Origin of the sequence: Pantoea sp. UBA5035, from assembly GCF_002415245.1 — a bacterium.
Taxonomy (GTDB): Bacteria; Pseudomonadota; Gammaproteobacteria; order Enterobacterales; family Enterobacteriaceae; genus Pantoea; species Pantoea septica.
The window spans coordinates 228489-284883 of sequence record NZ_DICD01000015.1 but is presented as its reverse complement, the minus strand read 5'-3'; the positions used below and the strand labels follow the sequence as shown (position 1 = coordinate 284883).

Genomic DNA, 56395 nt, shown 5'->3' with positions numbered 1-56395 from the left:
CTGGTATCGCATTGTCCACGAAATGCTGGAAAAAGCGGACATCGAAATCAACGGCAGCCGCCCCTGGGATATTCAGGTAAAGCATCCTGACTTTTTTAAGCGCGTGATTCAGGAAGGCTCACTTGGTCTTGGCGAAGCTTATATGGATGGCTGGTGGGAGTGCGAACGGCTGGATATGTTTTTTCACCGCGTGCTAAAGCACAAGCTGGACCAGCAGTTGCCGCACCACTTCAAAGATACGCTGCGCGTGGCCGCCGCGCGCCTCACTAACTTACAGTCGAAAAAACGCGCATGGATCGTGGGTAAAGAGCATTACGATCTCGGGAACGACCTCTTCTCGCTGATGCTCGATCCCTATATGCAATACTCCTGCGCCTACTGGAAAGAGGCCGAGACGCTGGAGCAGGCGCAGGAAGCGAAGCTGGATATGATCTGCCGCAAACTGCAGCTGGAGCCGGGCATGACGCTGCTGGATATCGGCTGCGGCTGGGGCGGCCTGGCAGAGTATGCCGCTCGCCACTACGGCGCGGTGGTGCACGGCGTGACCATCTCGGCAGAGCAGCAGAAGCTGGCGCAGCAGCGCTGTGAAGGACTGGACGTCACTATCCTGCTGCAGGATTATCGCGATCTTAACCAGCAGTTTGATCGTATCGTTTCGGTGGGCATGTTCGAGCACGTCGGCCCGAAAAACTACGCCACCTACTTCGACGTGGTGGACCGCAACCTCAAGCCGGACGGACTGTTCCTGCTGCACACCATCGGCGCGATCCGCACCGATATGAATGTCGATCCCTGGATTGATAAATATATTTTCCCCAACGGCTGTCTGCCGTCGGTGCGCCATATTGCGGACGCCAGCGAGTCTCATTTCATTCTGGAAGACTGGCATAATTTCGGCGCCGATTACGACGCCACGCTGATGGCCTGGTATGAGCGCTTCCTGCAGGCGTGGCCGCAGCTCTCTGAAAAGTACGGCGAACGTTTTAAGCGCATGTTCAGTTACTATCTCAATGCCTGCGCCGGTGCCTTTCGCGCCCGCGATATTCAGCTGTGGCAGGTGGTTTTTAGCCGCGGCGTAGAAGGCGGCCTGCGCGTCGCGCGCTAAGCCGCTCTGTTGAATAAGGCGCCTGGAGCGCCTTTTTTTATGCTTACTCGACGTCCGGACGCAGTGCGGCGGCTTCGCGCTGCGCCAGCACGCGCTCGACGGTGTCGACAATCGCCTGGGTGTGCGGATCGATCTCGATATTGACGCGGTGTCCCAGCTTCTTCGCGCCAAGCGTGGTGCGTTCGAGGGTTTCCGGGATTAAATAGACGCAGAATTTGCTTTTGGTCACTTCCCCCACGGTCAGGCTAATGCCGTCAATACCGACGAAGCCTTTATGCAGAATATATTTCATCTGCGCCGGGTCCTGAATTTTAAACCAGACTTCGCGGTTATTTTCCGACTGGATAATTTTGCAGATTTCCGCAGTGGTCATAATATGGCCAGACATCAGGTGGCCGCCAATCTCATCGCTGAATTTCGCCGCGCGTTCAATATTGACGATGTCGCCTTCCTGCAGGTCGCCTAAATTGGTGACGCGCAGCGTTTCTTTAATCAGATCGAAACTGACGCGGTTGCCTTCAATGGCCGTGACCGTCAGACAGCAGCCGTTATGCGCCACCGACGCGCCCAGCGCCAGCCCCGGCAGCAGCTCTTCCGGCAGCTCTGCGACATGGGTGCGAAACAGATCTTTTTCTTCAATGGACACAATCTTTGCGGTGCCCTGCACAATTCCGGTAAACATAGTTTTGGCCTCTGCGAAGTTTGCTCTAGCTTACCACAGCTTAGCGCGCGGATATTATTTCCGCGTCGCGTCCGCTTTACAGCCGCAATATAACGCACAGCGTGACAAAACTTGGTGAATCCTGTTAATGCCGCTACACTAACCGCGCATTTCTCCGGGATCACTCCCCTTTTCTTTTTTAACAGGTGTTAACGTGCAGAAGTATTTAACAGAAGCGCGTCAATTGCTTGCCCTTGCGATTCCGGTCATCCTTGCTCAGGTGGCGCAGACCGCAATGGGATTTGTAGATACCATCATGGCCGGCGCGGTTAGCGCCACGGATATGGCCGCCGTCGCAGTCGGCACCTCTATCTGGCTTCCGGCCATTTTATTCGGCCATGGTCTTCTGCTTGCATTGACGCCAACCGTTGCGCAACTCAACGGCTCCGGCCGCCGCGAACGTATCGCTGAACAGGTTCGTCAGGCTTACTGGCTGGCCTTCTTCGTCGCCATTCTGATTATGGCGGTGCTGTGGAACGCCGGTTATGTCATTCGCGCTATGCAAGATATCGACGAACAGCTGGCGCTGAAGGCGGAAGGCTATCTTCATGCCCTGCTATGGGGCGCGCCCGGCTACCTCTTCTTCCAGGTGATGCGCAATCAGTGCGAAGGCCTGTCGAAAACCAAACCCGGCATGGTGATGGGCTTTATCGGCCTGCTGGTCAATATCCCGCTCAACTGGATCTTTATCTACGGCCACTTCGGCATGCCGGCGCTGGGCGGCGTGGGCTGCGGCGTGGCGACCGGATCGGTGTACTGGGTGATGTTCCTGGTGATGCGGCTGTGGGTGCGCCGCATGGGCGGCATGCGCGATATCCGCATGCGTTCCCGCTGGTCGCCGCCGTCGCGCGCCGTGCTGCAGCGGCTGGTTTCGCTCGGCCTGCCGGTGGCGCTGGCGCTCTTTTTCGAGGTGACGCTGTTTGCCGTGGTGGCGCTGATGGTGTCGCCGCTGGGCATCGTTGACGTTGCGGGCCATCAGATTGCGCTGAACTTCAGCTCGCTGATGTTCGTTCTGCCGCTGTCGCTCGGCGTCGCCACCACTATTCGCGTCGGCTACCGGCTGGGCCAGGGCTCGGCCGAACAGGCGCGCGTCGCGGCCTGGACCGCGCAGGGCGTCGGCGTCTGCATGGTGGCGATAACCGCGCTGCTGACCGTGACCTTCCGCCATCAGATCGCCCTGCTCTATAACGACAACCCGGAAGTGGTCGCGCTGGCGGCGCAGCTGATGCTGCTGGCGGCGATTTACCAGTTCTCCGATTCGATTCAGGTTATCGGCAGCGGCATTCTGCGCGGCTATAAAGATACGCGCTCAATCTTCTTTATTACCTTTATCGCCTACTGGCTGCTGGGGCTGCCCAGCGGCTATACGCTGGCGATGACCGACTGGGTAGTGCCGCGTATGGGTCCGGCGGGCTTCTGGTGCGGGTTTATTATCGGCCTGACCTCGGCGGCGATCATGATGCTGTGGCGTATTCGCCGCCTGCAACAGCTGCCAGCGCAGGTGATCCTGGCGCGTGCGGCACGCTGAGGGAAACAACCAGAAGAGAGGGATGGGCTTCGGCTCATCTCTCCCTGTTGCTTTGGTCTCGTCTTTAACCTCCTGCTACGTCTAAAAAAACGACGCATAGCGCAGTTGCTGGTCAGTCAGCACTAAAAAAGCGTTTTTCCCCTTGCCAGCGTTGCGGCGTGTCGTTAATATTCGTCCCCGCTGTCGCCCTGACAGCGTGTTGCGCTCTTAGCTCAGTTGGTTAGAGCACCACCTTGACATGGTGGGGGTCGATGGTTCGAGTCCATTAGAGCGCACCAAGTGCGTCCGTAGCTCAGTTGGTTAGAGCACCACCTTGACATGGTGGGGGTCGGTGGTTCGAGTCCACTCGGACGCACCAAATTTCTGAATGCGCTCTTAGCTCAGTTGGTTAGAGCACCACCTTGACATGGTGGGGGTCGATGGTTCGAGTCCATTAGAGCGCACCACTCTTGCTGTTTTCTTCTCTTGCGCAACATCACTTTTTATTGATCTCTGTCGTTTCCTTCTCCGCTTTTTAATTGGTTTTCGGATACTTAGCGTCTATACTATCCGCCGTTGTTCCACTTGAAAGGTTTCAGCGCGGCGTGCCTATGGCGATAACTCACACTCTTTGCGCAACACGCTATTGTCGGTTTCCAGACGTAACCGCACAACTTCCCTGCACGCTCAGCCTGCGTCACCTATTCTTACGTTGTACTGTCCGTTTCGTTAACAACCAGAATTCTCATTTCGATGCGTCGTCATCGAATCCCAACCTTTATCATCCATCACAACTTACAGATAACCTGTCATGAAAAAGACCAAGATCGTTTGTACTATCGGCCCGAAAACCGAATCTGAAGAGATGCTGACCCAGCTGCTTGAAGCCGGCATGAACGTTATGCGCCTCAACTTCTCGCACGGCGATTACGCCGAGCACGGTCAGCGCATCGCCAACATGCGCGCGGTGATGCAGAAAACCGGTCGTCAGGCCGCTATTCTGCTCGACACCAAAGGTCCGGAAATCCGCACCATGAAGCTGGAAGGCGGTAACGACGTCTCCCTGAAAGCGGGACAGACCTTTACCTTTACCACCGACCAGAGCGTGATCGGCAACAGCGAGCGCGTCGCCGTCACCTACGCCGGCTTCACTGAAGATCTAAAAATCGGCAACACCGTGCTGGTAGACGATGGTTTGATCGGCATGGAAGTTAAAGAAGTGACGGAAAACACCGTGGTGTGTACCGTGCTGAACAACGGCGACCTCGGCGAGAACAAAGGCGTTAACCTGCCGGGCGTCTCTATCCAGCTGCCTGCGCTGGCGGAAAAAGATAAGCGCGACCTGATTTTCGGCTGCGAGCAAGGCGTCGACTTCGTGGCGGCTTCCTTTATTCGCAAGCGCTCCGACGTGCTGGAGATCCGCGAGCATCTGAAAGCCCACGGCGGCGAACATATTCAGATCATCTCCAAGATCGAAAACCAGGAAGGCCTGAACAACTTCGACGAAATCCTCGACGCTTCTGACGGCATCATGGTGGCGCGCGGCGATCTGGGTGTAGAGATCCCGGTAGAAGAAGTGATCTTCGCCCAGAAGATGATGATCAAGAAGTGCAACAAGGCACGCAAGGTGGTGATCACCGCTACCCAGATGCTCGACTCGATGATCAAGAACCCGCGCCCTACTCGTGCGGAAGCGGGCGACGTGGCCAACGCCATCCTCGACGGCACCGATGCGGTTATGCTTTCCGGCGAGAGCGCCAAGGGCAAATATCCGCTGGAGTCAGTGACCATTATGGCCACCATCTGCGAGCGCACCGACCGCGTGATGAAGTCGCGCATCGACGCGCTGGAAGACTCCCGTAAGCTGCGCATCACAGAAGCTGTCTGCCGCGGCGCGGTGGAAACCGCCGAGAAACTGGAAGCGCCGCTGATCGTGGTCGCCACCGAAGGCGGCAAATCCGCCAAATCGGTGCGCAAATACTTCCCGGACGCCACTATCCTCGCGCTGACTACCAATGAGACTACCGCGCGCCAGCTGATCCTGAGCAAAGGTATCGAAACGCGTCTGGTAACCGAGATCGCCTCTACTGACGATTTCTATCGCATCGGCAAAGAAGCGGCGCTGGAAAGCGGCTATGCGCAGAAAGGCGACGTGGTGGTGATGGTATCGGGCGCATTAGTACCAAGCGGTACCACAAATACGGCCTCAGTACACGTCATTTAATTCGTTTGAGCATTTATTTAAAAGCGCCTTTAGGGGCGCTTTTTTTATTCCGCCACTAATACAAAACCGGGAAATTTCCAATCGATAATAACTATTCAATATCCTCCGAAATTAAGGTTAATCCGATTAAATCTCTCTGTTTTCGCTAAATATTTTTATCATATGCGGTGAAGCGCTGCTTCTTTGAGCGAACGATCAAGTTTAAGCATCTTCTCATCAAAAATTTATTCTCAACTTAAAAAGCTTTGTGTAATACTTGTAACGCTACATGGAGATTAACTCAATCTAGAGGGTATAAATAATGAATCGTACTAAACTGGTACTGGGCGCGGTAATCCTGGGTTCAACTCTGCTGGCTGGTTGCTCAAGCAACGCTAAAATCGACCAGCTGTCTTCAGACGTTCAGACTCTGAACGCTAAAGTTGACCAGCTGAGCAACGACGTGAACGCAATCCGTTCTGACGTGCAGGCTGCTAAAGATGACGCAGCTCGTGCTAACCAGCGTCTGGACAACCAGGCTCACTCTTACCGTAAGTAAGAGTTCTGGTATTAAAAATGGCGCCCATGTGGCGCCATTTTTTTTGCTCTGATTTTGCCGCCAGCACACGGCGGCAACTGTCGGGTTCAGGGTGTTGTCTGCGCGCTCTGCGCCTGTTCTGACGCCGCCTCAGACGGCGCGGCCATCGCCTCCCCGCTCGATACCAGCACCGGCATGCCGGAACGACGCTCCAGCGCCGCTTTGATCAGCGCGCTGTCACTCTGCGGACTCTTAATAAACTTCTTCATCGCCGGGCTGAGCGCTATCGGCATGGTCTGCGGATCGTCTTTATCACTGTGCGACAGCGGCTGATGCACTTCGACATAGCGCTTTCCGTCCGGCTCGACGGCATATTTTACCGGCTGGTTGATCACCTGCACGCGCGTCCCTTTCGGCACGCTGTTAAACAGCGCTTCAATATCCTGCGGACGCAGGCGTATGCAGCCGGAGCTGACGCGCATGCCGATGCCGAAATCGGCGTTTGTGCCGTGGATCAGATAGTTGCCGCTGCCGCGCGCCAGACGCAGCGCAAACAGTCCCATCGGGTTTTCCGGGCCGGCAGGCACCACCGCCGGCAGCGTGACGCCATCTTTAGCGTAGCGCTTGCGGATATTGACGGTCGGCGTCCAGGTCGGATTAGGTATCTTCTGGCTGATGCTGGTCACCATCACCGGCGTTGCGGCGCCGAGCTGGCCGATGCCAATGGGATAGACGATGACTTTATCTTCGCCTTTGGGGTAGTAATAGAGGCGCAGCTCGGCCAGGTTCACCACAATCCCCTCGCGCGGCGTATCCGGCAGTAGCATCTGCTGCGGCACCACTAACTGCGTGCCCGCCTTGGGCAGCCAGGGATCGGTGCCCGGATTGGCCTCCAGCATGCTCAGCAGCCCAATCTGGTATTTCGCCGCAATAGCTTCAAGAGGACGTTTGTCGTCGGGAACGGTGGTTAACTGATTTTCGCCGATAAGGCGGCTGTCGGCGGCAGGAAGCGGGTATTCCGTGGAGAAAGCCGGCGCGGCAAGTCCAACGCTTAGCAGCAGCGCACCGGCGAAACGTAAGGCTGATTTCATGCAATCTTCTCTTTCAGATAAAAAAACAGACGCCTGTTGGCGTCTGCTAGTTTAACTCAGAGGAGATTTTGAGCGTTATGGCGAATTGCCCGAATCATCGCTTCAAGGCCCTGCGAACGCGACGGCGTCAGATGCTGAGTTAACGCCAGTTCGGCGAACCAGTGCCGCACGTCCAGCGCGACGATATCGGCTGCCGTCAGGTTTTGATACAGACTAAATACCACTGCAATCAACCCCTTAACGATAGCGGCGTCGCTGTCCCCTTCAAATGCCAGGGTGCCGTCGCTCTGCGGCGTCATCTTGATCCAGACCTGGCTCTGACAACCGGAGATCACGTTTTCCGGCTGATGCAGGCTTTCAGATGATTCTGGAAGTTTTGCGCCCAGCTCAATGATGTAGAGGTACTTCTCTTCCCAGTTGGCGCAACGGTTAAAGTTGCGCACCAGTTTTTCTTTATCTGGCAACGTGGCCATGACTGACTCCTGAACTCTGCTCAACCGCCCAGCAAACGATGAATACGGGTCAAACCCGCCGCCAGACGATCGGCCTCTTCTTCGCTGTTGTAGAAGGCGAACGAGGCGCGGCACATGGCCGGCACGGCGAAATGGCGCATCAGCGGCATGGCGCAGTGGTGGCCGGTGCGAATAGCGATACCGTATTGATCAAGGAAGCTGCCGACGTCGTAGGCGTGATGCTTGCCCAGATTAAAAGCGATGACGCCTGCGCGATCCTGCGGGCCGTAAATCACCAGATCGGGCACCGAGGCGAGCTTGTCGAGCGCGTAGCGCATCAGCGCCTGTTCACGCTGCTGAATCGCCTCAAGACCGATCTCTTCGACATAGCGCAGCGCCGCGCCGAAGCCGATAATGCCGCCGGTATTAGGCGTGCCCGCCTCGAAACGCCAGGGCGCTTTGTTCCAGGTGGTGCCGACAGGCAGCACTACCTGATCGATCATCGAGCCGCCGCCTTCCCAGGGCGGCATCTCGTCGAGCAGCGCTTTGCGCCCGTAAAGAATGCCGACGCCGTTCGGGCCGTAAATTTTGTGGCTGGAGAAGACGTAGAAATCGCAGTCGATATCCTGCACGTCAACCTTGCCATGCATGACCGCCTGCGCGCCGTCCACCAGCGTCACCAGCCCGGCGGCTTTCGCCTGCGCCACCAGCGCTTTAACCGGGTTAACGGTGCCGAGCACGTTGGAGACGTGCGTCACCGCCAGCAGGCGCGTACGGCTGTCAATCAGCCCCGTCAGCGCGTCGATCGCCAGCTCGCCGCTGCTGTTCAGCGGCAGCACGCGGATCTCTGCGCCGGTGCGCTGCGCCACCATCTGCCACGGCACGATATTGGCGTGGTGCTCCATCTCGGTGATGATCAGGTTATCGCCGGCCTGCAGCTGGCTTGCGCCCCAGCTGTTCGCCACCAGGTTGATTCCCTCGGTGGTGCCTTTGACAAACACGATCTCTTCCGGCGAGGAGGCGTTAAGAAAATGCGCCGCCTGCAGGCGGACGTTTTCCATATCGGTGGTGGCCTGCGCGCTCAGGCTGTGAATGCCGCGGTGCACCGCCGCATAGCCATACTGATAAAAATGGCTTTCGGCGTTAATCACCGCCAGCGGACGCTGGGCGCTGGCCGCGCTGTCAAGGTAGGCCAGCGGATGACCGTTGACCTCACGCTTCAGGATCGGGAAGTCGGCCCTGATACGTTCGAGATCGAAGTTCATCATGAGGCATCTCCAGGGAAACGCGCCGCGATGCGTTGCAGAACCGCCTGACGCAGCGTCTCATCATCCAGCGCTTCGGTCAGTTCGGCCGCAAAAGCGTGAATAATCATCTGCTGCGCCGCTTCTTCTGCGATGCCGCGCGAGCGCAGGTAGAACATCTGCTCATCATCAATGCGGCCGATGGTCGCGCCGTGGCTGCACTTCACGTCGTCAGCATAGATTTCCAGCTGCGGCTTGGTGTCCACTTCCGCCAGACGACCCAGCAACAGGTTGTTGTTGGTCATCTGCCCGTCGGTTTTCAGCGCGTGCTGCGCCACTTTGATGTGGCCGTTAAACACCGCGCGGCCTTTGTCGCGCGAGATGGTTTTATGCAGCTGACGGCTCAGGCAGTAGCCTTTGTTGTGCTCCAGATAGCTGCGGGTATCCGCCACTTCCGCATTCATCGGCAGCACCAGACTGTTCAGCGACAGCTGGGTGTTCTCGCCGTTGAGCTGCACGCTGGTGTTGTGACGAGAGAGGCCCGCGCCCAGCAGGAAGCTGGTGCTGCTTACCTGCGCATCGCGACCGATAACGATATCGTTATGGGCGAAGTGGTAGCTGCTGCTCTCTTCAAACGCCAGCTTGACATGTTTCAGCTGGGCATTGTCGCCGACCGCGAAGGTAAAGCGCGCGCCGGTAAAGTGCTGTGCGCCGTCCAGGGTGACGTAATGCTCGATAACCTGCGCCTGCGCGCTCTCTTCCAGCTCGAAATGGTGGCGATGATGCACGGTGTTAAGCGCATCCGCCTGGCCGCTGGTGATATGCAGCAGGTAGAGCGGACGCGCCGCCGCCTTGCCGCGCGCCAGGCGAATCGAGGTGACCTCTTCCGCCAGGCTTTCGGTCAGGTGCAGAAACACTTCCGGCTGCACCGGCGCCGGCAGCGGGCGGCGCTCGGCGGCGCGGCTATGCTGAACGGCGAAGAGTTCGGTATCGGCCGCGCTCAGCGACGGCTGAAACTGACCGTCGACGAACACCAGACGGATCGCGTCCAGCGGCAGCGCCAGCGCGTCGACCTGCGCCTGGCTCAGGCTTTTCGCCTGCGGCAGCGCGAACTGGTGGGACAGAAGCCCATCCAGCGCGGTGTATTTCCAGTTTTCATGCTTACGCGTCGGCAGACCGACGCGCATCAGCTGTTGCCAGTGCTGCTGAGCCTGCAGCGAGCGAGACTCGCCACGCGATTCAAACAGATGATGCCACTGCTGCAGGGCATTATCACTCTTCGTCGGTAAGCCAGCCATAGCCTTGCTCCTCCAGCTGTTTCACCAGCGTAAAGTCGCCCGATTTGACGATCTTACCTTTGTACAGCACGTGCACGAAGTCTGGCTTGATGTAGTCCAGAATACGCTGATAGTGGGTCACGATGATAAAGGCGCGCTTTTCGTCGCGCAGGCTGTTGACGCCTTCCGCGACGATTTTCAGCGCATCGATATCCAGACCGGAATCGGTTTCATCGAGGATGCACAGTTCCGGCTCCAGCGCCGCCATCTGCAGAATGTCGTTGCGTTTCTTTTCGCCGCCGGAGAAGCCGACGTTGACCGAACGGGTCAGCAGATCTTCCGGCATCTTCAGCAGGTGGATCTTGTCTTCGATAAAGTCCTGAAAGTCGAAACGATCCAGCTCTTCTTTGCCGCGATATTTACGCACCGCGTTGACCGCGGTCTGCAGGAAGAACTGGTTGCTGACGCCCGGGATCTCAACCGGATACTGAAACGCCATAAAAATGCCTACGCCCGCGCGGTCTTCCGGGTCAAGCTCCAGCAGATCTTTGCCTTTGAAGCTCACGGAACCGCCGGTGATTTCGTAATCTTCACGGCCAGCCAGCGTTGCAGAGAGCGTACTTTTGCCTGAGCCGTTCGGGCCCATAATGGCGTGCACTTCGCCCGGTTTCACTTCGAGGTTAAGACCGCGCAGAATCTCTTTGTCTTCAACGCTAACCTGTAAATCTTTAATGCTTAACATACTTATTCCTTCACATTGCTTCCGGCAACGCGTGTGACGGCATCAGCCCACACTGTGCTCAAGGCTGATGGCTAACAGTTTTTGCGCTTCCACGGCGAATTCCAGTGGCAGCTCAGAGAAAACGTCTTTACAGAAGCCGTTGACGATCATTGAGATCGCATCTTCTTCGCTGATACCACGCTGGAGGCAGTAAAACAGCTGATCTTCGCCGATGCGCGAGGTGGTCGCCTCATGCTCCAGCTGAGCGGTGTTGTTGCGGGTCTCGACATACGGGAAGGTATGCGCGCCGCAATCGGGGCCGATCAGCATCGAGTCGCACTGGGTAAAGTTACGCGCGTTGGTCGCGGTCGGCATGATTTTCACCAGGCCGCGATAGGTGTTCTGGCTCTTACCGGCAGAGATACCTTTGGAGATGATGGTCGATTTGGTGTTTTTACCAATGTGGATCATCTTGGTGCCGGTATCCGCCTGCTGACGGCCGCTGGTCAGCGCCACCGAGTAAAACTCGCCGATGGAGTTATCGCCGCGCAGGATGCAGCTCGGGTATTTCCAGGTAATGGCGGAGCCAGTCTCGGACTGCGTCCAGGACATTTTGCTGTTCTCGCCTTCGCACAGCGCGCGCTTGGTGACGAAGTTCAGAATGCCGCCTTCGCCTTCGCCGCCTGGGAACCAGTTCTGCACGGTGGAGTACTTCACTTCCGCGTTTTTATGAATAATGACTTCCACCACCGCCGCATGCAGCTGATAGGTGTCGCGCACCGGCGCGGAACAGCCTTCGATGTAGCTGACATAGCTGTCTTCGTCGGCAATCAGGATAGTGCGTTCGAACTGACCGGTTTTCGCCGCGTTGATGCGGAAATAGGTCGACAGCTCCATCGGGCAGCGCACCCCTTTCGGGATATAGACGAAGGTGCCGTCGGAGGCGACCGCGGAGTTCAGCGCCGCAAAGAAGTTGTCATTGGCCGGCACCACGGTGCCGAGATACTTCTGCACCAGCTCAGGGTGCTCCTGAATCGCTTCGCCGAACGAGCAAAAAATGATGCCCTGCTCCGCCAGCTTGCCGCGGTAGGTGGTGGCGACGGAAACCGAGTCGAAAATCGCATCGACCGCGACTTCGCGTCCTTCACGCACCGGCACGCCGAGCTGTTCGAACGCCTTCTCAACTTCCTGCGTCAGGTAGGTGTTGGTCTCTTCGATGCCCGAAGACTGCAGCGCGCCCGGCTCAGAGGCGCAGCTATCGTCGCAGTTGCCGCATGACGGCGCCGAGTAATAGCTGTAATCCTGATAATCCAGTTTGTCGTAATGCGCTTTCAGCCAGTGCGGCTCTTCCATTTCGAGCCAGGCGCGAAAGGCTTTAAGACGAAACTCCAGCATCCACTCTGGCTCGTTACGTTTAGCCGAGATCGCGCGCACCACATCTTCGTTGATGCCGTGCGCCATTTCGTCGGTTTGCAACTGGGTAAAGAAGCCCTCTTTGTAGTTGAGCTTGCCTTCCCACATTTGTACATCGTCAGATGTTTCGCTGTGTCGTGACATATTTCACTTACTCGACGCCAAAGCTTTCACCGCACCCGCAGGCGTGTTGAGCTTTAGGGTTATTGAATTTAAAAATCTGGTTCAGGCCTTCGCGGACATAATCCACTTCCGTACCGTCGATAAACGGCATTGCCTGAAGCGGCACGTAGAGCGTTGCGCCGTTATGCGTAAACTGCAGATCGTCGTCGGCAGGCTCTTTCACCAGATCCATGACGTAGCCGAAACCGGCGCAGCCGGATTGCTTCACGCCGAGATGCAGACCTTTTACTTCAGGATCTTGCGCCACCAGGCTAAGAATTTGCTTTGCCGCGGAATCAGTCAGCGTGACCCCTTTCCAGACGAAATCATCAGGAGAGAACGTTGCTGCATTTACAGATGCCATGTTGTTACCTCGTAAGTCCGGACCTTTTCAGGCTATCCCCCTATGGTAAGGATCTGGGCGATCACTTCAACCTCTTGTTTTGCAGGGATAATCATCTTGTGCTCTTTTTAATCGCTGCTTAATTAAGCATAGCTGCTTCGCAGACCTTTGCGGCGAGAGCGCGCACGCCAAAATCAGTGGCCTAACCTGTTAAAAATACGTAAAAAATTTTTCAGCTAGTTATTAATAATTTCTTATTGATAGGTTACGCCTTTATCAGATGCGCAGAAATTGTTCTTGCCGATTTTATTAACAGGCTAAGTAAATCGTGAAAATTTTCGCGCTGCGTAATTGCAATCCGCGCCCAGTTGAATATGATAATTATTATCATTCAACATCTGAGGTGGCGCCATGACGCTCTCTGTCTCTGCCTGGCTGCAGCGCAAAATCGACGACTATCATTTTTCCGTACGCGATATCACCGTTGATTTCTACCTGGCGAAGGCAAAGCTCAACCGGGCCGACTGTACTGTTCATCAGCTGCGCCAGTTCAACGACACCTGTCTGGATATGGCCGAAATCTGCCAGATCAACGGAGACGATCAAAGTTATCTGCACGCCATGGGCAAACTGCACCACCGGCTGGTGCAGGAGATGGGCAACAGCGAGCGCGACAGGCTGTTCCGCATCCAGGCCTGGCAGCTGGCGCGCCTCTCCCTCACCCGCCTGTGCCATCAGCTGGCGCTGGTCGGAGAGTGGGACAAAGCCACCGCGCTGCAGAGCGACTTCGTGCGTCACGCGGGCTGGATATTCTAATCCAGCCGCGTCGTGACGTCGCGCACAATTTCGTTACATTAATGCCAGCAGCGCCTGCAGCGGATGCCGCATGCCGTTGCCTTCCAGCCTTTTAACCTGGCTGCGGCAGGAAAAGCCGGTCGCCAGGCAGCGCTGGCGCGGCAGTTTCTGCAGCTGCGGATGCCACGACAGCCCATAAATCCCCAGCGAGTTGTCGAGATTCTTGCTTTCATGGCCGTAGGTGCCCGCCATGCCGCAGCAGCCGACATTGATATTCTCTAGCCGCGCGCCGAAGCGCGAAAAAATCTCTTGCCACTGGTTCGGCGTGTTCGGCAACGCCGTCACTTCGGTGCAGTGCGCGAACAGATACCAGCTTTCGCCGCTTCCCGGCACGGCGTCGCGCGTGCTGACCACCTCGCGCAGCCACTCATGCACCAGCTGAACGTGAAAGTCGCCGCGCTTGTCGCCGAGCGTCTGCCTGTATTCATCGCGATAGCAGAGCACCGTCGCCGGATCGACGCCGACCATCGGCATGCCGAGCTTCGCCACCCGATTAAGGAAGTCAGCGGTTTTGCCGGCGGTGCGCGCAAAGCGCTGCAGAAAGCCTTTAACGTGCTGCGCCTTGCCGTTCGGCATAAAGGGCAGCAGCACCGGCCGCAGGCCCAGCTTTTCGATCAGACGAATGAAGTCGGCGATCAGCTGCGCCTCGTAGAAGCTGGTAAAGGGGTCCTGCACCACCAGCACCGTTTCGGCGCGCTGCGCTGGGCTCAGCGCCTCGAGTTTCTCCAGCGTCATGCCCATCGCCGGATGGCCGCTCAGCTCCTGCTTCAGCGAAGGCGACGACAGCAGCGGCAGATCGACCATGCCGATATGGGTTTTGCTTAGCTCGCGCATCCAGGGCTGGCGCAGAAAGAAGTTAAACGCCTTCGGCGCTTTCGCCATCAGCGGCGCATAGCTCTCGACCGCCGCCACCAGATGGTCGCTTACCGGGCGCAGGTAGCGCGTATGGTAGAGCTGCAAAAAGCGGGCGCGAAAATCGGGCACGTCGATTTTGATCGGGCACTGGGTTGAGCAGGCTTTACAGGCGAGACAGCCGGACATCGCCTCATGCACCTCATGGGAAAAGTCATATTCCCCCTTGCTGGCGTGCCAGCTGTTGCGCACGCGGCCAATCAGGGCGCGCAGCGACAGGCTGTTTTCCGGCAGCTGCTTTTCAAGCTGCTGCGGATCGACGCCCTGCTCCGCCAGCAGGCGCAGCCATTCACGCGTCAGGGTAGCGCGTCCTTTTGGCGAATGGATGCGGTTGCGGGTAATTTTCATGGAGGGGCACATCGGGCTGCGCGCATCGAAGTTGAAGCAGAGGCCGTTGCCGTTGCACTCCATCGCGCCGCGCCACTCGCTGCGCACCGTCAGCGGGATTTGGCGATCGTAGCTGCCGCGCTTCGTCGCGTCGACCTGCATCATCGGCTCGTTGCTGTCGATGGGAGTACAGATCTTGCCGGGATTCATACGGTTGTCGGGATCGAACGCCGCCTTGATGCGGCGCAGCTCGTTGAACAGCGTTTCGCCGAAGAACGCCGGGCTATACTGCGCGCGGAATCCTTTGCCGTGTTCGCCCCAGAGCAGTCCGCCGTAGCGCGCGGTCAGCGCCACCACCTCATCCGACAGGGTTTTCATCAGCATCTCCTGCTGCGGATCGCACATGTCCAGCGCCGGACGCACGTGCAGCACGCCCGCGTCGACGTGGCCGAACATACCGTAGCTCAGGCCGTGGCTGTCGAGCAGCGCGCGAAACTCGACGATATAGTCGGCAAGGTGCTCCGGCGGCACGGCGGTATCCTCGACAAAGGGGATCGGCTTGGCGCGCCCTTTGGCGTTGCCCAGCAGGCCTACCGCTTTTTTCCGCATGTTATAGATGCGCTCGATACCGTCAAGATCCTCGCAGAGCTGATAACCGATCACGCCGCCCTGGCGCTGCGCCATCAGGCTATCCAGCCGCGCGCAGAGCGAAGCGACCTGCTGCTCGATCAGCGCGCCGTCGTCGCCGGCGAATTCGACGATATTGAGGCCGAGCATCTCTTTGTCAGGCACGTCGGTAATCAGCTCGCGCACCGAGTGCCAGACGATATCTTCCCGCGCCAGGTTAAGCACTTTGGAATCGACCGTTTCAACCGACAGCGCCTGCGCCTCGACCATAAAGGGTGCGTTGCGCAGCGCAGAGTCGAACGAGTCATATTTGATATTCACCAGCCGACGCACTTTCGGGATCGGCGTAATGTCGAGCCGCGCTTCGGTGATAAAGGCCAGCGTCCCCTCGGCGCCGCACAGCAGACGCGTCAGATCGAAGGTCTGCATATCGTCGCTGAAGACGTGACGCAGATCGTAGCCGGTGAGGAAGCGGTTCAGCTTCGGAAATTTTTCCAGAATCAGCGCGCGCTGCTCGCGGCATCGCGTCAGCACCTGCTGATAGATACGCCCTTCCGGCGTCGCGGTCTGCGCCAGCGTCTCCGCCAGCGCGGCGGCCATCGGCCGGGTATCGAGAATATCGCCGCCGAGCAGCACTGCGCGCAGCCCCAGCACGTGATCGGAGGTTTTCCCGTAGACCAGCGAGCCCTGGCCCGAGGCGTCGGTATTGATCATCCCGCCCAGCGTCGCGCGGTTGCTGGTAGAGAGCTCCGGCGAGAAGAAAAAGCCGTAGGGCTTAAGCCAGGCGTTAAGCTGATCCTTGACCACGCCCGCTTCGACGCGCACCCAGCCCTGCTCGAGATTAATCTCCAGGATGCGGTTCATATGGCGTGACATGTCCACCACGATGCCCTGATTCAGCGACTGGCCGTTGGTGCCGGTTCCGCCGCCGCGCGGCGTGAAGATCAGCTCATTAAAGCGCGCCTCGCCCGCCAGGCGCGCAATCAGCGCGACGTCTGCGGTAGAGCGCGGAAAGAGCACCGCGTCCGGCAGCAGCTGATAGATGCTGTTGTCGGTGGACATTAACAGACGGTCGGCGTAGCTGGTGGCGGTATCGCCAGTGAAGCCCTGCGCCTTCAGCGCGTCGAGGAATGTCAGCACCCGTTGAACGAGGCCGGGCGCCTGAGAAATCTGTGGGATCATTATTGGGAGACCAGATGTTGTAAACGTTTGCGTTGCTTGTTTTGTCTGAACGTTCCGTTTTAACACATTTTTTTCGCGCTCGCTGTTTTTTCAGGAAAGGGAAAAACCGCTTCTTTCGCCTCTGTTTAAAGGGGCCGAAATAGCTCATCATTAAGTCGGGCCTGATTGCCCCCTAATGAAGGATTATTTGAGGTCGTTGTTCCTTATGAAAAACCTGCACCGCACCACGGATATGCCGCAGAGGCTCTTTACGCTGCTCTTTATCCTGCTGATGATCGTCGCCTGCATCTGGATAGTTCAGCCTTTTATACTGGGTTTTGCCTGGGCGAGCATGGTGGTGATCGCCACCTGGCCGCTGATGCTGCGCGTGCAGCGCCTGCTGTGGAACCGGCGTTCACTGGCGGTCATCGTGATGACGCTGCTGCTGTTGCTGCTGTTTATTATTCCCATCGCGCTGCTGGTCAACAGCCTCATCGACAATAGCGCGCCCGTTATCGCCTGGGCGACGCAGGGTCATATGGAGATGCCGTCGCTGCTGTGGCTGAATGATATTCCGGCCATCGGCGACAAACTCTTCTCCAGCTACCATAAACTGGTGGCGGGCGGCGGATCCGCCATTATGGCGAAACTGCAGCCCTACGTGGGTCGCACCACCGGCTTCTTTGTCGCGCAGGCGGGCCACTTCGGTCGGCTGATGATCCACCTCGGCGTAATGCTGCTGTTCAGCGCCCTGCTGTTCTGGCGCGGCGAACAGGCGGCGCAGGGCATCCGCCACTTCGCCTTTCGCATGGCGGGCCGTCGCGGCGACGCCACGGTGCTGCTGGCCGGTCAGGCGATCCGCGCCGTGGCGCTCGGCGTGGTGGTGACCGCGCTGGTGCAGGGCGTGCTGGGCGGCATCGGCCTGGCGCTCTCCGGCATCCCCTACGCCACGCTGCTGACCGTCCTGATGATCCTCTGCTGTCTGGTGCAGATAGGACCGCTTATCGTGCTGGTGCCCGCCATTATCTGGCTCTACTGGAGCGGCGACACCACCTGGGGCACGGTGCTGCTGATCTGGAGCTGCGTGGTCGGCACGCTGGACAATGTGCTGCGCCCGATGCTGATCCGCATGGGCGCCGATTTGCCGATGATCCTGATCCTCTCCGGCGTTATCGGCGGGCTGGTCGCCTTCGGCCTGATTGGTCTCTTTATCGGTCCTGTCGTGCTGGCGGTCTCTTACCGACTGGTCTCTGTCTGGATGCATGAGGCCCCGCCGCCGCCAGAAGGCGATCTCGCCAGCGTGGTCGAGATTCTGTCCGATCACGACGAAGAGCATCTGCCATCCTGAAACCAGGCTCAGGGCGGTTAACCGCCCTGACTCATTTGCGCGACGTTAATATTTTTTTTCATTAGCGGTTTTTAAGAAAAAACGCAGTTTTCGGCCATGAGGCCGCATATCAGCGGCGAATAGTTTATTTTTCGCACTGGTTTACCCCGATCTTGCGGCTAAACAGGTGACAAAAGTTTACTGGCTTTAAACTAATAAGAGGATTCTTAAAGACTCAGAACCGCGCGATGAATAACATGATTCCTAAGTTTGAAATCAACCTACTGATTTTTAAACAACCTTTTTCCCCTGAGTAAAGTGAAGAATTGCTGTGTGTAGTCTTTGCCCATCCCCTGTGATGGGCTTTTTTTTGGCCTGAATAAAGTAAAAAGGCCAGCAAAGCTGGCCTTTTAGCGACAATTTACCTAAATAATCATGCGCTTTTGCTTAACTCAGCCAGCGACAGCCAGGTTTCCACCACGGTGTCCGGATTGAGTGACAGACTGTCGATACCCTCTTCCATCAGCCAGGCCGCGAAGTCCTGATGATCGGATGGCCCCTGGCCGCAGATGCCGACATATTTGCCCTGCTTTTTCGCCGCCTGAATCGCCATCGACAGCAGCGCTTTCACCGCCTCGTTGCGCTCGTCGAACAGCGCCGACACCACGCCTGAATCGCGATCCAGCCCCAGCGCCAGCTGCGTCATATCGTTCGAGCCGATTGAGAAGCCGTCGAAATGCTCAAGAAACTGCTCGGCCAGCAGCGCGTTTGAGGGGATTTCGCACATCATAATGATTTTCAGGCCGTTCTCGCCGCGCTTCAGCCCCTGACGGCCCAGCTCCTCAACCACCGCCTGCGCCTGCGCCACGGTGCGCACAAAGGGCACCATGATTTCGACGTTGGTCAGGCCCATCTCGTTGCGCACGCGCTTCACCGCTTCGCACTCCAGCGCGAAACAGTCGCGGAAGCTGTCCGCCACATAGCGTCCGGCGCCGCGGAAACCCAGCATCGGGTTCTCCTCTTCCGGCTCGTAGCGCTCGCCGCCTACCAGATTGGCATACTCGTTCGATTTAAAGTCCGACAGGCGCACAATCACCCGCTTCGGCGCGAAGGCGGCGCCGAGCGTGGCGATCCCTTCAGTCAGACGGGCGATATAGAACTCGACCGGGCTGTCGAAGCCTTTCATCATGCCGCGGATCTGCTGCTGCAGTTCCGGCGTCTGCTGGTCAAACTCCAGCAGCGCTTTTGGATGCACGCCAATCATGCGGTTGATAATGAACTCCAGACGCGCCAGGCCCACGCCTTCGTTCGGCAGGCAGGCAAAATCGAATGCGCGGTCAGGGTTGCCGACGTTCATCATGATCTTCAGCGGCAGCGCCGGCATCTCGTCTACCTGCGAACTGGTGACTTCGAAATCGATCAAATCGCTATAGACATAGCCGGTGTCGCCCTCGGCGCAGGAGACGGTGACTTTGTTGCCGTCCTGCAAACGCTCGGTAGCGTCGCCGCAGCCCACCACTGCCGGGATGCCCAGCTCGCGCGCGATAATCGCCGCGTGACAGGTGCGTCCGCCGCGGTTAGTGACGATCGCCGAGGCTTTCTTCATGATCGGCTCCCAGTCGGGATCGGTCATATCGGTGACCAGCACGTCGCCTTTTTCAATGCGGTTCATTTCACTGATGTCGTGGATCACTTTGACTTCGCCCGCGCCGATGCGATGACCGATGGCGCGGCCTTCCACCACCACGCTGCCTGTGCCCTGCAGGTTATAACGCTCCATCACCTGTCCGTTGGAGCGCACGGTTTCCGGTCGCGCCTGCACGATAAAGAGCTTGCCGGTATGGCCATCTTTGGCCCATTCGATATCCATTGGGCGCTTGTAGTGCTGCTCGATCAGCACCGCCTGACGCGCCAGCGCCTGCACTTCTTCATCGGTCAGCGAGAAACGGTCGCGTTCGCTTTCCGGCACATCTTCGATGCGCACCTGCTCGCCGTGCGACTGCGAATCGGCGTAGACCATACGCACCTTTTTCGAGCCCATATTGCGGCGCACGATCGCCGGGCGATCGGCGGCCAGGGTCGGCTTGTGCACGTAAAACTCGTCGGGATTGACCGCGCCCTGCACCACCATTTCGCCAAGACCGAAGGCGGAAGTGATAAACACCACCTGATCGAAGCCCGATTCGGTATCGATGGTGAACATCACGCCTGAAGAGGCGAGATCGGAGCGCACCATACGCTGAACGCCCGCCGACAGCGCGACGCCGCGATGGTCGTAGCCCTGATGCACGCGGTAGGAGATAGCGCGATCGTTAAACAGCGAAGCGTAAACGTGCTTCACGGCGATAATCACCGCGTCATAGCCCTGCACGTTAAGAAAGGTTTCCTGCTGGCCGGCGAAGGAGGCGTCCGGCATATCTTCCGCGGTGGCGGAAGAGCGTACGGCAAAGGATGCCTCGGCATCGTCTGCGGAGAGTTGCTCGTATGCCTCGCGAATAGCCGTTTCCAGTTCGGGCTGGAACGGGGTATCCACGACCCACTGACGGATCTGCTTGCCGGCTTTCGCCAGCTCGTCGATATCGTCGATATCGGTCTTGTCCAGTAAATCGTAAATGCGCTGGTTGAGGCCGCTCTGATCGAGGAACTGATTAAATGCGTAAGATGTGGTCGCATATCCGTTGGGCACGGAAACGCCCAGCGACGACAAATTCGTAATCATTTCACCCAGAGAGGCGTTTTTGCCTCCCACGCGATCGACATCGTGCATGCCAAGCTGGTTATACCAGAGCACTAACGGCTGTTCGCCTGTAATGGACATCGAGATTATCCTTTTAAGAATGAATGGGCACATGGAAAATTTAGCTATTCGCAAAATTAGCCTGGCACAATGCGCAATTAATGACTAAGTGTTGAATCGTTAAAGCGCGCAAGATTTAGCACTTTAGGAATTATTCCGATAATTGCGCCACGTTGCGCAAATCCGCTATTTTACGCTAAGGCTATGATGTTGCTTGTTTTCGCTATTTTTCATCAGCTTATCAGCTCTTTTTGTTGCGCAACGACCTGCCGCGTTATTTCCCGGTCGCAGGCAGCAGTGGCGAGCATGGCGAAGTTAAAACGTCATTTCATTATTTAGCGACATCGGTTTTTGCTGCCGCAGGCGAGAAAAAACGAAAAGTTCACAAAATTTAAACATGGATTTTTTATTTTGTTCTGACCGCTAATTAAAGCTGCTAACCTGACGCTATCTCTCTACGCATAAGGTAAAGGCCATGAGCAGCGAAAGAAGCGTTTTTTATATTTCCGACGGCACCGCGATTACCGCAGAGGTGCTGGGCCACGCGGTGCTGTCGCAGTTTCCGGTGGGCTTCAACAGCCTGACGCTCCCTTTTGTCGAGAACGTGCAGCGCGCCCAGGCGGTAAAGGCGCAGATCAACGCGCTCTATCAGAAAAGCGGCGTGCGTCCGCTGGTGTTTTTCTCTATCGTCACGCCGGAAGTCCGCGACATCATTACGCAGAGCGAAGGTTTCTGTCAGGATATCGTGCAGGCGCTGGTGGCGCCGCTGCAGGAGGAGCTGGGCATGGCGCCCGCCCCGGTGGCGCACCGCACCCACGGTCTCGACGCCAGCAACCTCGGCAAGTACGACGCGCGCATCGCCGCGATTGACTACACCCTGGCGCACGACGACGGCATCTCGCTGCGCGGGCTGGAAGATGCGCAGGTGATCCTGCTGGGCGTGTCGCGCTGCGGCAAAACGCCCACCAGCCTCTATCTGGCGATGCAGTTCGGCATCCGCGCCGCCAACTATCCTTTTATCGCCGACGATATGGATAACCTTAAGCTGCCCGCCGCCCTGCGCCCGTTTCAGAACAAGCTGTTTGGCCTGACCATCGATCCCGAGCGGCTTGCCGCCATTCGCCAGGAGCGGGCGGAAAATACCCGCTACGCCTCCATGCGCCAGTGCCGGCTCGAAGTCGGCGAGGTCGAAGCGCTGTTTCGCACCCATCAGATTCGCTACCTCAACAGCACCAACTATTCGGTCGAAGAGATCGCCACCAAAATTCTCGACATCATGGGGCTGACGCGCCGCATGTACTGAGGCACCCGCGACGGCGGTTTTGTAAAGCGCCGCTGCCGTCGCACAAAATATCATTTCAGTTTATAGGCTTGCATTCGCAGGCTAATAATTTATTGTGATCATCATCACTTCCCGGTATGTCACCGCTGCGAAGAAAAAGCTTTCGAGATGCTCATGAACAAAACTGATGAACTGCGTACGGCACGCATCGGCAGCCTGATTACGCCTGCCGCGTTAGCCGCCGAACACCCTCTTTCCGCCGACGTGGCGGATAACGTCACGCGCGCGCGCCAGCGCATCGCCCGCATTCTTACCGGCGACGATCCGCGCCTGCTGGTGATTATCGGCCCCTGCTCGCTGCACGACCCGCGCGCGGCGCTCGACTACGCCCAGCGGCTGAATGCGCTGCGCGAGCGCTACGCCGACCGCCTTGAAATCGTAATGCGCACCTATTTTGAAAAACCGCGCACCGTGGTGGGCTGGAAAGGCTTGATCTCCGATCCCGATCTGGACGGCAGCTTCAACGTCAACCGCGGCATCGGCCTGGCGCGTCAGATCCTGCTCGATATCAATCGTCTGGGTTTACCTACCGCGACGGAATTTCTCGATATGGTCACCGGCCAGTTTATCGCCGATTTAATTAGCTGGGGCGCAATTGGCGCGCGCACCACCGAGAGCCAAATCCACCGCGAGATGGCCTCCGCGCTCTCCTGCCCGGTAGGCTTCAAGAACGGCACCGACGGCAACGTGCGCATTGCGGTGGACGCGATTCGCGCCTCGCGCGCCAGCCATATGTTTTTGTCGCCCGATAAAGATGGCCAGATGACGATTTACCAGACCAGCGGCAATCCGCACGGCCATGTGATCCTGCGCGGCGGCAAAGCGCCTAACTATCACGCCGACGACGTGGCCGCCGCGGCCGCCAGCCTGCGCGAGTTTAGCCTGCCGGAACAGCTGGTGATCGATTTCAGCCACGGCAATTGCCTGAAGCAGCATCGTCGTCAGAAAGAGGTGGCGGCCGAGGTGGCGCAGCAGATCCGCGCCGGTTCGCGCGCGGTCGCGGGCGTAATGATCGAAAGCTTTATCGAAGAGGGAAATCAGAAGGTGGTCGCGGGCGAGCCGCTGGTTTACGGCCAGTCGATTACCGATCCCTGCCTCGGCTGGCAGGACAGCGAAGCGGTGCTGTCGCTGCTGGCCGAGGCGGTAAACAGCCGCTTCTGAGCCGTTAGCTGGAGCAGCTGACCTCCAGCGATTTTCCCCAGTCCGGCGGCCGCTGACGATACTCAGCGGCCGTTTCGTCGCTAAAGGGCTGCTGCAGCGCCTGATGCAGCCGCGCCAGCGCCCCGCTCTCGCCTTTTTCCGCCTCGTCGATCGCCTGCTGCGCCAGATAGTTGCGTAGCACCAGCGCCGGGTTAGCGGCCTTCATCCGCTGCTGTCGCGTCTCATCGTCCCCCCCTTCCTGCAGCAAACGCGCGCGATAGCGCTGATACCAGCGGTCAAAGGCGTCGCGATCCATAAATTCGTCGCGCAGCGGCGAGCGCGCCTCCTGCTGCTGCGTTTCGCTCAGCAGACGGAACGTCAGGGTGTAGTCGCTGCGCTCCTGGGTCATCAGCGACAGCAGTTCCACCAGCAGGTCATTGTCGCCGCCGTCGGCCTGGCTCAAGCCCAGTTTCGCCCGCATACGCTCGCCCCAGACGCGCATCAGCTCCGGCTCATAGTGGCTCAGCGCCTGCTTGAGCTGGTCGACGCTCAGCAGGCCGGAAAGCGCATGCGCCAGGCGGTTAAGGTTCCACAGGCCGATCATCGGCTGGTTTTCGAAGCTGTAGCGCCCCTGATAATCGCTGTGGTTGCAGATAAAGCCGGGCTGGTAGTCGTCCAGGAAACCGTACGGGCCGTAGTCGATGGTTAACCCCAACAGCGACATGTTATCGGTGTTCATCACGCCGTGCGCAAAGCCCACGCTCTGCCACCGGGCGATCAGGCGCGCGGTGCGCTCGACGACGTCGGTAAACCATAAAAGGTATTTATCCGCTTCGTCGACCAGATGCGGCCAGTGGTGGCGCAGCGCATAGTCCGCCAGCTGTTCGACTTTTTCCTGCTGCTGGCTGTAAAAGAAGTGTTCGAAATGACCGAAGCGCAGATGGCTTTCCGCAATGCGCATCAGTGTCGCGCCGCGCTCGGGCGATTCGCGATAGACCGGCTCGTCGCTGATGGCGATAGCGAGCGCGCGCGTGGTGGGAATGCCCAGATGGTGCAGCGCTTCCGAGGCGAGAAATTCGCGCACCGTGGAGCGAATCACCGCGCGCCCGTCGCCCATGCGCGAATAAGGGGTCAGCCCTGCGCCCTTCAGGTGCCAGTCGACCTTGCCGCCCGCGTCAAGGCGCTGCTCGCCCAGCAGAATGCCGCGCCCGTCGCCAAGCTGACCGGCCCAGACGCCGAACTGATGGCCGCTGTAAACCTGCGCCAACGGTTGCATGCCCGGCAGCAGCGCGGCGCCGTGCCAGACGCCATGGCCTTCGCCGGCGAAAAGCGCCGCATCGACGCCCAGCGTCTGCGCCAGCGGCGCATTGTGGTAAAACAGGCGTCCGCCCTTGAGCGGCGTCGGCGCCTGAGCGGTATAGAAACCCGGCAGCTCGCGCTGCCAGCTGTTATCAAACAACATAGACTCTCCCGAGCGGCAGCCCGGCGAAACCAGAGCCGCCGTCGCTGTGAATAACCGGATATCGGGCCGTCCCGCCGCAGACGCGGCCGCGCGAGACACCGCAAGTATAGTGGTGAGGAATCAAATACAACAGGCGAGCTTAGTCAGGGACGCGGCATTCTCTGGCAATCAGCCGCGACAGCGACTCAGCCTTCACCGGCGGGAAAAGCGCGCCCTGCAGCACCGCCTGCTGCAGCGTGGCGGTTTTATCGAGCAGCGCGCTGTCATCAATGCCGCAAATAATCATCAGCTGCGTATGGCTGCGAAAGTTATCGACGATGCTCTGAATAAAGGGCTGGAATGAGGCGCGTTTCGCCAGCGACTGAATAAATTGTTTATCCAGTTTGATGCAGTCGAACAGATTATCGTAGACCGCGCGCGTCGAGGATTTACCCGCGCCGAAATGGGATAATGATAAACGGAACTGTTGTTTTAGTGCAGAAATAAGAGGGTCATTAATTCCGTTTAAAAGCTGCGGAAACGTTTCGCTGAGGTCGAGTAATAAAAAAGGAAGCTGTTTAATTTTACGTATCAGCAATTCACTCGCCAGCAGCGTGCGCGCCAGATTTTCATCAATACGCATTAATGCCAGGACATGATTTTTATCAAAGAAGTCGCGGTATTGTTCCAGCAAGCCGATCTGTCGCTGCAGCAGGCGCAGCCTTTGCGTCTCATCAAGCTGCGGCAACAGCAAGTCCTGCGGCAAGGTGACAGGCGCAGTATCATGGACGAACTGGCTAACCAACTCGACGGCCGCCAGCTGCCCGTTAATTGTGCAGGCAGGATAAAACCAAATTTCCGACTGATAGTCGGCAGATAAATGAACTTTCATTTTTACAGCCAGATAAAGTGGCGACTGGCGCATCGTATATCATCGAAATCGGGCAGGCAATAGTACCAAACGCGGGAAGAGATGGACATCTTTGCCGTTAAATTTCGCTTTGCCCGCTGCGCCAGATCCCTAAGCCAAATAACGGTAGCGTATAATACCCTTTACCAGAAAATTAACTCTCCGCCCTATTGATATAATTATTTCCCGGCAGCGTAAAGTGCCATTTTAAATAAGAGTTATAAAATCCCCCATTTGTTGCTGCTATTTCCGCTGCTATTCCGACGCGCGCCGCTGGGGGAGGATTATTAATTTGCCTTAAATACGCCGCGCCTGCCAGAAAGCTTTGCGCCAGTAGACGTTGTCGAGCGAAGAGCGAATCACGCCCTGACTGGTAGAGGCGTGAATAAAGGCGTTGTCGCTGTCGTAGATGCCGACGTGCAGGCCGTTTTCGCCGCGGCCGGTTTTAAAAAAGACCAGATCGCCCGGCTGCAGCTCATCCTTGCTGATGCGCGTACCGATATCGCTCTGCGCCCGCGTGCTGCGCGGCAGCTGCAGATCGAACCTGTCGCGCATGGTGAGATAGACAAATCCCGAACAGTCGACGCCGCCGCGGCTCATGCCGCCGTAGCGATAAGGGGTGCCGCGCCACTGCCCCAGCTGCTCATTGAGCTGCGCCACCACCATAATGGAATCCGACAGTCGGCCGTTCACCGGCGGCGCGCGGTGGCCGCTGCATCCCGCCAGTATCAGCACCAGTAAAATCACGCCCATCCGCATTCGCGCGCATCTCCTTTAATCGCAACGGCCTCACTCTAGCGTCAGGCGCGCAGCCTGGCAAGACGCGACGTTCAGGGTTGTATCGTCAACAGCGGCTGACCGTCCAGCTCCAGCTGGCGGAACGGAATCGCGTAGAGGTCGCTGAGGCGCTCGGGCGTGAGGATCGATGCGGCCGCGCCCTGCGCCACTACACGCCCCTGCGCCATCAGCCAGACGCTGTCGGCATGGCGCAGCGTATGGTTAAGATCGTGGCTGCTGGCGATGACGCAGACGCCAGCGCGCCGCAGCCCGACGATCAGGTTATGCACGGCATTTTGCTGGGCGATATCCAGCCCGGTCATCGGTTCGTCCAGCAGCAGCACTCGGCCCTGCGGATTGAGGGCGGGATCGATCTGGGCGAACGCCGCCGCCAGTCTGACGCGCTGCCACTCGCCGCCCGACAGCTGCGTCAGCGGCCGCGCCAGCTTGTCCTGCAGCCGCAGCGTCTCCAGCAGCTCGCTCAGCGTCCCGTCCGCCCGCGCGTCGCTCAGGTGCAGACGCAGATAGTGGTAGACCGGCATAAAACCGGGCGCTATCTGCTGCGGCAGCCATGCGCGCACTCGCGCCAGCGCCGCGCCGCGCCATTCGCGCAGCGGGCGCTGCAGCAGTTGAATTTCCCCTTCACCCGCCAGCATTCCCGCCATCAGCGCCAGCAGGCTGCTTTTGCCCGCGCCGTTAGGCCCGACCAGGTGCAGCAGCGTGCCGGCGCCCACTTCGGCGGAAAAAGGCGCCAGCCGTCCAGGAACGGCGGCGTCCTTGAGGCTCAGAACCATTTACTGCGCCAGCGCCTGCTGAATGCTCTGCTGGATAATGGCGTCGTCCGGCGTCATATCCGGCGAGAAACGCTGCGCAACGTTGCCCTCGCGGTCAATCAGGAACTTTTCAAAATTCCACAGGATATCGCCAGGCGCTTTCGGCGCGCGGCCTTTGCTCGCCATGCGCTCGTAGAAGCCGCTGCCTTCCGGACGCACCGCCTCCGGCTGCGCCGCTACCAGCTGCGTGTAGAGCGGATGGCGCGCCGGGCCGTTGACGTCGCCTTTGGCCAGCATGGGAAAGGTGACGCCGTAGGTGGTGCTGCAGAAGGTTTTGATCTCGTCGTTGCTGCCCGGCTCCTGCTCGAGGAACTGATTGCAGGGAAAACCGAGCACGCTAAAGCCCTGCGCTTCATACTGCTGCTGCAGCGCCTCCAGCTGCTCGTACTGCGGCGTAAGGCCGCATTTCGACGCCACGTTAACCACCAGCAGCACTTTGCCCTGCCACTGCTCCAGCGTGGTTTTTTCGCCGTCGATGGTGGTTACTTCTGTTTGATAAAGGCTCATAAACGTCTCCTGTAGAGGATGCAGAAAGCCAGCCGAAGCTAGCGCGAAGATTTGACTAATAGCGCGATAAACAGCGGCGCGCCGAGCGTGGCGGTCACCACGCCGATCGGCAGCTCTGCCGAGGTCAGCGCCAGGCGCGCGATAATATCGGCGGCGAGCAGCACGCCCGCGCCCGCCAGCGCCGAAGTCGGCAGCAGATAGCGGTGATCGCTGATGCCGCTGAGCCGCAGCAGATGCGGGATCACCAGGCCGACAAAACCGATCGCGCCCGCCATAGCAACGCTGACGCCCACCAGCCAGCCCATCGCCAGCACCAGCGCATTACGCCAGAAAAAAAGCGGCAGGCCCAGCTGCTGCGCCGAGGTTTCGCCGAGCGCCAGCAGATTAAGCACCCGCGCGGTGGCAATCAGCCCAGCGGTAACCGGCAGCAGCGCCAGCATCATCCAGCCGTAGCGCCAGTCGATGCCGCTGAAGCCGCCCATCATCCAGTACATCAGCTGGCGCAGGTCGAGGCTGGTGCTGAAGTAGACCGCCCAGGTCATGATGGCGCTGCAGATAATGCCCAGCGCCACGCCGGTCAGCAGCAGCCGCGTGACGGAGAGCTGCCGGTGCGCGAAATGCAGCAGGATTAGCGTGATGAGCAACGCGCCCGCCATCGCCGCCAGGCTCAGGCTCCAGAGGGAACCGCTGCCGAACAGCACGCCCAGCACCAGGCCGATGCCGGCGCCGTTAGAGACGCCGAGCAGGCCTGGCTCCGCGAGCGGGTTGGTAAACAGCGCCTGCATCACCACGCCGCACACCGCCAGCGCCGCGCCGACCAGCACGACCGCCAGGGTGCGCGGCAGGCGCAGCTGCCAGACGAACAGCCGGCCACTGTCGCTCAGCCACTGCGCTGGCGCGATCCAGCTATCGCCCGCGCACAGGCTGAGCACCATTAACGCCAGCAGAAGAAGACACAGCGCCGTGAGCGCGCGACGGCTGCGGCGATCCGCCTGATAAGCAAGCTGATCCAGCAGGGACATAGTTGGGGATTCGTTGAGAAAACAGAGATTTGATTGTAGAGAGATTGGCGGAAAAAGAAAGGCTGGCGTAGGCGGCGCCGTTGGGCGCCGCCTTGAGGGTTATTAGCCGTGCTCCGGGCGCGGCGGCAGCGGCTCGCCGTGGGGCTGACGGTCGCTGTGCGACGGATTATCGCGGTTCGCTACCGGCCTGCCGCGATCGGGCCGCTGCGCCTGCCAGCCGTTGCCGTTCCAGTAGCCGTGCGGCCCTTTCAGCCCGACGTTGCGGCCGTGGTGCGACTGCCACCATTTTGACGAGCGCCAGTCGTAGCCGTCCCAGTAGTAGCCGCGATGGTCGCGATCGCCGATATGGGCGCTGACGCGCGGCGGATTATCATGGTGCGGCGCACTGGCGCTCGCCAGCAGCGGCATCCCCATCAGGAGGCTTAAAAGCAGTGCAGTTTTTTTCATCAGGACGATCTCTTGTTGTCTCTCGCCGCAGTTATAGCAAAAGCGCCTCGCGCGTCACTATCGGCGCAGGCGGATTTTCAGCTTATTTCCCTTATGCTTACAGAATGCTGACAGTATGAAGAGATGCGGCAGAAAAGAGGAGAACGCGCGCGGCATGGAAATGAAAAAGGCCGCGTAAGCGGCCTTTTTAGAACACTGAAATCGGTCAGTCGTTATCTTTCGGGGAAGCGTTTTCGACGCGGCTTTTCAGCTTCTGACCCGGGCGGAACGTTACCACGCGGCGCGCGGTAATTGGAATATCTTCCCCCGTTTTTGGATTCCTGCCTGGACGCTGATTTTTATCGCGCAGGTCGAAATTACCAAACCCAGACAGTTTTACCTGTTCACCATTCTCCAGAGCGCGGCGAACCTCTTCAAAAAACAGCTCCACCAGCTCTTTTGCGTCGCGTTTGCTCAGCCCAAGCTTCTCAAACAGGTACTCTGACATTTCAGCTTTTGTAAGCGCCATAGGTTCAATCCCTCAAGGTTGCCTGGAATCGCTCTTTTAATGCCGCAACGCATTTGCCAACGGTCGCGGCAATCTCCTCTTCTTCGAGTGTCCGGCTGGTATCCTGCAAAATCAGGCTGATGGCGAGGCTCTTGAAACCCTCTTCAACACCCTTACCGCGGTACACGTCAAACAAGTTTACGCCAACTACCTGATTTACGCCAACTTTCTTACACTCGGCGATGATATCTGCTGCGGGGACGTTTTCAGCCACAACCACAGCGATATCGCGACGGTTCGCCGGGAAGCGTGAAATCTCGCGCGCTTCAGGCAGGACGCGGTCTGCGACCTTATTCCAAAGCAGTTCAAAGACTAAGGTGCGGCCGTTGAGATCCAGCTTACGTTCCAGCTCAGGATGAACCACCCCGATAAATCCGATTCGTTCTTCATGCAAATAAATCGCCGCGCTTTGCCCCGGATGCAGCGCCGGATTGGCTTCCGCGCGGAAGCGAATGTCGTCCAGCTTGCCGGTTAAATCGAGCAGCGATTCTAAATCGCCTTTCAAATCATAGAAGTCAACCGCCTGACGCGCCAGATCCCAGTGCTCTTCATTGCGATTGCCGCTCAGCACACCCGCCAGCATAAGATCCTGACGGATACCTAAATTCGCCTGGGTATCAGGCACAAAGCGCAAACCGCTCTCAAACAGGCGCACGCGACCCTGCTGGCGGTTCTGGTTGTAGACCACGGCGCTCAGCAGGCCGGTCCAGAGCGACAGGCGCATCGCCGACATATCGCTGGAAATAGGGCTTGGCAGAATCAGCGCCTCTTCGCCCGGATGCAGCAGCTGCTGAATTTTCGGGTCGACGAAGCTGTAGGTGATCGCTTCCTGATAGCCTTTATCCACCAGCAGAGTTTTCACGCGCTTCAGCGAGAGATCCGCCTCGCGATGCTGGGTCATCACCAGCCCCGCCTGCACCGGCACGTCCGGGATATTGTTATAGCCGTAGATGCGAGCGACTTCTTCAATCAGATCTTCTTCAATCGCCATGTCGAAGCGCCAGCTTGGCGCGACCGCTTTCCACTCGCCCTGGCCTGACGTCACCTCGCAGCCGAGGCGCGTCAGGATGTCGGTCACCTGCTCGTCGGCGACAGCGTGGCCAATCAGGCGGTCCAGCTTCTCGCGGCGCAGCGTAATGGTGGCGCGCGGCGGCAGCGCCGCGTCGTGCGTCTGGTCGATAACCGGGCCGGCCTGGCCGCCGCAGATATCCAGCAGCAGCTGAGTCGCGCGCTCGATAGCCTTGTGCTGTAGCGCCGGATCGACGCCGCGCTCGTAGCGGTGCGAGGCGTCGGTGTGCAGGCCGTGACGGCGCGCGCGACCGGTAATCGCCAGCGGATCGAACCAGGCGCATTCAAACAGAATATTCTGCGTCTCTTCATTGACGCCGGAATGCTCGCCGCCGAAGATGCCGCCCATCGCCAGCGCTTTATGGTGATCGGCGATCACCAGCGTGTCGCTGTTCAGCTTCGCTTCGCTGCCGTCGAGCAGCGTCAGGGTTTCGCCCTCTTCCGCCATGCGCACCACGATGCCGCCGTCGATGCGGTCAAGATCGAAAGCGTGCATCGGCTGGCCCAGCTCAAGCAGCACGTAGTTGGTGATATCCACCACCGGATCGATAGAGCGAATGCCGCAGCGGCGCAGCTTTTCACGCATCCAGAGCGGGGTGGCGGCTTTAACGTTGATGCCTTTCACCACGCGGCCAAGGTAGCGTGGGCAGGCGTCAGTAGCGTCGACGCGGATCGGGAAAGTATCGGAGATCGCGGCGGCCACCGGCTCAATTGCCGGCGCGGTGAGTGGCAGACCGTTCAGCACCGCCACGTCGCGCGCAATGCCGATCATGCCGAGGCAGTCGGCGCGGTTCGGCGTAACGCTGATCTCAATGGTGTTGTCGTCGAGCTTCAGATAGTCGCGGATATCCGTGCCGATGGGCGCATCGCCCGGCAGTTCGATAATGCCGTTGTGATCGTCGGAAATGCCCAGCTCGGAGAAGGAGCAGAGCATGCCTTCAGACGGCTCGCCGCGCAGCTTCGCCGCTTTAATTTTAAAATCGCCCGGCAGTACGGCGCCCACGGTAGCAACCGCTACCTTCAGGCCCTGACGGCAGTTCGGCGCGCCGCAGACGATATCCAGTAGCCGATCGCCGCCGACGTTGACCTTAGTGACGCGCAGCTTGTCGGCGTTCGGGTGCTGGCCGCACTCGACGACTTCGCCGACCACTACGCCGTGAAACGCGCCGGCAACCGGCTCCACGCCGTCCACTTCCAGACCGGCCATGGTGATCTGTTCAGAAAGGGCAGCGCTGTCCAGAGCCGGGTTTACCCATTCACGTAACCAGAGTTCACTGAATTTCATTGGATAACCTGCCCTTATTTAAATTGTTTGAGGAAACGTAAGTCATTTTCGAAGAAGGCGCGCAAGTCGGTAACGCCGTAGCGCAGCATGGTGAGACGCTCCATGCCCATGCCGAAGGCGAAGCCGGAGTAGATTTCCGGATCGATGCCGACGTTGCGTAATACGTTCGGATGCACCATGCCGCAGCCCAGCACTTCCAGCCATTTGCCGTTTTTGCCCATGACGTCAACTTCCGCCGAAGGTTCGGTAAACGGGAAATAGGAAGGACGGAAACGGATCTGCAAATCTTCCTCAAAGAAGTTGCGCAGGAAGTCGTGCAGCGTGCCTTTCAGATTGGTGAAGCTGATGTTCTTGTCGACGATCAGCCCTTCCATCTGGTGGAACATCGGGGTATGCGTCTGGTCGTAGTCGTTGCGATAGACGCGGCCCGGCGCGATGATGCGAATCGGCGGCTGCTGGTTTTTCATGGTGCGGATCTGCACGCCGGAGGTCTGGGTGCGCAGCAGGCGCGTGGCGTCGAACCAGAAGGTGTCGTGATCGGCGCGCGCCGGGTGGTGGCCCGGGATATTCAGCGCGTCGAAGTTATGGTAGTCATCCTCGATTTCCGGGCCGGTCACCACCGCGAAACCCAGCTCGCCGAAGAAGGTTTCGATGCGATCGATGGTGCGCGTGACCGGATGCAGACCGCCGTTTTCCGTGCGGCGTCCCGGCAGCGAGACGTCGATGGTCTCGGCGGCCAGACGGGCGTTGAGCGCGGCGGACTCCAGCGTCTCTTTGCGCGCGTTCAGGCGCTCTTGCACCTGCTGCTTGGCGTCGTTGATCACCGCGCCCGCAGCCGGACGCTCTTCCGGCGACAGCTCGCGCAGCGTGGTCATCAGCTGCGTCAGGTGGCCTTTTTTACCGGTATATTCGACGCGCACCGCGTCAAGGGTGGCGATATCCGTCGCCTCGTCGATAGCGGCTGTGGCGCGGGCCACCAGTTCTGCGAGTTGGGACATGGTTTCCTCTTCTTCCAGGCGGGCTGGTCAGTTCTCGTTGGGACGTTGCCGTCATGCTTCGCCAGAAACACGAAAGCCTCCACGAGGGAGGCTTTCGGCGCGATTTTTCGTTTCTTTTCTATGCGCAAAAGCCCCTGAGTGTCAGGTGCTAAAGTAAAAAAAGAAACGGAAAATAGCAGCATTCATGCTTGCGTTACCTTGCTGTGACTCTGAGGGCACTATTGAAAAGCCCTGCGGTGAAAATGTCAATCTTTTGCTTGAGTTACAGGCAATAAAAAAGGGAGCAAGCTCCCTTTTTCATCTGACTTACGCCAGAGCTGATTTTGCTTTTTCGACCAGTGCGGTAAACGCCACTTTGTCGAATACAGCGATGTCAGCCAGGATTTTACGGTCAATTTCAATGGACGCTTTTTTCAGGCCATTGATGAAACGGCTGTAAGAAATGCCGTTCTGACGCGCTGCAGCGTTGATACGCGCAATCCACAGTTGACGGAACTGACGCTTACGTTGACGACGGTCACGGTAAGCATACTGACCAGCTTTGATAACAGCCTGGAAGGCAACGCGGTATACACGTGAACGTGCACCGTAGTAGCCTTTAGCTTGTTTTAAGATTTTCTTGTGACGTGCGCGAGCAATTACACCACGTTTAACGCGAGCCATGTGAGCTCTCCTGTATCAATATTCTGTGATGCCTTTATCCCCTGCCGGCCAGCGGCCGTTGTACAGAGTCGTCGAGGCAGATTTATAAAAAAGTTAACTTATGCGTACGGCAGGCAGGCAACAACCAGACCCAGATCGCCTTTAGACACCATACCTTTCGGGCGCAGGTGACGTTTACGCTTAGTTGATTTTTTAGTCAGAATATGACGCAGGTTTGCGTGCTTACGCTTGAAGCCGCCAGAAGCGGTCTTCTTGAAGCGCTTAGCGGCGCCACGTACAGTTTTAATCTTTGGCATTTTAAAAATATCCACTTCGCATTGTTAATAAAACGAATCAGACAGGCGAACAAAGAGCCGCACAGCGCGAACGCTGCGCGGTCGTTGTTACTTGAAAGCCTACTGTTTCTTCTTGGGAGCGAGCACCATAATCATCTGACGGCCTTCGATCTTCGATGGGAAGGATTCGACTACTGCCAGATCAACCAGATCTTCTTTGACGCGGTTAAGCACTTCAATACCGATCTGTTGGTGCGCCATCTCACGACCGCGGAAACGCAGCGTGATTTTGGCTTTATCGCCTTCTTCCAGAAAACGAATCAGGCTGCGGAGTTTTACCTGATAGTCGCCTTCATCTGTGCCAGGACGGAATTTGATTTCCTTAACCTGGATAACTTTTTGCTTCTTCTTCTGTTCCTTAGAAGATTTGCTTTTTTCATAAAGGAACTTGCCGTAATCCATAATACGGCACACCGGCGGTTCGGCGTTGGGGCTGATTTCTACTAAATCAACACCCGCTTCTTCAGCTTTTTCAATAGCTTCGCGAAGGCTGACAATACCAATCTGTTCGCCATCCACGCCAGTTAAGCGTACTTCAGTGGCACGGATTTCACCGTTGATTCGATTCGGACGCGTCGGTTGTACTCGTTTTCCGCCTTTAATAACCTTATTCCTCTAATTGGTGAAGATTGCGGCTGCGAATCTCTTGTTGCAGCTTCTCAACAAACACATCGACATCCATCGTCCCGAGGTCTTTACCGCGGCGGGTGCGAACGGCTACTTTGCCTGCTTCCACCTCTTTGTCACCGCAAACCAGCATGTAAGGGACGCGACGTAATGTGTGCTCGCGGATTTTAAAGCCTATCTTCTCGTTTCTCAAGTCTGCTTTCACACGAATGCCAGCATTCTGCAATTTGCGTGTCAACATGTCGACATATTCCGCCTGTGCATCGGTGATATTCATCACCACCGCCTGCATTGGCGCCAGCCACGTCGGGAAGAACCCAGCGAACTCTTCGGTCAGAATGCCGATAAAGCGCTCCATCGAGCCAAGAATCGCGCGATGAATCATTACCGGGGTCTGACGGTCGTTGTTTTCGCCCACATAGGTGGCGTCCAGACGTTTTGGCAGGGAAAAGTCTAGCTGAACTGTGCCGCACTGCCAGGCGCGATCGAGACAGTCATATAATGTAAATTCAATTTTCGGGCCGTAGAATGCACCTTCTCCGGGCTGGAATTCAAACGGAATTTCGTTTTCATTCAGCGCGGCGGCTAAATCTTCTTCAGCACGGTCCCACATTTCATCGGTGCCGATGCGCTTCTCAGGACGCGTGGAGAGCTTCACCACGATCTTTTCAAAGCCAAAGGTGCTGTACATGTCATAGACCATGCGAATACAGCTGTTCACTTCGTCGCGCACCTGATCTTCGGTACAGAAGACGTGGGCGTCATCCTGCGTAAAGCCGCGTACGCGCATCAGGCCATGCAGCGCGCCTGACGGCTCGTTGCGGTGACAGCTACCGAACTCCGCCATGCGCAGCGGCAGATCGCGGTAGGATTTCAGACCCTGATTGAAGATCTGCACGTGGCCCGGGCAGTTCATCGGCTTGATGCAATATTCGCGGTTTTCTGAAGAGGTGGTGAACATCGCCTCTTTGTAGTTTTCCCAGTGCCCGGTTTTTTCCCACAGCACGCGGTCCATCATAAAGGGACCTTTCACTTCCTGGTACTGGTACTCTTTCAGCTTGCTGCGCACGAACACTTCCAGCTCGCGGAAGATGGTCCAGCCGTCATTATGCCAGAAAACCATGCCCGGCGCCTCTTCCTGCATATGGTAGAGGTCAAGCTGCTTGCCGATCTTGCGGTGGTCGCGCTTCGCCGCCTCTTCCAGACGCTGCAGGTAGGCGTTGAGCTGCTTCTTATCCGCCCACGCGGTACCGTAGATACGCTGCAGCATTTTATTGTTGCTGTCGCCGCGCCAGTAGGCGCCCGCGATTTTCTGCAGCTTGAAGTGGTGACAGAAACGCATATTCGGCACGTGCGGACCGCGGCACATGTCGACATATTCTTCGTGATGATAGAGACCAGGACGATCGTCGTGGCTGATATTCTCATCCAGAATCGCGATTTTATAGCTCTCGCCGCGCTCGGCGAACACCTCGCGCGCCTGCTGCCAGCTTACGACTTTTTTCACCACGTCGTAGTTGGTTTCGGCTAGCTGGTGCATGCGTTTTTCCAGCGCGTCGATATCTTCCTGCGTCAGGGTATGATCGAGATCGACGTCATAATAGAAGCCGTTGTCGATAACCGGACCGATCGCCATTTTCGTATTGGGCCACAGCTGCTTAATCGCGTGTCCCAGCAGATGCGCGCAGGAGTGGCGAATAATTTCCAGACCCGCTTCATCTTTAGCGGTAATGATGGCGACGGAGGCATCTTCGGTGATGGGATCGACCGCATCCACTAGTTGCCCATTAACGCGTCCGGCAATACAGGCTTTCGCCAGGCCAGGACCGATGTCCAGCGCAATATCCATCACGCTTACCGCGCGGTCATAGCTACGCTGGCTGCCATCAGGAAGAGTAATTACAGGCATTTAATATCCTTAATTGCAGTGGTAAGCCACACGAAAGCTTACATACAACATTGAGTAAAATTGATTGCCCGGCGCGATGTCAGACCCACATTGTCGGAATGACGCCGGGAATAGTAGTGCGCCGCTGATGATAACAGCTTTGAGCGGTGAGCAAAACCCGCCCTCTCGCCGCTAAGTCGAGGAACAGACGAAAAAAAACCGCAGACGGGCTGCGGTCAGGAAGCGGTTACGCCGTAAATTACATGGCGTAGGTCAGCATAATGCTGGTTTTGGTGTCGGTGCGATCGGGCGCGGACTCGGGCGGATTGTTATTCCAGGTCACGTTGTACGCCAGCTTCAGCGCGAAATGATCGTTGATGCCGACCTGCAGACCCGTTTCCGAGTTGACGGTGGTGTCTTCGCCAAAGCTGCTCAGCACAGATACGCCCTGAATAAACTTCGTGTTGTCGGTCAGCTGCCACTGATAGCTCAGCGCGCCGTAGCCCAGCGCTTTGGTTTCGCTGCCGCCGTCGTGGAAATCGTCATAGCGCACGCCCGGACCAAATTCCGCACGCAGCGAATGAATCGGCCCGCTCAGGATCTGACGACCGTAACCGGCGGTCAGCACATCGCGCGAGTCGTAGCCGTTAAAACGGTCGCTCAGCCAGCTCGCCTGACCAAACAGGTAGTCGAAGCTGTTGAGGTTGTAGCGCGAACGGCCGCCGATGCTGTAGGTTTCAGAAGAGCGCTCGTCGTTGGACGAGGTGTTCGCCGCGTTGCCCCACAGGCTGTAAGCCATAGAGCTCTGATACCACGTCATATTGGTTTGCGCAGTCAGCGAAGAGCTGGTGGTGTTGCCGGTCTGCGCCAGATAGCCTGCGGAGGCGCTGCCGTCGAACGGCTTTTTCGCCGTTGAAGGATCGTCCATCGCGGTGAAAACGGTGTTGTCCGCCAATGCCTGGTGGCAAAATGCGCCGGCGGAAAGCAAAAGAACGGCTGAGAGCTTGTGAAGCACTTTCATTTATTGTGACCCGTACGACAGTTTAAAAAACAGTGAGTGTGAAGAGTTTTACCGGCCAATCAATGCAATTTACGGTAAGTATTGTAAATAAATATTAACCTGCCTGAAACAGGCTTCATACACGCTATCCCGCTTGATTATTGGGAGTTTTCTCATTAACGGCGCGCATTATAGTGGGCGGCCAGCTGAAAAACAGCGGAGTTACTACAAGATTTTTCTGAAGCGCCCGCGAGCGGCTTTACCCTGCTTTACTTTTATGCGTGCCTGAAATATCCGCTTTATCCTGTTCATTATTCGCGCATTTTTTCGCCATGGTCTACGCTGAGCACAGTCATGCCGCACAGAGGTGAAACATGAGCGACGATCTAAAACGTTACATTGTCACATTTCACTATCAGGAAGCGGGCCTTGGCGATATCCAGGCGCTCAACAGCGCGATGATCGCCGCCGGCTTCAGCACCACGCTCAACGATGACCAGGGCCACCCGCACGAGCTGGGCACCAACAGCTTCGGGCTGGTCAGCGCCCTGTCGCAGGAGGACCTGCAGCGTCAGGCCACTGCCGCAGGCGAAAGCGTGCTGCATCAGAAACCCGAGGTCGACGTAACGACGCTGGAGGCGTTTTTACGCGATGCGACGCTGTAGCCGCGCTCGCCATCCGTTCCGGTAAGCTGTGCGCAAGCGCGGGTTTTCAGCGATATTCACGCGATATAATCGTTTTTATGTCGCAGACCACTCTGACTGACACCGCAGCCTGACAGGTTAAAAGAGGATCGCCCAATGTGGAACGCTATTAGTCGTCTGTTAAGCGAACAGTTTGGCCATGCCGAAATTACCGAACGCCACGAGCTTCCCGGCGGCGACGTTCATCCCGCCTGGCGCCTGCGCTATGGCGAGCATGACGTTTTTATGAAGTGCAACAGCCGCGAGATGCTCACTCTTTTCACCTGGGAAGCCGATCAGCTGGCGCTGCTGGCGCGCACCCAAAGCGTGCGCGTGCCGGCGGTCTACGGCGTAGGCCACCATCGCGATCAGAGCTTTTTGCTGCTGGAGTATATCGCGCCGCAGCCGCTGGACGCGGAGAACGCCTTTCAGCTGGGCCAACAGCTGGCGCGCCTGCATCAGTGGAGCGAACAGGCGCAGTTCGGCCTCGACTTTGACAACAACATCACCACCACGCCCCAGCCCAACAGCTGGCTGCGCCGCTGGTCGGTTTTCTTTGCGGAGCAGCGCATCGGCTGGCAGCTGCAGCTGGCGGAAGAGAAAGGCATCGCCTACGGCAATACGGAAGAGATTGTCAACTGCGTGCAGCGCGCGCTGGCCACGCACCAGCCGCAGCCTTCGCTGCTGCATGGCGATCTCTGGCCAGCCAACTGCGCCGGCAGCGCCAGCGGTCCCTGGCTATTCGATCCCGCCTGCTACTGGGGCGATCGCGAATGCGACCTGGCGATGCTCGGCTGGTTTCCCGATCTGCCGCGACAGATCTATGAGGGCTATCAGTCGGTCTGGCCGCTGCCGGACGGCTTCTCGCAGCGGCAGCCGGTCTACCAGCTCTACTACCTGCTTAACCGCGCCAACGTCTTCGGCGGCAGCTGGTTGAGCGAGGCGCGCTTCGCCGTCGCGCGCCTGCTGGAAGAGGACGCGCTGGCGCAGCGTCAGGCCAGACCGGCCTGACGCGTTAAAGAAAACCGAGCAGCGACAGCACAAAGTAACCGGCGACGGCGATCACCACCGGCAGGATATAGAGTGGAAAGATTTGCAGGAAGATCGTGTGGTGCGGCACGCGGATTTTCTCTTCCAGCTGCTGGCGCGTGCGGGCGTCGCTGCCGCGCGCCTGCTCCAGAATCAGCTGATCCTCAATACCCTCTTTAATATGGCGCGCCTGACGCGCCATACGCGAACCGGACGCTTCCAGCGCCAGACCGACGAAAATCAGAATATAGATAATCCAGAAGCCAATATTCATCTGACCGTGAAACTCCGGCACCGGCGAGTTACGCCAGAAGAAGCCGAGGAACGGCGTATTGAAGCGGATCATATCGACAATGACATGGACAAAATCGAGCATCACGGCGTCGATGCCCGGTTGTTTTTCACTGTGCCTGAACATAAAGCCCAGCACTGAAATCACGGTCGACAGCAGCGCGAGCAAAAAAATCGCCCAGCCAGCCACTCGCTTAAGGATGGCAATGCGGCCAGCCTGTTGATAAGTCATGGTATCTCCTGTACCTGAATCCCGTTTGCAGCCAGTCTACCTGCCTGTGGTTTTAATTTCCCGTAAAAAGCGCCGCCTGCGCCACTTTCGCGGCGCGCGCCGGCCCATGATAAGGTAGCGCAAATTCTACAAGGAGCCAGCCGATGAGTTATACCCGCCCCGTTTATGCCGCCCTGTTTGATATGGATGGCCTGATTATCGACTCCGAACCGCTGTGGGATCGGGCAGAACTGGATATCTTCGCCACGCTCAACGTTGACCTGTCGCGCCGCAGCGAGCTGCCGGACACGCTTGGTCTGCGCATCGATCAGGTGGTGCGCATGTGGTATGAAACCCTGCCCTGGTCAGGCCCGGATCAGCAGACGGTCACGGCGCGCATTATCGCCCGCGCGCTGGCGTTGATTGAAGAGCAGCGTCCGCTGCTGCCTGGGGTGAAACAGGCGCTGCAGCTCTGTCGGCAGCGCGGACTGAAAACCGGTCTGGTCTCCGCCTCGCCGCTGATGATGCTGGAGCGCGTGCTGGCGCTGTTTGACCTGCGCGACCATTTCGACGTGCTGGTTTCCGCCGAGGCGCTGCCCTACAGCAAACCGCATCCGCAGGTCTATCTCGACGCCGCCGCGCGGCTGGACGTCGATCCGCTCAACTGCGTGACGCTGGAGGATTCGGTTAACGGCATGATCGCCACCAAAGCGGCGCGCATGCGTTCTGTCGTGGTGCCCCCCGCCGCGCTGCGTGAGGATCCGCGCTGGTCGCTGGCCAATGTAAAGCTGGACGATCTGACCCAGCTAACCGCAGCGCATCTGCTGGGCGATTCCGCACGCTAAGCGGCGCGCGCCGACGCGAACGCGCCGCTTATTCGAACCCGCCCGCCGCCGGCGGGTTTTTCTTTGCGGCATGATCCTCCTCTCAAATAAATAAAACAGCGTTTCATTTTTATTGAATTGATCCTTCACTCCTCCTAAGATGCCCTCAGACGCCCTACGGGGCCTATGCACCTGTTTCGCCAGAGGGGACCAGAATGGACGTTCGTCAAAGCATTCACAGCGAGCATGCCCGTCAGCTCGACACCGCCGCGCTGCGCCGCGAATTTCTGATTGAGAAGATATTTGAAGCCGACCGCTATACGCTCACCTACAGCCATATCGACCGCATTATTATCGGCGGCGTGATGCCGGTCGCCGACGGCGTGACCTTCGGCAACGAGATGGGCAAGCAGCTGGGCGTCAGCTACTTTCTGGAGCGACGCGAGCTGGGCGTTATCAATATCGGCGGGCCGGGCACCATCGAGGTAGACGGCAAGCTCTGGGAGATCGGAACAGAAGAGGCGCTCTACGTCGGCAAAGGGGCCCAGACGCTGAGCTTCCGCAGCAGCGACGCCTCTCGTCCGGCGAAGTTCTATTTCAACAGCGCGCCCGCGCACAGTCGCTTTCCCGATAAAAAGGTCGGCAAAGAGGACGCGGTTCGCACCACGCTGGGCGATGCGGCGACCTCAAACCGCCGCACCATCAACAAATATCTGGTGCCGGACGTGCTGCCGACCTGTCAGCTCACCATGGGGCTGACCCGCCTGGACGAAGGCAACCTGTGGAACACCATGCCGTGTCACACCCACGAACGCCGGATGGAGGTCTACTTCTACTTCGATATGAACCCGGACAGCGCGGTGTTTCATATGATGGGCCAGCCGCAGGAGACGCGTCATCTGCTGGTGCATAACGAACAGGCGGTTATCTCGCCCAGCTGGTCGATTCATGCCGGCGTCGGCACCGAACGCTACACCTTTATCTGGGGCATGGTCGGCGAGAATCAGGTATTCGACGACATGGATCATGTCAACATCCGCGATTTGCGCTAACAAAGGAGGCGCTCTCATGATACTCAACGCATTTAATCTGGAAGGTAAAATCGCGCTGGTCACCGGCTGCAACACCGGGCTCGGCCAGGGCATGGCGCTGGGGCTGGCGCAGGCCGGCTGCGATATCGTCGGCGTTAACCGCGACGATCCCACGGAAACGCAGCAGCGCGTCGAAGCGCTGGGCCGTCGCTTCTGGTCGCTGCAGGCGGATCTTATTCGCACCGAGCAGGTGCCGGGCGTGGTAGAGAAAGCGGTGGCCGCCGCAGGCAAAATCGACATTCTGGTCAACAACGCCGGAATTATCCGCCGTGAAGACGCGCTGAACTTCAGCGAACAGGACTGGGATGACGTCATGAACATCAACAGTAAAAGCGTCTTCTTTCTGTCGCAGCAGGTGGCGCGCCAGTTTATCGCGCAGGGCCAGGGCGGCAAAATTATCAACATCGCCTCGATGCTCTCTTTCCAGGGCGGCATACGCGTCCCCTCCTACACGGCGTCGAAAAGCGCGGTGATGGGCCTGACGCGGCTGATGGCGAACGAGTGGGCGAAACACGGCATCAACGTCAATGCCATCGCGCCGGGCTATATGGCGACCAACAATACCGAACAGCTGCGCAGCGACGAAGGCCGCAGCGCCGAGATCCTCGGACGCATCCCCGCCGCGCGCTGGGGCGTGCCGGAAGATATGATGGGGCCGGTGGTTTTCCTCGCCTCTTCGGCCTCAGATTATGTCAACGGCTACACGCTGGCGGTCGACGGCGGCTGGCTGGCGCGCTAGCGTCTTGCAGGTCATAAGACGCGGCCCAATGGCCAGCGTTCTCGGCCTGCTGCTGACAAATCCGACGAAACGGCGGCGCAATGCCGCCGTTTCGCTAAATAAATTCACGCTTCGTTACAGCGTCACAACTTCTCATTTACTGGATAAATCCCTATACTGGATGCATCGACAGTTTGCAGCCAGGTTTTATCATGACGGGCGAAGGCCACGTAATTTTCGCTATTGCCACCGCTATTTTCGCTAAGCGCGCGGAGCTGACGCCCGTGCTGGCACAGGCCGACTGGTGGCATCTTATCCCTGCCACGCTGCTTACCTGCCTGCTACCCGATATTGACCACCCCAAATCGTTGCTCGGCCAGCGGCTAAAGTGGCTCTCCTATCCAATAGCACGCGCGTTTGGTCACCGGGGCTTTACCCACAGCCTGCTGGCCGTTGCGGCCAGCCTGTGGCTGTTTCAGATAAACGTACCCGACGACTGGCTGCTGCCCGCTGACGTACTGCAGGGAATGACGCTGGGTTATCTCAGCCATATCGTTGCCGATATGCTGACGCCCGCCGGCGTGCCGCTGCTGTGGCCGTGCCGCTGGCGCTTTCGTCTGCCGATCCTGAGAAGCCAGAAAGGCAACCAGCTTGAGCGCACGCTCTGCCTGATACTGGTCGGCTGTTCGCTGTGGTTTCCGGCAGGCGCGCCCTCATTTGGTGCGCAGGGCTGGACCTCTCAGCTGTTCGATACGCTGCAAAACGGCGTCTCTCGCCTGATTTCCACCCAAAAAGCGCATTAAAGCAGCAGAAAACGCTGTCTGGTTATAAGGCATTCCATTTGGATATAAGTCGGCGCCCGAGTGAGCTGGTAACATACCGCCACTTAATTCGTGCGTCACAATATCTGGCGTTCCGGCGCTAATAGCTGTCGCCGGACGTGTCTTTCGGGAGCCAACATGGATCTACCTCTGATTCTCAATCTCGCAGCCTTCGTCGCGCTGCTGCTGCTGCTGTCGCGCCTCGGCCGTGATAGCTGGAGCCTGTCGAAAAAAGTGCTGGTCGGTCTGGTGATCGGCGTGCTGTTCGGCCTGGCGCTGCAAACCATTTACGGTGCGCAGAGCGACGTGCTGAAAACCTCTATTAGCTGGTTCAATATCGTGGGCAACGGCTACGTGCAGCTGCTGCAGATGATCGTGATGCCGCTGGTGTTCGCCTCGATCCTCAGCGCCGTCGCGCGCCTGCATAACGCCTCGTCGCTGGGCAAAATCAGCTTGCTCACTATTGGCGTGCTGCTGTTTACCACCGCCATCTCCGCGCTGGTCGGCGTGCTGGTCACCGGCCTGTTCCACCTCAGCGCCGAGGGGCTGGTACAAGGGGCGCAGGAGAGCGCGCGCCTTGCCGCCATCCAGAGCAACTACGCGGGCAAAGTGGCGGACCTTACCGTACCGCAGCTGCTGCTCTCTTTCGTGCCGAAAAATCCGTTCGCCGATCTGACCGGCGCCAGCCCGACTTCGATCATCAGCGTGGTGATCTTCGCCGCCTTCCTCGGCGTGGCCGCGCTGCAGCTGCTGAAGGATGACGACGCCAAAGGCCAGCGCGTGCTGGTGGCGATCGATACCCTGCAGTCCTGGGTAATGAAGCTGGTGCGTCTGATCATGAAGTTGACGCCCTACGGCGTGCTGGCGCTGATGACCAAAGTGGTCGCCGGTTCCAACCTGCAGGACATCATCAAGCTGGGCGGCTTCGTTGTCGCCTCCTACCTGGGCCTGGCGATTATGTTCGGCGTGCACGCGCTGCTGCTGTCGGTCAACGGCATCAACCCGCTGCGCTTCTTCCGCAAGGTCTGGCCGGTGATCACCTTCGCCTTCACCAGCCGCTCCAGCGCCGCGAGCATTCCGCTTAACGTGGAAACTCAGACGCGCCGCCTGGGCGTACCGGAATCGATCGCCAGCTTCTCCGCCTCTTTCGGCGCGACAATCGGCCAGAACGGCTGCGCGGGCCTCTACCCGACCATGCTGGCGGTGATGGTTGCGCCGACCGTTGGCATTAACCCGTTCGATCCGGTCTGGATCGCCACGCTGGTGGGCATCGTTACGCTGAGCTCCGCAGGCGTGGCGGGCGTAGGCGGCGGCGCGACCTTCGCCGCGCTGATCGTGCTGCCGGCGATGGGTCTGCCGGTGACGCTGGTCGCCCTGCTGATCTCTATCGAACCGCTGATCGATATGGGCCGTACCGCGCTCAACGTCAACGGCTCGATGACCGCGGGCTCCCTCACCAGCCGCTGGCTCGGCATGACCGACAAATCGGTGCTGGAGAGTGACGAGCACGCAGAGCTGGCGCACCGCTAAGCGCGCGTTGCATGACGATAAACCGGGCCATCGCGCCCGGTTTTTTTATGCCTGCGCTTCACAATCCGCCCCCTTTATGGCGACGCCGTTAAGAAAGCGTTAAGCGTGGTAAAGAGAGGAAAAAGTCGCCCTTCTGCGCTTGTTTTCACAGCGGAAAAAGAGAATGCTTCAGGCAGTTATCGCAGGAGAAAACCCATGAAAAAAGTTATCGCCTCGCTGCTGGCGTTAACGCTGTTGTCGCCAGCGCTTGTCTCTGCTCACCCCGGCGGCTGGGGTCCCGGCCCGGGTCCGCACTGGGGCGGCCACGGCCGCGGATGGGGTGGTCCTGGCCCGCTGCGCTTTTTACCGGAAGCGGCGACCGCGGTGCTGATCGGCGGCCTGACCTACTACATGCTCAACGGCGCTTACTATCAGCGTCAGGGCGAAAATTACGTGGTGGTGCAGCCGCCAGCCGAGCCGGACGGCGCGCTGCGCGTGCTCGACTTTAACGGCCGTCGTTTTTACGTGCAGGAGGGCCACTACTATCAGCGCGATATCGGCGGCAACTATATCGAGGTGCCGCGTCCCGCAGGACTCTGAGCAGCCATAACGAAAAACGGCCCGTCATTGACGGGCCGTTTGCTTTCTGTTCTGTCGGTTTGCAGCTTACTGAGCAGCCTGCGGATCGGTATCGTACTCTTTACAGCTCTGAAAACCGTAGTTCATGACGCGACCTGTGTCGCTGTAGCTCACGAAGTAGGTCTGCGGTTTGCCGTCACGCTCGCCCAGCACATAGGTCTGACAGGTGCCGCGCGCGTGAACCATGGTGATTTCAGTCGAAGCCGGGCCCGCAATCTGGCGAACCTGATCGCGCGTCATGCCTTTTTTCACATCCTTAACCACGGGCTTGCTCACGTAGCTCTCAGCACGATCGTAAGCCGTACAACCAGACAGTGCGACCAGCGCCAGCGCCGCAGCGATACATCCCATTGCTTTATTCATCGAGTTGTTCCTCATTGTATTGTCCATGTAAGCTTAAGCCTGGAACAGAAATGCAGATTAATCAACTTTATGGCGCATTTTTAAGTTCAGTCTGAACTGTCAGGTTAGCGTAAAAAAGCTGTTCTTAATGGGATCGCCCCGTATAATCCGGCGCGAGAATAAGCACTCTCAAAACTATATTTCGGAGGCGGGATGAACCAACAGCGTGAGGCGCGCGACGCGCGGCATCGCACGCGCCAGGATGAGATCATCGCGGCGGCGCGGCGCTGTTTTCGTCAGTCAGGCTTCCACGGCGCCAGCATGGCGCAGCTCGCCAGCGCCGCCAGCCTCAGCGTCGGGCAGATCTATCGCTACTTTCCCAGCAAAGACGCGCTGATCGAAGAGATGGTGAAACGCATCGTCGACGGCCGCGTGGCGGCGATGAGCGCGCAGAGCGACGCCAGCCATATCGCCGATATGATCGCCCGCCGCGAAACCCTGCACGACGAAGATGAGATGCTGATGCTGGAGGTTGCCGCCGAGGCGAGCCGCAATCCGCGCGTCAGCGATATCCTGCAGGCCGCCGAGACGCGCCTGTTTCACAACGCCTGTGAAAAAATGCGCGCGGACTATCCGCACCTTACCGAGCCGCAGCGCGCCGCCTGCGTCGAAGTGCTGGCGGTGCTGATAGAAGGCACCGCTTTTCGCCGCCTGACGACGCAGAAAGCGTCGGCGGATCTGCTTCATACCCTCTACAAACAGATGATCCACAACTTAGTCAACCCCTCAGAGGACAAATGACACCTGCACGCAATAACCGACTGGTCTATGCCATCACGCTGGGCCTGCTGGCGGCGCTCGGCCCGCTCTGCATCGATCTCTACCTGCCTGCGCTGCCTGAACTGGCGCGCGATCTGCAAACCTCGACCGCCACGGCGCAGCTCAGCCTTACCGCCGGCCTGCTCGGCCTCGGCGCCGGGCAGCTGCTGTTCGGGCCGATGAGCGATAAGTTCGGCCGCCTGCGTCCGCTGACGCTTTCGCTGGCGCTGCTGTTTATCGCCTCGATCGGCTGCGCGCTGGCGCAGGATATCCACCAGCTGCTGCTGGCGCGCCTGTTCGAAGGACTGGCGGGCGCGGGCGGCGCGGTGCTGTCGCGCGCGGTGGCGCGCGATATGTACAGCGGCCATGAACTGACGCGCTTCTTCGCGCTGCTGATGCTGGTAAACGGACTGGCGCCGATTGGCGCGCCGGTGCTGGGCGGCGTGCTGATGACGCTGCTTAACTGGCGCGGCATCTTCGTGGTGCTGGGCGCGACGGCGCTGCTGCTGATCCTGCTGGCGCGCTGGAAGCTGCACGAGACCCTGCCGCCCGAGCGCCGCAGCCAGGGTTCGGTTTTCTCCGCCTGGGCAGCGCTGGGCCAGGTGGTGGTTCATCGTCCCTTTATGGGCTTCTGTCTGACGCAGGCCTTTATGATGTCGGGCATGTTCGCCTATATCGGCGCGTCGCCCTTTGTGCTGCAGCAGATTTACGGCCTGTCGCCACAGGCGTTCAGCTTCTGCTTCGCCGCGAACGGCATCGGGCTGGTGATCGCCTCGCAGACCAGCGCGCGCCTCTGCCCGCTCTGGGGCGAATATCGCGTGCTAAAGGGCGGCCTGACGCTGGCCTTTGCCGCCTCCAGCCTGCTGCTGCTGGCGGGCCTCCTCGCCGCACCGCTGCCGCTGGTGCTGGTGGCGCTCTTTTTCACTATCGCGAGCAACGGGGTGATCGCCACCACCGCCTCGTCGCTGGCGATGCAGAGCCAGGGCCATCGTGCCGGCAGCGCGTCGGCGGTCATCGGCGTCTGCATGTTCTCATTCGGCGCGATCTCGGTGCCCATCACCGGGCTGGGCGGCACCTCGCTCGTCAGCATGACCGGCACCATCTTCGGCTGCTTTATGCTGGCGATCCTGATGTTTATCTTCCTGGCGCAGAAACCCGCGCCGCGCGGATAAACTGCCTGATATGGCAACAGTTAACCGGAAACAACTGGCGCTTTGGCTTGTTGTTTTCGCCGATGCGCGTTAGCTTTAATAAATGGTTCGCACGGGCCAACAGGCCACTGTCTTGAGGAGAGATTCATGTCACTGCAGCAGGAAATCATTACAGCACTCGGCGTTAACCCGGTTATCGACCCGCAACAGGAAATTCGCCGCAGCGTCGATTTCCTCAAAAGCTACCTGAAGCGCAATCCGTTTCTGAAGACCCTGGTGCTCGGCATTAGCGGCGGACAGGACTCGACGCTGGCGGGCAAACTGTCGCAGCTGGCGATTAGCGAACTGCGCGAAGAGAGCGGCGACAGCGCCTACGCCTTTATCGCCGTGCGCCTGCCCTACGGCGTCCAGGCGGATGAGCAGGACTGTCAGGACGCGCTGGCGTTTATCCAGCCCGATCGCTCTCTGGTGGTCAATATCAAAGAGTCGGTGCTGGCCAGCGAACGCGCGCTGAGAGAGGCGGGCGTCGAGCTTTCCGATTTTGTGCGCGGCAATGAAAAAGCGCGCGAACGCATGAAGGCGCAGTACAGCATCGCCGGTATGACCAAAGGCCTGGTGGTGGGCACCGACCACGCGGCGGAAGCGATTACCGGCTTTTTCACTAAATATGGCGACGGCGGCACCGACATCAACCCGCTGTTCCGACTCAATAAACGGCAGGGCAAGCTGCTGCTGAAAACCCTGGGCTGTCCGGAACACCTCTACCTGAAACGCCCTACGGCGGATCTGGAAGACGATCGTCCTGGTCTGGAGGATGAAGTGGCGCTCGGCGTGACCTACGAGATGATTGACGACTACCTGGAAGGCAAAAGCGTCGCGCCGGAAACGGCGAAGATCATCGAAAACTGGTATGTGAAGACCGAGCACAAGCGTCGTCCGCCGATTACGGTGTTCGACGACTTCTGGAAATAACGCCCTCTTTCCCCTGCTGCCCGGCAGGGGAAATTTTTATCCCGCCTTAATGTTCACCGATTAACCCGCTGGCGAAAGCCTGAGCAGCCTGATATGCTGTATGAATACACAGTTACAGGAGTCTGTCTTGGTTCGACGTGCCGCCACGCACCGCCTCGAGTTCGACGCGGCTGCCATCTACGAATATCCCGAACACCTGCGCGAATGGCTGGAAGGTTTGCCCAATCAGCCCGGCGTCTATACCTTTCACGGCGACAGCGAGACGCTGCCGCTCTATATCGGGAAAAGCATCAATCTGCGCTCGCGCGTGATGTCGCACTTCCGCACGCCGGAAGAGGCGCGCATGCTGCGCCAGGCGCGCCGCGTCAGCTGGATCCCCACCGCGGGCGATCTCGGCGCGCTGCTGCTGGAAGCGCAGATGATTAAGACGCAGCAGCCGCTGTTCAACAAGCGCCTGCGCAAAAATCGCCAGCTCTGCTCAATTCAGATCGCCGAGGGCAAGCCTGAGGTGGTCTACGCGCGCGACGTCGATTTTTCCCACTCCCCCAACCTCTTCGGCCTTTATCGTAGCCGCCACAAGGCGCTGGAGACGCTAAAGTATCTCGCCGACGAACATCAGCTCTGCCACGGGCTGCTCGGGCTGGAGAAGCTGAGCGCCAACCGCGCCTGTTTTCGCGCAGCGCTGCGCCGCTGCGCCGGCGCCTGCTGCGGCCGTGAAACGCTGGACGATCATCAGGCGCGGCTGCTGGAAGCGCTGGAGAGCGTGCGGGTGATCTGCTGGCCGTGGCAGGGCCCGGTCGCGCTGATCGAGGAGGGGAAACTGATGACGCAGATCCACGTGATCGACCACTGGTTCTATCTGGGATCGGTCAGCGATATGGAAGAGGCGCGTCGGCTGAAGCGCGCGCCGAGCGGCTTCGACCATGACGGCTATAAAATTTTGTGTCGACCGCTGCTTTCCGGCCACTACCCCATCGAACCGCTATAAAAAAACCGCCGACGCTGCCCAGACTATCTGCTTGTCTGGACAACGTCGGCGGTCTTACTGCCTTACCTCAGCCGGTTATTCAGCGGCTGGCGGCGCCATTTTCTCGTCGTGCGGGCCTTTCTCGGTCAGACGCTTTTCAAAGTTAGCGTTGTACTGCTTCTTCTGCTCCGGCGTCAGCACGTTGTAGAGCTTGTTCTGCGTTTCCATCATCGCCACCGCGCGCTCTTTCGCATCGGCGGTCATTTTCTCTGCCTGCGCTTCCGCTTTCGCGCGGTCAAAGGTGTCAGAGGCGATAATCGCGTGACCGGCGCGGCGCTCTTCCAGCGACGGACGTTTAAAGTCTTTATGGCTCTCTTTCATGATGTCGCGAATCTGGGTCTTCTGCGCATCGGTCAGGTTCAGGCCTTTGAACATCATCATGCCGTGGTGCATCGGCGGCTTATGCATCGCTTTTTCGCTACCGGCCGGCGGCGGCGTCAGGTTGTCGGCCGCTGCATGGACCGCGCTTGCCGCACCGAATGCCAGGGTAGAAGCGAGAATCAGAGAAGTCAGTTTACGCATAATAGTTGTCCTTATCATTCAGTTAATGACGACAGCAGCCTGTCGCGTCTTCGAGAACAAGATTACGCTGCTGAATGTCAATCTCTCAGAGAGTGAGTAAAGCCGTGAAAGCATAAAAGACAAAAATCGGGCAATCATGAAGAGAATAAGAAGAATCAGGTGAGGAATTGCAAAAGAATATGAATTCAAAGCGGATTTGTCAGGAATTATGGAGGAGTGTAAGGGTTCCGGCAGCAAAGCGGAAGGAAATTTCTCCGCTTTGCCGCCGGACAGGATGTCAGCCCGGCTACGCCTCGGCGGGCGCGTCCTCCTCTACCAGCATCAGGCCGGCGCGCAGCCCCAGCGCGACGGCGGGATTGGGAAACAGCACATACTCGCGCGCCTGCTGCACGACGTAGCGCGTGGCGCCATCCTCAGCCAGCAGCGCGCCCTGCGGGAAGGCGGTAAAATTGCGCGTCTCCGCATCCATATGCAGCCGGAACTGCTCGCTGAGGCGGGTAATCTGCTGCGCTACCCGGTAGCGTCGCGGTTTCTCTCGCGCCTCCGGCAGCGGTGCGCCGCTCAGCAACGCCGCCAGCGCCTGCTGCGCGGCAGCGAACTGCGTCAGGTCATTGGCGCCGAACGGCAGGGCCTTGCCCAGCTCCAGCGTGCAGCTGGCGGCGCGGAAGTTCGCGCAGCTGAAATGGGTAAAGGTGCCGCCCGGCGCCGTGTGGAAGACCAGCGCCTCCAGTCCCGCCGCCGTCAGCCAGTTGATAAACGGCGTCGGCCAGGGATGCGGATTGAGCGGCAGCACGCCGAAGCGGGTATGCCAGGAGCCGCGAATGGCGGTGTGCAGATCGAGATGCCAGCTCGGCTGCTCCGCTTTGCCGCCCTCCAGCCAGAAGGCCTCCGTCGCCTGCTCCAGACGCAGCGCGCGCCGCGCCTCGTCGCAGTCGTCGATCTGCTGCCAGCGGCCGCCGAACAGGCGATTCACGTCATGGCGCAGGTAGCGCTTTCCGGCGCGTAGCGCTGCCGGATTGCCGAGGATCGCCAGCACGCGATGACGCAACGGCATCTCGCCGCGCAGCAGCGCGCTGATAAGCGCATTCATTATCTCTACCGGCGCGGTCTCATTGCCATGAATGCCGGCCGACAGCACCAGCGCCTGCTGCGGCTCGCCGAGCGGGTCGAGCTGGAGAATGCCGTGGTCGATCCATCGCCAGCGCAGCCAGGGCGTTTCGCCGCACAGCTGATGTGGCGCCTCGCCTGACAGCGTCTGCTGAAGAAAATCGTGCATTAAACCTCCTTTCTGCGATGTCAGCGCCGTTCCCGCTACTGCTGAAACGCGTAAACGTTGCCTAAGTCCAGCAGCCGGGTCAGCTCGTCCAGCGCCTCGCGGCCCTCTGTTAACAGCTGAGGGTCTGCCAGATCCGCCTGCGTCAGGCGATCGCGGTAGTGGCGATCCACCCAGTCATTGAGCGTGGCGAACAGGCGATCGTTCATCATCACCGCCGGATTCAGCGCCTGCCGCTCCTGCGGCGTCAGTACCACGCGCAGCCGCAGACAGGCGGGACCGCCGCCGTTTTGCATGCTTTCGCGCAGGTCGAAGCTCACCAGCTCGCGCACCGGGCCACCCTGCTCTACCAACTCGCTCAGGTAGCCCCAGACGCCGGGATGCTGGCGCGACTCTTCGGGCAGCACCAGCAGCATCGCGCCATCGTCGCGGCTCAGCAGCTGGCTATTGAAGAGATAAGTGCTGACCGCGTCCGCCACCGAGACGCGGCTTTCGGGCACCTCAATGGCGGTAAAGCCGGGCACGCGACGCTGCAACGTCGCCAGCAGCGCAGGCTGATCGACGAACGCCCGCTGATGGAGGAAGAGCGCTTCGCGGTTGCTGACCGCAATAACGTCATTATGAAACACCCCCTGGTCGATGACCTGCGGGTTCTGCTGGGCAAAGATGGTGTGGCGCTCGTCAAGCTGATGCAGCCTGGCAACGGCCTGGCTCGCCTGCAGCGTCTGGCGCGCGGGATAACGTCCCGGCGCGATGCCGCCGTTATCGTCGCGTCCGTAAACAAAGAGCTGCAGGCTGCGTTCGCCATACTCGGCACCGAGGCGGTTATGGTTCGCGGCCCCTTCGTCGCCGAACAACGCCACCTGCGGCAGCGCGTCGTGCACGTCGAAATGCTGAGGATCGCGAAAGATAGCGCGCAGCAGCCGGGCGGTCTGCGGCGCCTCCATGGCGCGATGGAATTTGTTGTTCAGGTTGGCGACGGTGAAATGCACGCGCCCGTCGGCGCTGTCGGCCGAGGGCGACACCGTCGCCGCGTTGGCCACCCACATCGCCGAGGCGGAGCTGACCGCTGAAAGCAGCCCGGGCGACGCCTTCGCCGCCTGCGCCAGCACCTGTTCGTCGCTGCCGCGGAAGCCGAGCTGACGCAGCAGCGGCAGGTTCGGCCGCTCGTGCGGCGGGATCACCCCCTGCACAAAGCCTTTGTCCGCCAGCGCCTTCATCTTCAGCAGACCCTGCTTTGCCGCCAGGCGCGGGTTCGACGGCTGATGCTGATGGCGCGTCGAGGCCTCGTTGCCGAACGACAGCCCGGCATAGTGGTGCGTCAGGCCGACCAGCCCGTCGAAGTTCGCTTCTGTGGTTTTCATGCCTGCTCCTCGCGCGCGGAGAAATCGAGCCCTGGCGAAAGCGCGGCGGGCAGCGTCAGGTCGGGCGTCTCCAGCGACGCCATCGGCCAGGCGCAGTAGTCCGCCGCATACCAGGCGCTGGCGCGATGGTTGCCGGACGCGCCGATGCCGCCAAACGGCGCGCTGCTCGCCGCGCCGGTGAGCGGCTTGTTCCAGTTTACGATCCCGGCGCGCGCCTCCAGCAGCAGCTGGTCGAACTGCGCGCGCGACGGCGAGATTAAACCGCAAGACAGGCCGTAGCGCGTCTCGTTGGCGAGGCGGATCGCCTCATCGAAGCTGTCGTAGCGAATGACGTTAAGCAGCGGGCCGAACACTTCTTCGTCCGGCAGGCCGCGGACCTGCGTGACGTCGATGATGCCGGGAGACAGCAGCGCGTTGCTGCGCTGCGGCCAGCGCATCTCCAGCAGCGGTGTGCCGCCGAGCGCGACGCGCTGCTGCCACGCCTGATAGATCTTCTCTGCCGCCTCGACGGAGATGGCGCTGCCCATAAAGGGCTGCGGCTCGGCGTTCCATGCGCCAGGCTGCAGCCGCGCGCTGACTTCCAGCAGCCGCTGCAGGAAGGCATCGCCCGCCGCGCCGCGCTTCACCAGCAGACGGCGCGCGCAGGTGCAGCGCTGCCCGGCGGTAATGAACGCGGACTGGACAGCGATATGCACCGCCGCGTCGATATCCGCCGGATCCTCGACGATCAGCGCATTGTTGCCGCCCATCTCCAGCGCCAGCATTTTCTCCGGCTGGCCGGCGAACTGGCGATGCAGCTGATAGCCGGTTCCCGCGCTGCCGGTAAAAAGCACGCCGTCGATCTGCGTTTCCGCCGCCAGCGCCTGTCCGGTGGCGCGCGCGCCCTGCAACAGCGCCAGCACGCCGCGCGGCAGCCCCGCTTCCAGCCAGAGGCGCACGGTTTTCTCCGCCGTCAGGGGCGTCAGCTCGCTCGGCTTGAACAGTACGCAGTTGCCCGCCAGCAGCGCCGGCACGATATGGCCGTTAGGCAGATGGCCGGGAAAGTTGTAGGGGCCGAATACCGCCAGCACGCCGTGCGGGCGATGGCGCAGCGAGCTTTCGCCCTCGTGCTGTTCGCCGGTGCGCGTGTGGAAAGCCTTCACAGAGATAGCGATCTTATTGATCATCGCCTGCACTTCGGTCAGCGCCTCCCAGCGCGGCTTGCCGGTTTCGGCGGCGATGGTTTCCGCCAGCTCGGTTTTGTGGCTCTCCAGCAGCGCGGCGAAACGCTCGGCCAGCGCCTGACGCTCGGCGAAAGGTCGGCGCGCCCAGCCGGGAAACGCCTCGCGGGCGGCTGCCGCAGCCTGCGCGATCTGCTCCGCCGTGGCGGCCTCGCCCTGCCACAGCGTTTCGCCGAACACCGGATCGATTTTACGCAAGGCATCCCCGCGGCCCGGCTGCCATTCGCCGTTAATCATTTGCGTCATGCTTTTTTCTCCTCGCCGCCCAGCGTCACCACGCGCAGGCTATCGCCCGGCTCAACGTGCAACGCCCTGAGCTGATTCTCATTAAGTACCACGTCATGCTGCTCGATGCGCGCGGGCAGCAGCGCGACGCGGAAACGGTGATAGTCCAGATTCGCCACCAGACAGAGCGGCGCATGTTCGTCCGGTTCGCCGAGCACGGCGCTGCGCACATGGCTTTTACGGATGGCGCGAATATCGTCGATTTCGCACTCCAGCGTCGGGCCGCCGTCGAAGATGTCGATATAGTTGCGGTAGCGGAATCCCTCCGCCTCCAGCACCGCGCGCGCGGGCGCGGTCTTCTCATGCACCTGGCCGATTACCGCCCGCGCCTCTGGCGACAGGTAGTCGATATAGAGCGGATGCTTCGGCATCAGCTCGGCGATAAAGGCTTTCTGGCCGGTGCCGCTGAGGAAGTCGGCCTTGCGAAACTCCATAGAGAAGAAGCGGCTGCCGACGCTCTCCCAGAAAGGCGAATGCCCCGCGTCGTCGCTGACGCCGCGCATCTCCGCCACCACGCGATCCATAAACTGGTGGCGGAAGTTGGCCATAAAGAGAAAGCGCGACTTCGAGAGCAGGTAGCCGTTTTTGCCGTCGCGGTAGTCGGGATCGAGAAACAGCGTGCAGAGTTCGCTGCTGCCGGTATGGTCATTGCTCAGCGACAGCGTCGGCAGCGCCGCGTAGACGTTGAGTTCTTTCGAGGCGTGCACCTGGGTGCCAACGCGAAAGTTATACCAGGGCTCCTGCAGTCCGACCGCCACCTCAATGGCGCAGATGCCCACGGCGCGATTATCTTCACTGTCCGCCAGCACGAAGACGTAGCCCTGTTCGGCGCGCGGCAGCGCACCCTGCCAGGTCTGCAGCGAGCGCTCGATGCGCGCCTGCAGCGTGGGGCTGTCAACCGGCAGCGAGGTCAGTCCGCCGCCGGTTTTGCCGGCCAGCGCCAGGAGCTGCGCCAGATCGTCATGTTCAACAGGACGAATCACCATCATGATGTCGATCCTCGCGCCAGGTGTTCACAGGCGACGGCAAAGCGCGCCATGCCGGTTTTGACTTCCTCTTCGCTGATATTCAGCGCCGGCGCGAAGCGCACCACGTTAGCGCCGGCGATCAGCACCATCACGCCCTGCTCGGCGGCCGCCAGGTTAAACTGCTTCGCTTTACCGGCATAATCCTCGTTCAGCACCGCGCCGATCAGCAGGCCCAGGCCGCGTACCTCTTTGAACAGATGCAGCCGCTGATTAATCTCCTCCAGCGCCTCGACGATCCACTGATGGCGTTCAGTGACGCCCGCCATGGTCGCAGGCTGGTTGATCAGCTCCAGCACCTTGCCCGCCACCGCGCCCGCCAGCGGATTACCGCCGTAGGTGGTGCCGTGGGTGCCGACATTCATCACCTGCGCCAGATCTTCGCGGGTCAGCATTGCGCCGATAGGGAAACCGCCGCCCAGCGCCTTGGCGGTGGTAAGCACGTCCGGCGTCACGCCGTAGTGCATATAGGCGTAGAGCGAACCGGTGCGGCCCACGCCGCTCTGCACTTCGTCAAAAATCAGCAGCGCCTGGTGCTGGTCGCACAGCGCGCGCAGACCGCGCAAAAAGGCGGGATCGGCAGGCAGCACGCCGCCTTCGCCCTGAATCGGTTCGACGATCACCGCGCAGGTGTTGTCGTCGATCAGCTGTGCCGCCGCTTCCAGATCGTTAAACGGCGTATGGCGGATATCGGGCGGCAGCGGCGCGAAATCTTTTGAGTAGGCGGGCTGACCGCCAGCGGAAACGGTAAACAGGGTGCGGCCGTGAAAGGCGTTATTAAAGGCGACGATGCCGCTTTTATGCGCGCCAAAACGATCGTGTGCCGTTTTACGCGCCAGCTTCAGCGCCGCCTCGTTGGCTTCGGCGCCGGAGTTGCAGAAGAAGACGCGGTCGGCGAAGGTGGCGTCGATCAGCTGCTTCGCCAGCCGCAGGATCGGCTCGTTGGTGTAGCCGTTGCCGGTATGC

General features: G+C 59.2%; 54 protein-coding genes, 3 tRNA genes and 1 other RNA gene (2 of these 58 only partly in view). 24 read left to right on the top strand and 34 right to left on the bottom strand.

The features are described 5' to 3' along the window. Nucleotides 1-1105, top strand: the 3' portion of a protein-coding gene (cfa, locus tag B3229_RS12790; protein WP_286871261.1) for a cyclopropane fatty acyl phospholipid synthase. Its footprint begins 44 nt before the window's first position; 1105 of the gene's 1149 nt are visible here — the last part of the coding sequence; its start codon lies off the left edge, out of view; it ends in the stop codon at nt 1103-1105. A gap of 43 nt (nt 1106-1148) precedes the next feature. On the opposite strand, the gene B3229_RS12785 is transcribed toward cfa, so the two are convergent. Continuing rightward, nucleotides 1149-1787: a riboflavin synthase gene (locus B3229_RS12785; protein ID WP_033747463.1), complete on the bottom strand. Its 639-nt coding sequence runs from the start codon at nt 1785-1787 to the stop codon at nt 1149-1151. A 193-nt stretch (nt 1788-1980) separates the two neighbouring features. On the opposite strand from B3229_RS12785, the gene B3229_RS12780 reads away from it, so the two are divergent. The 6 genes from B3229_RS12780 to B3229_RS12755 all read left to right on the top strand — a co-directional run bounded on the left by B3229_RS12780 (nt 1981) and on the right by B3229_RS12755 (nt 6095). Then, nucleotides 1981-3354 (top strand): MATE family efflux transporter, encoded by a 1374-nt coding sequence (locus tag B3229_RS12780; RefSeq protein WP_048781666.1) that lies wholly within the window; start codon nt 1981-1983, stop codon nt 3352-3354. A 201-nt stretch (nt 3355-3555) separates the two neighbouring features. Next, nucleotides 3556-3632, top strand: a tRNA-Val gene (locus tag B3229_RS12775). Nucleotides 3633-3635: 3 nt separating this feature from the next. After that, nucleotides 3636-3712 (top strand) — tRNA-Val (locus tag B3229_RS12770). A gap of 11 nt (nt 3713-3723) precedes the next feature. Next, a tRNA-Val gene (locus B3229_RS12765) sits at nt 3724-3800 on the top strand. 344 nt (nt 3801-4144) lie between these two features. Next, nucleotides 4145-5557: a pyruvate kinase PykF gene (gene pykF / locus B3229_RS12760; RefSeq protein WP_286871258.1), complete on the top strand. Its 1413-nt coding sequence runs from the start codon at nt 4145-4147 to the stop codon at nt 5555-5557. A 301-nt stretch (nt 5558-5858) separates the two neighbouring features. After that, nucleotides 5859-6095: a major outer membrane lipoprotein gene (locus B3229_RS12755; RefSeq protein WP_007374746.1), complete on the top strand. Its 237-nt coding sequence runs from the start codon at nt 5859-5861 to the stop codon at nt 6093-6095. An 86-nt stretch (nt 6096-6181) separates the two neighbouring features. Here the strand turns inward: B3229_RS12755 and B3229_RS12750 are convergent, their stop codons facing one another. Genes B3229_RS12750 through sufA form a run of 7 tightly spaced genes read right to left on the bottom strand, consistent with a single transcriptional unit; the run spans nt 6182 to nt 12798 of the window. Then, nucleotides 6182-7165 (bottom strand): L,D-transpeptidase family protein, encoded by a 984-nt coding sequence (locus B3229_RS12750; RefSeq protein WP_286871231.1) that lies wholly within the window; start codon nt 7163-7165, stop codon nt 6182-6184. A gap of 56 nt (nt 7166-7221) precedes the next feature. Then, on the bottom strand, nt 7222-7638 hold the full coding sequence (gene sufE, locus B3229_RS12745; protein ID WP_033789826.1) for a cysteine desulfuration protein SufE: 417 nt from the start codon (nt 7636-7638) through the stop codon (nt 7222-7224). Nucleotides 7639-7658: 20 nt separating this feature from the next. Continuing rightward, nucleotides 7659-8882: a cysteine desulfurase SufS gene (gene sufS / locus B3229_RS12740; RefSeq protein WP_286871375.1), complete on the bottom strand. Its 1224-nt coding sequence runs from the start codon at nt 8880-8882 to the stop codon at nt 7659-7661. After that, the gene (sufD, locus tag B3229_RS12735) at nt 8882-10159 is read right to left on the bottom strand and encodes a Fe-S cluster assembly protein SufD (RefSeq protein ID WP_286871228.1); all 1278 of its coding nucleotides are present in this window, start codon (nt 10157-10159) and stop codon (nt 8882-8884) included. Before sufD ends, sufS begins: the two co-directional genes overlap by 1 nt. Beyond that, a complete protein-coding gene (sufC, locus tag B3229_RS12730; protein ID WP_286871226.1) occupies nt 10134-10880 on the bottom strand; it encodes a Fe-S cluster assembly ATPase SufC in 747 nt (248 codons plus the stop codon). The genes sufD and sufC overlap by 26 nt, the downstream gene beginning before the upstream one ends. A gap of 42 nt (nt 10881-10922) precedes the next feature. After that, on the bottom strand, nt 10923-12416 hold the full coding sequence (gene sufB / locus B3229_RS12725) for a Fe-S cluster assembly protein SufB (RefSeq protein WP_048785644.1): 1494 nt from the start codon (nt 12414-12416) through the stop codon (nt 10923-10925). A gap of 7 nt (nt 12417-12423) precedes the next feature. Beyond that, nucleotides 12424-12798 carry a Fe-S cluster assembly scaffold SufA gene (gene sufA / locus B3229_RS12720; RefSeq protein WP_033789823.1) on the bottom strand — a complete coding sequence of 125 codons (375 nt, stop codon included), beginning with the start codon at nt 12796-12798 and terminating at the stop codon, nt 12424-12426. 390 nt (nt 12799-13188) lie between these two features. Here sufA and B3229_RS12715 point away from each other — a divergent pair, with 390 nt between their 5' ends. Further along, a complete protein-coding gene (locus B3229_RS12715) occupies nt 13189-13593 on the top strand; it encodes a hypothetical protein (RefSeq protein ID WP_286871222.1) in 405 nt (134 codons plus the stop codon). Between the two features lie 33 nt (nt 13594-13626). On the opposite strand, the gene ydiJ is transcribed toward B3229_RS12715, so the two are convergent. Next, nucleotides 13627-16680, bottom strand: a complete 3054-nt coding sequence (gene ydiJ / locus B3229_RS12710) for a D-2-hydroxyglutarate dehydrogenase YdiJ (RefSeq protein WP_286871220.1) — start codon at nt 16678-16680, stop codon at nt 13627-13629. 205 nt (nt 16681-16885) lie between these two features. Between ydiJ and ydiK the strand changes: the two genes are divergently transcribed. Continuing rightward, nucleotides 16886-18007: an AI-2E family transporter YdiK gene (gene ydiK, locus B3229_RS12705; protein WP_033747493.1), complete on the top strand. Its 1122-nt coding sequence runs from the start codon at nt 16886-16888 to the stop codon at nt 18005-18007. A gap of 244 nt (nt 18008-18251) precedes the next feature. After that, an RNA gene (gene rprA, locus B3229_RS12700) (antisense sRNA RprA) lies at nt 18252-18360 on the top strand. 59 nt (nt 18361-18419) lie between these two features. Here the strand turns inward: rprA and ppsA are convergent. Further along, a complete protein-coding gene (gene ppsA / locus B3229_RS12695; protein WP_286871217.1) occupies nt 18420-20804 on the bottom strand; it encodes a phosphoenolpyruvate synthase in 2385 nt (794 codons plus the stop codon). Nucleotides 20805-21258: 454 nt separating this feature from the next. Between ppsA and ppsR the strand changes: the two genes are divergently transcribed. Continuing rightward, a complete protein-coding gene (ppsR, locus tag B3229_RS12690) occupies nt 21259-22086 on the top strand; it encodes a posphoenolpyruvate synthetase regulatory kinase/phosphorylase PpsR (RefSeq protein WP_033747499.1) in 828 nt (275 codons plus the stop codon). Between the two features lie 153 nt (nt 22087-22239). Then, nucleotides 22240-23286, top strand: a complete 1047-nt coding sequence (locus B3229_RS12685) for a 3-deoxy-7-phosphoheptulonate synthase (RefSeq protein ID WP_286871215.1) — start codon at nt 22240-22242, stop codon at nt 23284-23286. Between the two features lie 4 nt (nt 23287-23290). Here the strand turns inward: B3229_RS12685 and B3229_RS12680 are convergent, their stop codons facing one another. From B3229_RS12680 to B3229_RS12605, 16 genes are all read right to left on the bottom strand, one after another. Continuing rightward, nucleotides 23291-24727, bottom strand: coding sequence for a protein adenylyltransferase SelO (locus B3229_RS12680; protein ID WP_286871213.1), 1437 nt, complete (start codon nt 24725-24727; stop codon nt 23291-23293). Nucleotides 24728-24866: 139 nt separating this feature from the next. Then, nucleotides 24867-25598: an EAL domain-containing protein gene (locus tag B3229_RS12675; RefSeq protein WP_048781696.1), complete on the bottom strand. Its 732-nt coding sequence runs from the start codon at nt 25596-25598 to the stop codon at nt 24867-24869. 315 nt (nt 25599-25913) lie between these two features. Then, complete coding sequence (locus tag B3229_RS12670; RefSeq protein WP_033747504.1) at nt 25914-26375, bottom strand: C40 family peptidase; 462 nt, start codon at nt 26373-26375, stop codon at nt 25914-25916. A 71-nt stretch (nt 26376-26446) separates the two neighbouring features. Continuing rightward, complete coding sequence (btuD, locus tag B3229_RS12665; protein WP_048781676.1) at nt 26447-27187, bottom strand: vitamin B12 ABC transporter ATP-binding protein BtuD; 741 nt, start codon at nt 27185-27187, stop codon at nt 26447-26449. Beyond that, complete coding sequence (locus tag B3229_RS12660; RefSeq protein ID WP_048781678.1) at nt 27188-27733, bottom strand: glutathione peroxidase; 546 nt, start codon at nt 27731-27733, stop codon at nt 27188-27190. A gap of 38 nt (nt 27734-27771) precedes the next feature. Further along, nucleotides 27772-28755 carry a vitamin B12 ABC transporter permease BtuC gene (btuC, locus tag B3229_RS12655; protein WP_048781680.1) on the bottom strand — a complete coding sequence of 328 codons (984 nt, stop codon included), beginning with the start codon at nt 28753-28755 and terminating at the stop codon, nt 27772-27774. Nucleotides 28756-28857: 102 nt separating this feature from the next. Next, complete coding sequence (locus tag B3229_RS12650) at nt 28858-29202, bottom strand: DUF2502 domain-containing protein (protein WP_048781682.1); 345 nt, start codon at nt 29200-29202, stop codon at nt 28858-28860. A gap of 205 nt (nt 29203-29407) precedes the next feature. Beyond that, nucleotides 29408-29710, bottom strand: a complete 303-nt coding sequence (gene ihfA, locus B3229_RS12645; RefSeq protein WP_033747517.1) for an integration host factor subunit alpha — start codon at nt 29708-29710, stop codon at nt 29408-29410. A 4-nt stretch (nt 29711-29714) separates the two neighbouring features. Next, a complete protein-coding gene (gene pheT, locus B3229_RS12640) occupies nt 29715-32102 on the bottom strand; it encodes a phenylalanine--tRNA ligase subunit beta (RefSeq protein ID WP_286871208.1) in 2388 nt (795 codons plus the stop codon). 14 nt (nt 32103-32116) lie between these two features. Then, the gene (gene pheS / locus B3229_RS12635; RefSeq protein ID WP_286871206.1) at nt 32117-33100 is read right to left on the bottom strand and encodes a phenylalanine--tRNA ligase subunit alpha; all 984 of its coding nucleotides are present in this window, start codon (nt 33098-33100) and stop codon (nt 32117-32119) included. Between the two features lie 141 nt (nt 33101-33241). Further along, complete coding sequence (gene pheM / locus B3229_RS12630) at nt 33242-33286, bottom strand: pheST operon leader peptide PheM (protein WP_001386830.1); 45 nt, start codon at nt 33284-33286, stop codon at nt 33242-33244. A gap of 120 nt (nt 33287-33406) precedes the next feature. Next, complete coding sequence (rplT, locus tag B3229_RS12625) at nt 33407-33763, bottom strand: 50S ribosomal protein L20 (protein WP_010616241.1); 357 nt, start codon at nt 33761-33763, stop codon at nt 33407-33409. A gap of 98 nt (nt 33764-33861) precedes the next feature. Next, complete coding sequence (gene rpmI / locus B3229_RS12620) at nt 33862-34059, bottom strand: 50S ribosomal protein L35 (RefSeq protein ID WP_006118955.1); 198 nt, start codon at nt 34057-34059, stop codon at nt 33862-33864. Nucleotides 34060-34158: 99 nt separating this feature from the next. Continuing rightward, a complete protein-coding gene (gene infC, locus B3229_RS12615; protein WP_048781689.1) occupies nt 34159-34701 on the bottom strand; it encodes a translation initiation factor IF-3 in 543 nt (180 codons plus the stop codon). Between the two features lie 4 nt (nt 34702-34705). Continuing rightward, nucleotides 34706-36634, bottom strand: coding sequence for a threonine--tRNA ligase (thrS, locus tag B3229_RS12610; protein ID WP_048781691.1), 1929 nt, complete (start codon nt 36632-36634; stop codon nt 34706-34708). 238 nt (nt 36635-36872) lie between these two features. Then, complete coding sequence (locus tag B3229_RS12605; RefSeq protein ID WP_033747531.1) at nt 36873-37634, bottom strand: DUF481 domain-containing protein; 762 nt, start codon at nt 37632-37634, stop codon at nt 36873-36875. Between the two features lie 353 nt (nt 37635-37987). Here B3229_RS12605 and ghoS point away from each other — a divergent pair, with 353 nt between their 5' ends. Both ghoS and B3229_RS12595 read left to right on the top strand, forming a co-directional pair. Next, nucleotides 37988-38278, top strand: a complete 291-nt coding sequence (gene ghoS / locus B3229_RS12600; RefSeq protein WP_048784641.1) for a type V toxin-antitoxin system endoribonuclease antitoxin GhoS — start codon at nt 37988-37990, stop codon at nt 38276-38278. Between the two features lie 135 nt (nt 38279-38413). Continuing rightward, nucleotides 38414-39307: a fructosamine kinase family protein gene (locus B3229_RS12595; protein WP_048784640.1), complete on the top strand. Its 894-nt coding sequence runs from the start codon at nt 38414-38416 to the stop codon at nt 39305-39307. Nucleotides 39308-39311: 4 nt separating this feature from the next. Here B3229_RS12595 and B3229_RS12590 read toward each other — a convergent pair whose 3' ends face one another. Then, nucleotides 39312-39848, bottom strand: a complete 537-nt coding sequence (locus B3229_RS12590) for a YniB family protein (RefSeq protein WP_033747537.1) — start codon at nt 39846-39848, stop codon at nt 39312-39314. Between the two features lie 143 nt (nt 39849-39991). Here B3229_RS12590 and hxpB point away from each other — a divergent pair, with 143 nt between their 5' ends. From hxpB to B3229_RS12560, 6 genes are all read left to right on the top strand, one after another. Next, a complete protein-coding gene (gene hxpB / locus B3229_RS12585) occupies nt 39992-40672 on the top strand; it encodes a hexitol phosphatase HxpB (RefSeq protein WP_048786045.1) in 681 nt (226 codons plus the stop codon). Nucleotides 40673-40866: 194 nt separating this feature from the next. Then, the gene (gene kduI, locus B3229_RS12580) at nt 40867-41703 is read left to right on the top strand and encodes a 5-dehydro-4-deoxy-D-glucuronate isomerase (RefSeq protein ID WP_048786043.1); all 837 of its coding nucleotides are present in this window, start codon (nt 40867-40869) and stop codon (nt 41701-41703) included. Nucleotides 41704-41719: 16 nt separating this feature from the next. Next, entirely contained in the window at nt 41720-42481 is a 762-nt protein-coding gene (kduD, locus tag B3229_RS12575; RefSeq protein ID WP_048786041.1) for a 2-dehydro-3-deoxy-D-gluconate 5-dehydrogenase KduD, read from the top strand. Nucleotides 42482-42672: 191 nt separating this feature from the next. Beyond that, nucleotides 42673-43263 (top strand): metal-dependent hydrolase, encoded by a 591-nt coding sequence (locus B3229_RS12570; protein ID WP_033747549.1) that lies wholly within the window; start codon nt 42673-42675, stop codon nt 43261-43263. Nucleotides 43264-43419: 156 nt separating this feature from the next. Further along, entirely contained in the window at nt 43420-44811 is a 1392-nt protein-coding gene (locus B3229_RS12565) for an L-cystine transporter (protein ID WP_048786039.1), read from the top strand. Nucleotides 44812-45006: 195 nt separating this feature from the next. Then, nucleotides 45007-45390: a DUF6515 family protein gene (locus B3229_RS12560; RefSeq protein WP_048786037.1), complete on the top strand. Its 384-nt coding sequence runs from the start codon at nt 45007-45009 to the stop codon at nt 45388-45390. Nucleotides 45391-45456: 66 nt separating this feature from the next. Here B3229_RS12560 and osmE read toward each other — a convergent pair whose 3' ends face one another. After that, complete coding sequence (gene osmE / locus B3229_RS12555) at nt 45457-45792, bottom strand: osmotically-inducible lipoprotein OsmE (protein WP_048786035.1); 336 nt, start codon at nt 45790-45792, stop codon at nt 45457-45459. A 192-nt stretch (nt 45793-45984) separates the two neighbouring features. Here osmE and B3229_RS12550 point away from each other — a divergent pair, with 192 nt between their 5' ends. The 4 genes from B3229_RS12550 (at nt 45985) to cho (ending at nt 49701) form a co-directional block, all read left to right on the top strand. Continuing rightward, a complete protein-coding gene (locus B3229_RS12550; protein ID WP_048786033.1) occupies nt 45985-46572 on the top strand; it encodes a TetR/AcrR family transcriptional regulator in 588 nt (195 codons plus the stop codon). After that, nucleotides 46569-47762: a multidrug effflux MFS transporter gene (locus B3229_RS12545; RefSeq protein ID WP_286871139.1), complete on the top strand. Its 1194-nt coding sequence runs from the start codon at nt 46569-46571 to the stop codon at nt 47760-47762. Before B3229_RS12550 ends, B3229_RS12545 begins: the two co-directional genes overlap by 4 nt. Nucleotides 47763-47888: 126 nt before the next feature. Continuing rightward, nucleotides 47889-48713: an ammonia-dependent NAD(+) synthetase gene (gene nadE, locus B3229_RS12540; protein ID WP_033747567.1), complete on the top strand. Its 825-nt coding sequence runs from the start codon at nt 47889-47891 to the stop codon at nt 48711-48713. Between the two features lie 127 nt (nt 48714-48840). Next, the gene (cho, locus tag B3229_RS12535; protein ID WP_033747571.1) at nt 48841-49701 is read left to right on the top strand and encodes an excinuclease Cho; all 861 of its coding nucleotides are present in this window, start codon (nt 48841-48843) and stop codon (nt 49699-49701) included. 75 nt (nt 49702-49776) lie between these two features. Here the strand turns inward: cho and spy are convergent, their stop codons facing one another. The 6 genes from spy to B3229_RS12505 form a co-directional block, all read right to left on the bottom strand. Then, complete coding sequence (gene spy / locus B3229_RS12530) at nt 49777-50262, bottom strand: ATP-independent periplasmic protein-refolding chaperone Spy (RefSeq protein ID WP_048786027.1); 486 nt, start codon at nt 50260-50262, stop codon at nt 49777-49779. 286 nt (nt 50263-50548) lie between these two features. Beyond that, nucleotides 50549-51538 (bottom strand): succinylglutamate desuccinylase, encoded by a 990-nt coding sequence (gene astE, locus B3229_RS12525; protein WP_286871134.1) that lies wholly within the window; start codon nt 51536-51538, stop codon nt 50549-50551. Between the two features lie 35 nt (nt 51539-51573). Further along, nucleotides 51574-52899, bottom strand: coding sequence for an N-succinylarginine dihydrolase (astB, locus tag B3229_RS12520; protein WP_286871132.1), 1326 nt, complete (start codon nt 52897-52899; stop codon nt 51574-51576). Further along, nucleotides 52896-54365 (bottom strand): succinylglutamate-semialdehyde dehydrogenase, encoded by a 1470-nt coding sequence (gene astD, locus B3229_RS12515; RefSeq protein ID WP_286871130.1) that lies wholly within the window; start codon nt 54363-54365, stop codon nt 52896-52898. Before astD ends, astB begins: the two co-directional genes overlap by 4 nt. Continuing rightward, nucleotides 54362-55393, bottom strand: coding sequence for an arginine N-succinyltransferase (gene astA, locus B3229_RS12510; RefSeq protein WP_286871128.1), 1032 nt, complete (start codon nt 55391-55393; stop codon nt 54362-54364). Before astA ends, astD begins: the two co-directional genes overlap by 4 nt. After that, nucleotides 55390-56395, bottom strand: the 3' portion of a protein-coding gene (locus B3229_RS12505; protein ID WP_276726332.1) for an aspartate aminotransferase family protein. The gene runs 215 nt beyond the window's last position; 1006 of the gene's 1221 nt are visible here — the last part of the coding sequence; its start codon lies beyond the right edge, outside the window; the stop codon is at nt 55390-55392. The genes astA and B3229_RS12505 overlap by 4 nt, the downstream gene beginning before the upstream one ends.

Coding starts and splice junctions, on each gene's coding strand:
- nadE (WP_033747567.1), top strand. CDS start 47,889: ATGTCACTGCAGCAGGAAATCATTACAGCACTCGGCGTTAACCCGGTT.
- B3229_RS12605 (WP_033747531.1), bottom strand. CDS start 37,634: ATGAAAGTGCTTCACAAGCTCTCAGCCGTTCTTTTGCTTTCCGCCGGC.
- rplT (WP_010616241.1), bottom strand. CDS start 33,763: ATGGCTCGCGTTAAACGTGGTGTAATTGCTCGCGCACGTCACAAGAAA.
- B3229_RS12755 (WP_007374746.1), top strand. CDS start 5,859: ATGAATCGTACTAAACTGGTACTGGGCGCGGTAATCCTGGGTTCAACT.
- ihfA (WP_033747517.1), bottom strand. CDS start 29,710: ATGGCGCTTACAAAAGCTGAAATGTCAGAGTACCTGTTTGAGAAGCTT.
- B3229_RS12685 (WP_286871215.1), top strand. CDS start 22,240: ATGAACAAAACTGATGAACTGCGTACGGCACGCATCGGCAGCCTGATT.
- B3229_RS12590 (WP_033747537.1), bottom strand. CDS start 39,848: ATGACTTATCAACAGGCTGGCCGCATTGCCATCCTTAAGCGAGTGGCT.
- B3229_RS12565 (WP_048786039.1), top strand. CDS start 43,420: ATGGATCTACCTCTGATTCTCAATCTCGCAGCCTTCGTCGCGCTGCTG.
- sufD (WP_286871228.1), bottom strand. CDS start 10,159: ATGGCTGGCTTACCGACGAAGAGTGATAATGCCCTGCAGCAGTGGCAT.
- B3229_RS12715 (WP_286871222.1), top strand. CDS start 13,189: ATGACGCTCTCTGTCTCTGCCTGGCTGCAGCGCAAAATCGACGACTAT.
- B3229_RS12675 (WP_048781696.1), bottom strand. CDS start 25,598: ATGAAAGTTCATTTATCTGCCGACTATCAGTCGGAAATTTGGTTTTAT.
- B3229_RS12560 (WP_048786037.1), top strand. CDS start 45,007: ATGAAAAAAGTTATCGCCTCGCTGCTGGCGTTAACGCTGTTGTCGCCA.
- sufB (WP_048785644.1), bottom strand. CDS start 12,416: ATGTCACGACACAGCGAAACATCTGACGATGTACAAATGTGGGAAGGC.
- pheS (WP_286871206.1), bottom strand. CDS start 33,100: ATGTCCCAACTCGCAGAACTGGTGGCCCGCGCCACAGCCGCTATCGAC.
- btuD (WP_048781676.1), bottom strand. CDS start 27,187: ATGGTTCTGAGCCTCAAGGACGCCGCCGTTCCTGGACGGCTGGCGCCT.
- sufS (WP_286871375.1), bottom strand. CDS start 8,882: ATGAACTTCGATCTCGAACGTATCAGGGCCGACTTCCCGATCCTGAAG.
- B3229_RS12595 (WP_048784640.1), top strand. CDS start 38,414: ATGTGGAACGCTATTAGTCGTCTGTTAAGCGAACAGTTTGGCCATGCC.
- ppsA (WP_286871217.1), bottom strand. CDS start 20,804: ATGTCCATTACAGGCGAACAGCCGTTAGTGCTCTGGTATAACCAGCTT.
- kduD (WP_048786041.1), top strand. CDS start 41,720: ATGATACTCAACGCATTTAATCTGGAAGGTAAAATCGCGCTGGTCACC.
- B3229_RS12650 (WP_048781682.1), bottom strand. CDS start 29,202: ATGAAAAAAACTGCACTGCTTTTAAGCCTCCTGATGGGGATGCCGCTG.
- hxpB (WP_048786045.1), top strand. CDS start 39,992: ATGAGTTATACCCGCCCCGTTTATGCCGCCCTGTTTGATATGGATGGC.
- astA (WP_286871128.1), bottom strand. CDS start 55,393: ATGATGGTGATTCGTCCTGTTGAACATGACGATCTGGCGCAGCTCCTG.
- B3229_RS12750 (WP_286871231.1), bottom strand. CDS start 7,165: ATGAAATCAGCCTTACGTTTCGCCGGTGCGCTGCTGCTAAGCGTTGGA.
- spy (WP_048786027.1), bottom strand. CDS start 50,262: ATGCGTAAACTGACTTCTCTGATTCTCGCTTCTACCCTGGCATTCGGT.
- thrS (WP_048781691.1), bottom strand. CDS start 36,634: ATGCCTGTAATTACTCTTCCTGATGGCAGCCAGCGTAGCTATGACCGC.
- ydiJ (WP_286871220.1), bottom strand. CDS start 16,680: ATGATCCCACAGATTTCTCAGGCGCCCGGCCTCGTTCAACGGGTGCTG.
- sufE (WP_033789826.1), bottom strand. CDS start 7,638: ATGGCCACGTTGCCAGATAAAGAAAAACTGGTGCGCAACTTTAACCGT.
- kduI (WP_048786043.1), top strand. CDS start 40,867: ATGGACGTTCGTCAAAGCATTCACAGCGAGCATGCCCGTCAGCTCGAC.
- B3229_RS12545 (WP_286871139.1), top strand. CDS start 46,569: ATGACACCTGCACGCAATAACCGACTGGTCTATGCCATCACGCTGGGC.
- B3229_RS12660 (WP_048781678.1), bottom strand. CDS start 27,733: ATGAGCCTTTATCAAACAGAAGTAACCACCATCGACGGCGAAAAAACC.
- sufA (WP_033789823.1), bottom strand. CDS start 12,798: ATGGCATCTGTAAATGCAGCAACGTTCTCTCCTGATGATTTCGTCTGG.
- sufC (WP_286871226.1), bottom strand. CDS start 10,880: ATGTTAAGCATTAAAGATTTACAGGTTAGCGTTGAAGACAAAGAGATT.
- B3229_RS12670 (WP_033747504.1), bottom strand. CDS start 26,375: ATGCGGATGGGCGTGATTTTACTGGTGCTGATACTGGCGGGATGCAGC.
- B3229_RS12570 (WP_033747549.1), top strand. CDS start 42,673: ATGACGGGCGAAGGCCACGTAATTTTCGCTATTGCCACCGCTATTTTC.
- pykF (WP_286871258.1), top strand. CDS start 4,145: ATGAAAAAGACCAAGATCGTTTGTACTATCGGCCCGAAAACCGAATCT.
- astD (WP_286871130.1), bottom strand. CDS start 54,365: ATGACGCAAATGATTAACGGCGAATGGCAGCCGGGCCGCGGGGATGCC.
- btuC (WP_048781680.1), bottom strand. CDS start 28,755: ATGTCCCTGCTGGATCAGCTTGCTTATCAGGCGGATCGCCGCAGCCGT.
- pheT (WP_286871208.1), bottom strand. CDS start 32,102: ATGAAATTCAGTGAACTCTGGTTACGTGAATGGGTAAACCCGGCTCTG.
- ppsR (WP_033747499.1), top strand. CDS start 21,259: ATGAGCAGCGAAAGAAGCGTTTTTTATATTTCCGACGGCACCGCGATT.
- ydiK (WP_033747493.1), top strand. CDS start 16,886: ATGAAAAACCTGCACCGCACCACGGATATGCCGCAGAGGCTCTTTACG.
- B3229_RS12785 (WP_033747463.1), bottom strand. CDS start 1,787: ATGTTTACCGGAATTGTGCAGGGCACCGCAAAGATTGTGTCCATTGAA.
- rpmI (WP_006118955.1), bottom strand. CDS start 34,059: ATGCCAAAGATTAAAACTGTACGTGGCGCCGCTAAGCGCTTCAAGAAG.
- astB (WP_286871132.1), bottom strand. CDS start 52,899: ATGAAAACCACAGAAGCGAACTTCGACGGGCTGGTCGGCCTGACGCAC.
- B3229_RS12550 (WP_048786033.1), top strand. CDS start 45,985: ATGAACCAACAGCGTGAGGCGCGCGACGCGCGGCATCGCACGCGCCAG.
- ghoS (WP_048784641.1), top strand. CDS start 37,988: ATGAGCGACGATCTAAAACGTTACATTGTCACATTTCACTATCAGGAA.
- osmE (WP_048786035.1), bottom strand. CDS start 45,792: ATGAATAAAGCAATGGGATGTATCGCTGCGGCGCTGGCGCTGGTCGCA.
- astE (WP_286871134.1), bottom strand. CDS start 51,538: ATGCACGATTTTCTTCAGCAGACGCTGTCAGGCGAGGCGCCACATCAG.
- B3229_RS12680 (WP_286871213.1), bottom strand. CDS start 24,727: ATGTTGTTTGATAACAGCTGGCAGCGCGAGCTGCCGGGTTTCTATACC.